This window comes from Candidatus Avelusimicrobium sp. (assembly GCF_050873505.1).
GTDB lineage: Bacteria > Elusimicrobiota > Elusimicrobia > Elusimicrobiales > Elusimicrobiaceae > Avelusimicrobium.
This window is the reverse complement of sequence record NZ_JBNMIY010000009.1, coordinates 1-54,714: the sequence shown is the minus strand read 5'-3', so window position 1 is coordinate 54,714 and position 54,714 is coordinate 1. Positions and strand designations below refer to the sequence as shown.

Genomic DNA, 54,714 nt, shown 5'->3' with positions numbered 1-54,714 from the left:
TTTTATAACAGCCTTTGCCTTTTGTTGTCATCCCCGAGTGTTTCTGTCGGGGATCCGTTGTTGCCGTTGTCGTCATACTGAACTTGTTTCAGTATCCAGCGCAAGAGAGTCAAGGCTCGGCTGGACCCTGAAATAAATTCAGGGTGACGGCAAAAAATGTCGTTTGTAGTAGCCGTTTAGAGTAGTTGTTCATAAAGGGGTTGTTTCGTTTTTTTTTTTGTTAAAATTTTGATAAATCGCGGTGGATGTACCCGGATGTATCCGCCGTATAAAAATGCGTATAAAAGGCCGTTTTGCTCAAATATAAAGGCCTAAACAAGGAGAAAAAATGAAAGGATTTACCTCTATTTTGTCATTCCCGAGTGTTGTAGTCGGGAATCTGTCATTATTTAAAACAAGCAACGATAACAACGGCTCCCCGACTAAATTCCTCGGGGATGACGACAAAACAGCAAATGTCCATACAGTAACACCAGGTTTTACCCTGATAGAACTTTTAGTAGTCGTGCTTATTATTGGTATTTTGGCGGCAGTGGCCTTGCCGCAATACACCAAAGCCGTAGAAAAATCCCGCGTAACTGAACTTATCCAACAAATTTCCACTTATAAAAAAGCCGCCGAAGTTTATTATTTAGCCAATGGAACTTATTCCAAAGACCCGGAAGCGTTAGATATTTCCTTTCCTAACTGTGTACCCTCAGCCTCTGGTTCTGGAACTGCATGGCGATGCCCAAACTGGAATTTGGACGGAAATAATAATCTGGAAGGCCGGCTGTTGGTGTTATATTGCCCGCCTAAAAATTCCACTCAAACAAGTTGTGAACCTACTAATTCCAAAATGATTTTTTGGGCCCCGCTTCCACACGCGGCAAACCAAAATTTTCAATGTGTAGGCACTGCTTATTTATGTGATTATGTAAAGAAATCCTTATTTGAATAGGTGATATGTCTGGCACGAAATGGTGCCAAGGCAGACATTTATGCTGACATTTTGCTGACAACGCTACTGCTTTACAGGTCCGCTATTTCTGCTTATTGCAATTACGGTTTTACGACGATAAAAAAGGGCTTTTTAGCAATTTGTATTGCTAAAAAGCCCTTGTAAATACAACTACCCCCGGCGGGAGTTGAACTCGCAACCTTCTCCTTAGGACGGAGCCGCTCTATCCAATTGAGCTACGGGGGCGTAAAACAGTTATTTGGTGGGTTTTTTAGCGCGTTTGGCGGCCTTTTTAGCCTTTACCGCGGTGCTACCTTTGGTCGGTGTCTTTCCTTTTTCCAAGGCCTTTTTGGCGGACGCTTTGGGCGCAGTTTTGGTCGCGGATACTTTTTTCGTGGCCACTTTTACTGCACTTTTTTTAGCGGGCGATTTTTTATCTGCCTTTTTGGCAGTAGCTTTTTTCGCCTCGTTTGCCTTTTGCTGGGCAAGCAGGGCGGCGCGCTGTTTTAACAGTTTGGCTAACGGACTTTTATCTATCGTTTGGCCCAAAATATTGGTTTTTAAGCGCGGTTGCATTGCCGTATGCAGTTTGCGCGTGCGCAAATCCAAGGTAGAGGGCTCCAAAATGCCCGCTTTGTACGCTTCCTTGCGCAGGGTGTTTACGGCGCGCTCTTCAATTTGGCGAACGCGCTCGCGCGACAAGCCCAAAATTTCCGCCACTTCGCCCAAGGTCTTGGGCTCGTTGTCGTCCAAACCGTAGCGCATAATCAGCACTTGGCGGTCGCGGTCGTTTAAGTCCGCCATACTTTTTTTGATGCTGTTTTGGTTTTCGTTCTTCAAAAACACATCGTGCGGATTGCCCTTGCCGTCGTCGCTGATTAAATCCTCCAAGGTGGTTTCGTCCTCATCGTGGATGAGGGTTGTAAGCGAATCCACACCCTTGGCGGCGTTCAGCGTGTCCATAATGGACTTTACTTGCCGGGCGGTCAAATTGAGTTCTGCGGCCATTTCGTTTAGGGACGGGTCACGTCCGTTGGCTTCTTTTAACTCGTTCCACGCACGGAACCATTTCTTCAAATTGCCCCACGCGTGCGACGGAATTTTGATAGAGCCGGACTGTTCCTCAATATACTTGCGGATGTATTGTTCAATCCAATACACGGCATAGGTGGAAAAACGGTAGCCCTTTTCGGGCTCAAATTTATCAATCGCTTGCAATAGTCCCAGGTTGCCCTCTTCAATCAAATCCATCAGGTCCATACCCGGGCGCTGAAAACGCTTTGCCGTCGGAATAACCAACCGCAAATTCATTTCCATAATTTTATTTTTAGCATCTTTATCGCCTTGTTTGGCGAGTTTCCACAACCGGTTCATTTCGTCCCGGTCCAGTTCTTGGGTGATTTTACCCAAATGCTTAAAATATTCGTTTACGCTATCAAGCGACTCGTTTTCCATATACAATATAATATCAAACTTTTTGACGGTGCGAAAGATTTTTGCCTATAAAACCATACACAAAACGCCCGCCGTAATCAGTCCGCCGCCAAGCAATACTTTCAGGCTGACGGCTTCGTGCAAAAACAAAACGGACAAAAGAATCGTTAGCACCACGCTAAATTTATCTACCGACACCACGCGCGAGGCCGTACCCATTTGAAGGGCCTTATAAAAAAACAACCACGAGGCTCCCGTCGCCAAGCCGGATAAGGTTAAAAAGAGCCAACTCTTTTGGCTGACTAGGGCCAGTTGCTTGCCCGCGCCCGTCATCCATACCACGCCCCACGCAAGCACCAATACTACCGCTGTGCGGATAGCCGTGGCCAGGTTGGAGTTTACACCGTCCACACCCACTTTGGCCAGTACAGAAGTAAGCGCCGCAAAGAGCGCCGATAATAACGCATATACAAACCACATTTTTAGTCTCCTTACTTATATTTTATCACTTCCCCTACGCGAACGGGGAAAATAGTGTTATAATAAAAAAAGCAGTATGCAATTTTTACGGGAGGAATTATGTCCACAGAAAGACCGTCTAAAACCTTTCTGCAAATAATGTTTATGTGCCTGGGTTTCTTTGGAATCCAATTCGGCTGGGCCCTGCAAATGGGAAATATGAGTGCGATTTATTCGCGTTTGGGCGCGAGTGAGGACCAAATCCCTATGCTGTGGCTGGCTGCCCCGGTTACGGGGTTGCTCGTTCAGCCGTTGGTTGGGTATTTTAGCGACAGAACTTGGTGCCGCTTGGGCCGCCGCCGCCCGTACTTTTTGGGTGGGGCTATTTTCTCTATGTTTGCGCTGTTTTTAATGCCGCAGGCTTCGGCTATTTGGATGGCGGTTATTGCGTTGTGGGTTTTGGATACCTCGGTCAACGTGAGTATGGAGCCGTTCCGCGCGTTTGTGGGCGATATCTTGCCGGAAGCACAGCGTAAAACGGGCTACGCAATGCAAAGCGTAATGATTGGCGCGGGGGCGGTAATTGCCTCTTTCCTGCCGCAGATTTTGACGGCTTGCGGCGTAAGTACCGAAGCGCCCTTGGGGCATATTCCCAATACGGTTAAATATTCGTTTTACATCGGCGCGGTGGTGCTGATTGCGGCGATTTTGGCTACAATCAAAACCACGCCCGAATATCCGCCTGCCGATATGGAAGAATTTAACAATCTTAAAAAGCAAACATTTAATCCGCTTAAAACCGTGCGGGAAATGTTCCGCGCGTTTATCACAATGCCCGTTACGATGCGCCGCTTGGCCGTGGTACAGTTTTTTACGTGGGCGGCCTTTATGGTAATGTGGGTGTATTTTACGCCGGGTATTGCTTCCGGCGTGTTCCACGCCGCGCCCGGTACGGCCGCTTACGAAACCGCCGCCAACTGGGGCAGTTCCTGCTTTGGTATTTATAACGGTGTGGCGTTTGTGTTTGCGTTCGCCTTGCTGTGGCTGACGACTAAATTTTCCGCTAAGGCCATACACATTGCCTGCCTGATTATCGGCGGCTTGGGATTGGGTTCCTTGGGGCTCACGCTGTTAGGGGTGCAGTTTACGCAAATGGGGCTTATTTTCCCGATGGTGTGCATCGGTATTGCTTGGAGCAGTATTTTGTCTATGCCGTATGCAATGCTTTCCAATGCGCTCCCGGCGGACAAAATGGGGTTTTATATGGGTGTGTTCAACTTTTTTATTGTGATTCCGCAAATTTGTGTAAACCTCTTCTTCGGCCCGTTTATGAAGCACGTTTTGGGCGGCAGTGCGATTGCCGCCGTGGGCGTGGGCGGGCTCTTTTTATTCATTGCGGCGGCGTTTACCTTGCGGGTGCACGACCGCCAAACGCAGGAGTAATTTATGAAGATTTCCTTTCGTTTGTCTTATAATACGGTGTGGGGCGAAACGCTCCACGCCGTTTTGTACCGTGCCCAAGCGGGCGCGAACGAGCGCAAAATAAATATCCCGCTTTCCACGCAGGACGGCAAAATTTGGACGGGAAGTATTTTACTGCTTTTTAAACAGCCTGCCGTTATGGCGTACCATTACGAGGTCCGCCGGGGAAATAAAACCGTCCGCCGCGAGTGGCAAAAGGTGGAACGGACGTTATCCGTTTCGCCGCAGACTTCGGCCTATTATTTAAACGATGCTTGGCGCGAACTGCCCGCGCAGGCGCATTTGTATTCGTCCGCGGTTACGGAAGTCTTCCGCCCGCAGGCGGTTATGCAAACATCCTTGCCTCTTTTTAAGCGCACGCTTTTACTGCGCGTGCAGTCCCCGTGCAACGGCGAGTTGTACCTCTGTGGCAGTACGGCGCAACTGGGCAACTGGAATCCGGACAAAGCCTTACCCTTAACGCGTACGCAATTAAACGAGTGGGGGATAACGCTAAACGCCGAAGAGCAAACCTTCCCGGCGGAGTATAAGTTTATTGTAAAGCGTAACGGCGCGGTATGGTGGGAGGACGGCTTTAACCGAACGTTAGATAACCCGCCGTTAAAGGATAACGAGGTTTTCACGCGGCAGGATTTACGCCCCAGTTTTACGGGGGAAGCCCCGGTGCGTGCGGCGGGGGTGGTTATCCCTGTGTTTTCCTTGCGCAGTGAAACCGGCTGCGGCGTGGGCGATTTTGGCGATTTAAAAAAGTTGGCGGATTGGGCGCAGAAAACAGGGCAAAAGGTAATTCAAATTTTGCCTATTAACGATACCACACTTACGCATACTTGGCAGGATTCGTATCCGTATAACGCCGTTAGTGTGTATGCGTTCCACCCGCTGTATGCGGATGTGCGCCTGTTGCCCGGCGGCAATAAATCGTTGGAAAAGGAACGCAAAAAAATAAATGAACTGCCGCAGGTGGATTACGAAAAAGCCTTGCAATTAAAACTGGAATATTTAAAGCGGGCCTTTTTAAACGAGGGAAAAACGATTTTATCTACGCCGCAGTTCCGCCGCTTTTTTGCGCAAAATACGCATTGGCTGCCCGCGTATGCAATGTTTTGCACCTTGCGGGACCATTATAAAACGGCGGATTTTTCCAAGTGGGGGAAATATTCCCGATTTTCGTATGATGAGTTAGTAGCCTTTTGCAAGCCCGGTGCCAAGGAATACGGCACGGTGTGCTTTTGGTATTATGTGCAATTTTTGCTCCATTGCCAACTGACCGAAGCCGTGCAATATGCCCGCCAAAAGGGGATTATTTTAAAGGGGGATATTCCGATAGGCATTTCTCCCAACAGTGCCGAAGCGTGGACAGAGCCGCAACTCTTCCACCTAAACGCGCAGGCAGGCGCCCCTCCGGACGATTTTTCCGCCACCGGGCAAAACTGGGGTTTTCCTACCTACAACTGGGAAGCAATGGCGCAAAACGGTTACCGCTGGTGGACGCGTCGCCTTGCCCATATGGCGCAGTATTTTGATGCGTACCGCATTGACCACGTGTTGGGCTTCTTCCGCATTTGGCAAATCCCGTTGCACGCCGTGCAGGGGCTTTTGGGCCAGTTTTCGCCCGCGTTGCCGATGAGCGCAGACGAAATAAAGGCGTACGGCCTGCCGTTTGACGCTTCGTTTACCCGCCCGCATATTACGGCGGAAACGGTGCGCGAAGTGTTTGGCGATTTGGCCGAAAAAGTATCTAAAAAATATTTAGATGTGCAAGCGGACGCAACCTACCAATTAAAGCCCGCTTATGCCACCCAACGCCAAACGGAACAGGCCTTTGCAAACCAAACGGACGAAAAAGCCCTGCGGATAAAAGAGGGCCTTTTTGCCTTGGCGGCCAATGTGCTTTTTGTGCCGGACCATAAGGACCCGTCCAAATTTCACCCGCGCATTTCCGCGCTGACCAGCGAGGCCTGCCGTGCTTTGCCCGCGGGAGAACAGCAGGCCTTTACACGGCTGTATAACGAGTATTTCTTCCACCGCCACAACGAGTTTTGGAAGAACGAGGCGATGAAGAAACTCCCGGCCATTACGCAGGCCACGCGTATGCTGTGCTGCGTGGAGGACTTGGGGATGATTCCCGCCTGCGTGCCTGAGGTATTAAACAAGTTGCAAATTTTGTCCTTAGAAATTGAGCGTATGCCCAAGCGGTTGGGCGAAACCTTTGCCGATACGAAAAAATACCCGTATCTGTCGGTGGCGACGCCGTCCACGCACGATATGTCCGTACTGCGCGGTTGGTGGAAGGAAAACCCGGAAAATACTGCGCGCTTTTGGCGTGAGGTGTTAGGAAAAACGGGCGAAGCACCCGCGGAACTGGACGGGAAAACGGCCGAGGAAATTGTACGGCTCCATTTAAATAGCCCCTCTATGCTGGCACTTATTTCGTACCAGGATTGGGCGGCTATGGACGAAGCCCTGCGCGCGCCGGACCCGGAAGCGGAGCGTATTAACGTGCCCGCCAATCCGCGCCATTATTGGCGCTACCGTATGCCCCTTACGCTTGAAAAATTGTTGGACCAAACGGCCTTTAACGATAAAATCAAGCAATTAATTACGGACGCAAACAGATAAAATAAATCCCCCGGGGTAACCGGGGGATCGGTATGTTATAACGCGTAAATAATGCGGGTTCCGCTTACATCAATTTGTTTGCCGCCGAGTGCCTTGCACAGCCGTTGGCCTTTTGCATTATCTCCGTAACAGGTGCTTTTGTTATCATAATCAGGATCTGACAGCATAAAGAAATATTGGTATTCCGAATTTATAGGATTTGCATAAGGATTTCGGCAATCTGGCATATCACAATTATATTCAAAAAATTTCCCGGCACCATAATCTCCGGCCTCGTCAAATTCTACTCCCGCAATATCCAAATCCAAGCCGCCGAAACGGCATCCCCCGGTATCGGCATCTGGATTTGCTAAGACACAGAGGTCTCCTGCTTGTTTTATGGCGTGCAGTATCGTCATTGCTTCACTTAACCTGGACTTTTCTACGGCGATTTCGTACTGGGGCAGGGCGACGGCGGCTAAAATGCCGATAATTAGCACCACTACTAATAATTCTATTAATGTAAAACCTTTTTCCATATATTCTCCTTTTCTGTTTTTGGAAAAAGGCCATTAAAAACGGCTGCTATATTTGAGATTCTTCCACAGACCCAAATAATAACAGCCGTAGTTCCTTGCCATATAAATATGGCAAGGAACATTTAGCGCAAAACAAACGGGTAATTAGTCCGTGTGTTTTGCGCCTAAAACGACTGCTTTTGGCGTGGAAGAATATTATCGGGAAACCCGATAATTCTCCGTATTCTGCATACGGTTCCAAAAACAGAATTAAATTGTTGCAGGCCTTGCGGCTTGCGTGCGACCTTTTTATTATAACAATCTTTTTGCCGCGTTGTCTTTCTAACCCAAATAAGTCTTTGACAAGGGGCGTATCAAGCGCTATCCTCATAAAAAAGGGGGAAAATATGGATAAAGTAAATTCTTTTTTTGAAGCGTTACAAAAGCGGCGCTCGCGCTACGCGTTGTCGTCCGAGTGCCCGATATCGGATAACGCCTTAACCGCCTTAATAGAGCAGGCAATCAACCTGACGCCGAGTGCGTTTAATTCGCAAGGGGCGCGGGTGGTGCTTTTGTTGGGGGAAAAACACCAACAGTTTTGGCAACTGACAAAGGACGCGTTAAAAAAGATTGTTCCGCCGGAAAAATTCGCACCCACGCAGGAAAAAATTACCTCATTTGCGTCCGCGTATGGCACGATTTTATTTTTTGAGGATTGGCCCACGGTAGAGGCTTTACAGCAAAAATTCCCGACGTACAAGGATAATTTCCCGCTGTGGGCATACCAGTCCAACGGGATGTTGGAACTGGTGGTTTGGACGGCGCTTGCGCAGGCGGGGATTGGCGCGAGTTTACAGCATTATAATCCGCTGGTGGATGAGGCCGTACAGCAGGCCTTTGATATCCCTAAAACGTGGAAACTGTTGGCGCAAATGCCGTTTGGGGTGGCGGCGGAGGAGCCGGGGGAGAAAACCTTTTTGCCCCAATCGCGCCTGCGCGTAGAAAAATAGAAAGGCTGCTTTTTGATAACAACGGATTCCCGAGCGCTCCGCCGCCGGACCCACTCGGGAATGACGGCAAAAGCAAGGAAAACGTCTGCGGTTAATTTGTGTCATCCCCGAGTGTTTTTGTCGGGGATCTGTCGTTATTAAAAAAGAGGAAAACAACTTATACTGGAACGCTCCGCACCGGCAACCCTTCCAGTATGGCCTTGTTAAATAACGACACTAAACAACACGATTGGTAGATCCTGAAACAAGTTCAGGATGACCCCTGTTTTTATAACAGCCTTGTTTTGTCGTCATTCCTGAGTGTTTTGCGGCCCGCAGGGGGCGGCGGTCTGTTGTTATTTTGTAGTATCTATCCTGCGGAAAACTTTGAAGAAAATAGCCTTTTACCCAATAAAAAACCCCCGGTTACCCGGGGGTTGTAAAGTTTCCGGACTAGGACTCGAACCTAGAATGACTGGACCAAAACCAGTAGTGATACCATTTCACCATCCGGAAGTAAATTGTTTCATCACAGCTTAAGCGAGATGAATAACGGAAAATCTGTGCTGAACCTTATCGTACGTCTTTATTGTAGTCCGAACTTTCGGCTTGCGCTTTTCCTACGGATTGGTTTTTTAATTCTTCCTCGTAGGCTTTCAATATATTTTCTTCCAAGTATTCCCGAAACTCTTGGTTAATGGGGTGAACCATATCCTTGTGGGTTCCATCGGGTAATTTCCGGGAAGGCATACAAAGAAACACGCCTTTTGTCCCTTCTACAATTTTCATATTACGAACTACGAAAGAATCGTCAAACGTTACACTTGCAAACGCCTTTAAGCGATCCTCTCCCATCAGATGTATTCTGACTTCCGTTATTTTCATCTTTTAAACTCCTATGAAATGTCGTAAAGAAAACTATCCGTTCCTTATTTTGTATTTTGCTAACCAAATTTTTTGCATCCTTTTCAGTTTCAACTAAAGCAAAAACCGTGGAGCCGGAACCGGACATCAAAACTGCATCTGTATTTGTTTTTCTCAAATCAAGCAGCACATTTCGTACAGAGTTTGTAAAAGGAACAACGCACTCCTCCAACCGATTGAATAAACAATCTTTCCAAAGAGTCAAAGGACTTGCACATCTAATGTATGTTATTAATTTATCTAATTTTGAAACATTTGTCAAGACTTCTTCTTTTTGCGGAAGTTTCAGCCGTGCAAAAACGCCTTTCGTGGGCACGATAGTATTGGGGTACGCCAGCACCAAAAAGGGCAATTTGCCCGCGGCGGGAACGGGGGTTAATTTCTCGCCGATGCCCTCGCCTTTTAAAAAGGTGTCCTCGTACATAAAAAGCGGCACATCCGCGCCCAGTTTGGCGGCAATGTCCAAAAGTTCGTTTTTATCCTTTTTGAAAATTTCGCACAAGGCAAGCAGCACGCCCGCCGCGTCGGACGAGCCCCCGCCAAGCCCCGCCCCGGTGGGGGTGTGTTTATCAAGCACCATTTTGATTTTGGCGTTTAATTGGTAATGCGTCAAAAAGGCTTGCGCGGTGCGCCACACAAGGTTGCTTTCGTCCGCGCGCAACAGCGAACCGACGGGCCCCGTCAGCGTGAGCGAAATATCCGTTTTTTCGGCGGGTTTGGCATCTATTGTCAGGGTATCACCGAGGTTAATTTTGGCAAACAGCGTGGCTAATTCGTGGTAGCCGTTGGGTAGTTTGCCGGTAACCTCCAAAAACAAATTTACTTTGGCCGGGCAAAAGCGGGTGATTTTCATTTTAGTTTACGCTCCGTGTTGTGAACCAGGGAACCCCAGTGGTATTCCTCGGTGGTTAAAAGTTCGCCGTTTTCGGCGTAAATGTTGCGGCGGCCTTCCAAAAGTCCGTCGGTATAAAATTCTTCTAATCTTACCTTGCCGTCGGCAAAATAGCCCAAGCGGTCGCCGTCCAGGCGGTTGTTGGTGTAATGCTCGCGGTACCAAAGCGCGCCGGAGGGGAAATAGAGCAAACGCTCGCCGTTTAATTTTCCGTCGGCGTAATTTTCCACGCTTTCTTTATTTCCGTTTGCGTAAAACGTTTCTTTTACGCCCTCAATGTGCCCGCGCACAAAGGATTCCCGTTCGCGCACGGTGCCGTCGTTTTGCGTAACGGTGCGCTCGCCTTCCAGTTGGGAATTTTTATAAGAACAGCGCGTGTGGAGCATATCGTTTTTAATGGGGGTGAAATATTCAGCCGGGCCCTGTAAAATTCCGTTAAAGTATTCCTCGTGCGAACTCAGGCGCCCGTCGTCCTCGTAGCGGGTCAAGAGGCCGTGGAGTTTGTTGTTTTTATAATGCGCTTCGGTTTTTACTTGGCCGTTTTCGTTAAATTCTTTTACCTCGCCGTCGGGAATAGTGCCCAAAATTTCCAGCGTGGCGCCGTTGGAAGACAAGGTTTCCTCGGCCACCTCTTTGCCGTTAATATAAAAGGAATTCGCGCCTTTGCTGGTTTTTAATACCGTGCCGGGGTAGTGGTGGTGCGGTTTTTCTTCCTTGGGTTTTCCGGCGGCCAGCGCGTGCGTGCGCTCTGTAATGCTGACAAGTTGTCCGTCCTTATATTCTTCGGTAAACGTAACGGAGTTATCAGCCAGATTGATGACCTCAAACTTACCGTTTAATTTGCCTCCGGCTAAATGTTTTACGGTGGCGGACGATACGGCTAATTCGGTTATTTCGCCGTCGGGCAAGGTGCCGGTAGTGTTGATGATGTTTTGTTCTTTATCCAAAAATTCTTTGGCCAGCGGGGTGGCTTTGTAATAGGTGCGCGCAGTTGGCGTGGATACGCAAATAACTTTTTCTTTCATATAAGGTTCCCCCAAGGGATTTGCCCTTATTTTACAAATTTATGCGGCGGTGTTACTTTTTTAATAAAAGGAAAGATGTAATTGATGTTTGTTTATTAAGGCATCCCGGAGAGGTTTGGCGGCCCGCAGGGTTCGGGGATGTGTTGTGTGTTGTTGTCATTCTGGGGCCCGCATACGAGCGGGAACCCGGAATCTAGAAATAAAATAAGGTCTTTCCTAATAAACAGACTGGATCCCAGGTCCACGCCTGGGATGCCAACAATAACGACAGATTCCCGACTACGACCTTCGGGAATGACGACTATTCCTCCTTACTTGTCATCCCCGAGTGTTTTTGTCGGGGATCTGTCGTTTGCCTTTGTTGTTTTTTGATTGGCCGTTAGCGGCCCTAAAAGGGTCGTATAAAAGAGTTTTTCTGTTTGGGTCCAAAAAAGGCTTGACTCGTTTTTTTTTTTGATACAGTACCATTACGGCCCGGGGAGGGTTATATAAAAACTCCTACAGTCGCCCAAACCGGGCCGTACACAAGAGAAAAGAGAAAAGGAGAAGAAAAATGATTAAGAATAATAACAAAGGGTTCACGCTCATTGAGTTATTGGTGGTCGTGTTAATCCTGGGCATTTTGGCCGCAATGGCAATGCCGCAGTACTTCAAAGCGGTGGAACGCTCCCGTATGACGGAAGCCGATCAGTTGCTCGGTTCTATTGCGCAAGCGCAACAACGCAAATACTTGCAAATTAACAATTATGCAACCAAGTTTCAGGGCTTGGACGTTGCCCCGAAAGGTGCTACTGACAGTTCTTTCTGCACCAAGGGAACTGTTGGCAAGGATACTTGTGGCTCTGGTAATGGCTTTTTAATTACCTTGTCTGGCACTGCCTATAATGCGGGTATTGCTACGGCCAAACGTGTTGGGCCTAATACCTTGCAGTATAACTATACGTTGAGCCGCTACTATGGCAATACTGGTACAACTTGTGAGGCCGGTGATGCTAATGGTGCTGGGCTGTGCAATGATTTCTGCGGTGTGGACACTTTAACCAAGAGTGGTGATAAGTGCTGTGCCAATGGTACTGCTGGTGCTGATGGCGGTTGTGCTGCACCTTCTGCTGCTGGTTCTGGCCTGTAATTTAGTAAAACTCGTTTTACACCGCTCTTTCCGCTGTTTGGAAAGGGCGGTTTTTAATGCCAGGGGGAAAATAGCCCTTATTTAACCTTTTATATAACTTGACAGAGGGGCCTTTGTCTGGTACTCTCTAATTATGTACACTATAAGTAGATTTGAATTTAGTAAGGGGGAAGTATGAGCGAAGTAATTTTGACGGATGCAAATTTTGAAGAAGAAGTATTAAAAAGCAAAGAACCTGTAATGGTGGACTTTTGGGCCACTTGGTGCGGGCCGTGCCGTATGTTGGGCCCGGTGGTGGAAGAATTAGCCGCCGAGTATGCAGGCAAAGTAAAAGTCTGCAAGTTAAATACCGACGAAGGTATTGCCACCAGCACCAAATACCGCATTTCTTCTATCCCTGCCTTGCTCTTCTTTAAAAACGGAGAATTAGTCGGGCAGACTGTGGGATTGCAGTCCAAAGCCGCTTTGCAGGAAAAATTAAACTCCTTGCTGTAAGGAGGCTGTATGAAGAAGTTGTTCGGGGCCTTGTGCGTACTAGTGCTGTTTGCTGTTACGCTCGTGGCCCAGCAGAGTGCTACTATTCCCGCAATGACTAGCCGGGAATATGACGGTCTTAGAAAAGACCAAGTGTTTGTTTTGATGTTTACGGCGCCTTATTGCGGGCCTTGCCACGCGGCCGAGCGGACGATGATGACTGCTCTTACCAAAGAATACGCGAGGGACAAGAACGTAATTATCCGCAAAGTGGATGTGGAAAACGACGTAAAACCGGAAAACGGTGTTTCGTTAAAAGAAGCGTGGGGCATTACGGCGTTGCCTACCTTTGTGGTGGCATATAACGATACGGTAATGTATTCCCATATTGGATATTCTGCCCTTTCCGGTGCTGCTATTCAGCAGGAACTGGAAGCAAAAATTAATAACCTTAAATAGTATAGCGCCCGCCCTACCCCGGGGCGGGCAACTATACCCGCCTATGACCCAACTACAACCGCAATTTTATTTAATTGATGCCCATAACTTTTTGCACCGCAACTATCACGCGTTGCCGAAATTATCCACCTCGTCCGGGCAAGAGGTTGGCGCGCTGTATGGTTTTTTGCGCTGGTTAATCAAAATGTTGCGCGAGCATAACCCGGCGTATGTGGCCGTATGCTTTGACTCGCCCGGCGGTTGTGCGCGGCGCAAGGCGTTATTGCCTTCCTATAAAGCAAACCGCAAAAAGCCGGACGATGCACTTGTCAGCCAGTTGAATTTGGCGCGCGGCTTGGTGGATACCTTGGGCTTAACAGTAGTTGCCAAACAGGGGATAGAAGCCGACGATTTAATGGCCTTTTTGGCCCGCCACGCCGCGGCACAAAAGGTGCCCAGCGTGTTTGTTACGTCGGATAAAGACGTTTACCAATTTTTAAATGAATATATTTCCATTTGGCCCTTTGGCGGAAAGGACGGCTTTAAAGGGCCGGAAGCTGCCAAGGAAAAATTCGGCGTAGATACGGCTTTCCTGCCCGATTATTTTTCTATCGTGGGCGACGCGTCGGACAATGTGCCCGGCGTAATGGGGGTGGGGCCTAAAAGCGCGGTGGACCTGATTAATAAGTTTGGCCACTTGGAGGATATTCTCCGCGCCGCGCATAGTGATAACCCCGATTTTAAACCGGCCCTTGCCAAAAAGATTTTAACGCACGAGGGCGAAGCCTTACTATCCAAACAGTTAGTGGTGTTTGATTCAAATTTGGATATGCCCTTTAACTTGGACGATTACCGCGTGCGCACGCCGGATAAAGCACAGTTGGAAGCGTTATTTAAGGAATACGAATTTAAAAATTTATTGGACTTTTTTGAAGCCCCGCGCCCGGCCGTTGCGGCCCCTGTGCCCGAGCAAAAGGAATTGTTGCTGGGCGACGCATTAAAAAAAGCAGAGAGCGCGCCGCGTATTTTTCTGCACGCGCAAGATGAATTTTTGGTGTTGGGGCTTAACGAAGCGGAAGCCTCTTACACACCTATCAGCGATATCCAGCCGTGGGAATTGGCGGCCCTTAAAAAATTGGTGGAAAATGATTCCATTGAAAAAATAGGGTACGATTTAAAACTGACTCTGCGGGAACTGGATATCAATGTACACGGGCAATTTATCAAATGTTTTGACGGACGTTTGGCGCGTTATCTGCTAAATCCGTCGGGCGATTTGAGTTTTGCGGGGGCGTGTGCGGATTATTTTTCCGCCACCGTGCGCGAGGATGACGCCTTTGAATTGTTAAAGGAATACAACCGCTACATTTGGAAATTGCAGGAAGTTTTAACCGCAAAATTAAAGGAAGCCAACCAATGGGACCTTTTTAATAATTTGGAACTCCCGTTAATGATGGTGCTGTCTGCTATGGAATTTGCGGGCCTGCGCATTGACCCGGGCTGGCTGGAAAGTTTTAAAGTATTGTTGGAGCAGGAAATTGCGCGCTTTCAAAAGGATATTGACGCCCGCGCCGGTTACCCGGTGAACATCAATTCCACCAAACAGTTGGGTGTGTTGCTTTTTGAACAAATGAAAATCCCGCCTGTGCGCAAAACCAAAACGGGCTACTCCACCGACGAATCGGTGCTGGAAGAAATTGCGCAAACCTACCCGGTGGCGCGGGCCATTTTGGAGTACCGGGCCAGCAGTAAATTAAAGGCGACTTATGTGGATAATTTGCTGTTACTGGCGGATGATGAAAACAAGGTACACTCCTATTTGGACCAAACCGGCACGGTAACGGGCCGCTTGTCCAGTTCCAGCCCCAACCTGCAAAATATTCCCGTCCGCACGGAAAAGGGCCGTCTGTTGCGCAAGGCCTTTTGCGCGGCGGAAGGCAACGTCTTGTTAAGCGTGGACTATTCCCAAATTGATTTGCGCGTACTGGCGCACGAAAGCCAGGACCCCGTGCTTATCCAGTCCTTTTTGGACGGTGGCGATATCCACACGCAGACGGCGGCGCAAGTGTTTGGCGTAATGCCGCTAATGGTTACGGAGCAAATGCGGTCTAGTGCCAAAGCAATTAATTTTGGTATCATTTATGGACAGGGCCCTATGGGCCTTTCCCAAGCACTTGGCATTACACTGCGCGAAGCCAAAGAATATATAGACAATTATTTCCGCAATTACCGTGTCGTGCGCGAGTGGATAGACGCTAATGTCGCCCTCGCCCGCCAAAACGGATATGTAAAAACAATGCTGGGGCATATCCGCTACCTGCCGGAGTTTAATATGGGGGTTGGAAGTATGACCTCTTTTGCCCAGCGCGCGGCCATTAATACGATTGTGCAGGGCGGGTCGGCGGACATTATTAAAAAGGCGATGGTGGATGTGTTTTCTGCCTTCCGCAATACGCCCGTGCAAATGGTAATGCAGGTGCACGACGAACTGATTTTTGAAGTGCCACAGGAAGGCCTGACCGAAACGGCGGCCCGCATTAAAGGGTTAATGCAAAACGCCGTTAAATTGCGTGTTCCCCTGTTGGCGGCGGCCAAGGCCGGGAAGAACTGGTACGAATTAGAAAAACTGTCTTTATGAATTTACGCGTGAAAGACAAACTGGTGTTGGGCCTGACGGGCAGTATGTTAAGCGGCAAAAGTACCGCCTTAAACTTTTTTGCACAGAACGGTGCGGAAGTGTTATCGTGCGATGAAATTGTGCGCGAACTTTATAAAAAAACCGCTGTTCGGCAAAAACTGTCCGCTTGGTTCGGTTCGTTTCAGCCCGCGCAAGTAGCAAAGGCCGTTTTTAATAATCAGGCGGCCCGCTTAAAGTTGGAAGGTTTTTTGCACCCTTTGGTGTTACAGTCGGCCGCGCAAAAAATAAAACAAAGTGCCCACACTTGTTTTGTGTTTGAAGTTCCGCTTTTATTTGAAGCGGGGTGGGATAAATTAACCGATTTAAATATTTTAGTATTGGGCGACAAGCGCACCTTACCCGCACGCTTAAAAGAGCGGGGAGTAAGCCTGGCGGAATACAACCGCCGGATAGCCGCGCAGTTGCCCGAAGACGAAAAAGCCCGCAGGGCCGATATTGTGCTGGCCAACTGTGGCAGTAAAGCAGATTTGGGCTTGAAAATAAAACGCCTCATCCGTGCGATTACATTTATTTACGGAGTAAAGTAAGGAGTTACAATGGAAGAACATACCACGCAGGAAAAGACCTCTAAACCCGCCAAGGAAACCAAAACGGTCAAAACGGCCGCTTCCGCGGCGCCCGCCGAAGAAACCAGAACGCAACGGCCCGCGGCCCGGACTGGACGCACTATGTCCCGCCCGATGATGCAGCAGGCTCCGCGCCAACCCAACGGGGCTAAACCGATGGACGCGCGCGCGTTAAACAAACTTAGTATGCCGGAACTGACGAAACTGGCCGTCAATTATAATATTGAAGATATTTCCGGCCTTCGCAAGCAGGAACTTATCGGCCGCATCGTGGCTGTACAGGCCAAACAAAACGGCTCCGTATATGGCGGCGGCGTATTGGAAATTCTTCCCGACGGTTTTGGCTTTTTGCGTTCGGAAGAGAATAACTATTTAGCAGGCGCAGAGGATATTTATGTTTCTCCGTCCCAAATCAAACGCTTTGGCCTGCGCAAGGGCGATACTATTGAAGGCCTGATCCGTCCGCCCAAAGATAACGAACGCTTTTTTGCTATGTTGCAGGTGCAAAAAGTAAACGGCGTGGATTCCGATAAAATTTACAACCGCCCGTTGTTTGAAAACTTGACTCCGCTTCACCCCAACGAACGCTTTACGTTGGAAATTGATAAATCGTCGCTTACCCAGCGCGTGATTGATTTGATTGCACCTATCGGCAAGGGACAGCGTGCCTTAATCGTTGCTCCGCCCAAAAGCGGTAAAACGATGATTTTGCAAGCGATTGCACACTCTATCGCCCAAAATTACAAAGACGCTGTTTTAATGGTCCTTTTAATTGACGAACGCCCCGAAGAAGTAACCGATATGAGCCGCAGTGTAAAGGGCGAAGTGGTGGCCTCTACTTTTGACGAACCCGCCGACCGCCACGTCCAAGTGGCCGAAATGGTGCTTGAAAAAGCCAAACGCTTGGCAGAGCAGGGCAAAGATGTGGTGATTTTATTAGATTCTATTACCCGCTTAGCCCGCGCCTATAACACGGTTGCCCCGTCCTCGGGCCGCGTGCTTACGGGCGGTTTGGAAGCCACGTCCTTGCAAAAGCCGAAACGCTTTTTGGGTGCCGCGCGCAATATTGAAGAAGGCGGTTCCTTAACCATTATCGCTACCGCAATGATTGAAACCGGCAGCCGTATGGACGAGGTGATTTTTGAAGAGTTTAAAGGAACGGGCAATAGCGAACTTTGCCTGGACCGCAAACTTTCCGAACGCCGTATTTTCCCGGCGGTGGATATCAACCGCAGTTCTACGCGTAAGGAAAACTTACTTTTGTCAGAGGATGAACTGAACAAGGTGTGGATTATGCGCAAAGTGCTGGCTCCGCTCAGTTCTGTGGATGCGATGACGCTGTTGTTGGAAAAGTTATCCTCCACCAAATCCAATAAGGATTTCTTTAAACAAATGGAAGTAAACGCATTTTAGCGTGGGCGGGCGGAAAGAAAATCTTTCCTAAACCCGCAATTTATGGTAAAATAAACTATAAGATTTTGAAAGGAAGACTATAAAATGAAAGAAAACATGCACCCGAACTATGAATTCGTAGAAGCCGTTTGCGCCTGCGGTAACAAATTTATGACCCGCTCCACGGCCAAAACTTTGAAATTGGACATCTGCGCCGCTTGCCATCCGTTCTTTACCGGCAAACAGAAATTGTTGGATACCGAAGGTATGGTAGAAAAATTCAACAAACGTTTTGCGAAAACCGAAGGCAAAACCTTGGTCCGCAAACCGAAAACGGAAGTAAAAGCCAAAGCCAAATTGGCGAAAAAACCGGTAGTGGCCAAAAAAGCCGCCACCAAGAAACCGGCCAAAAAAGCAGAAGCCAAGGCCGAAGAAGCCAAATAGCCGTTTTTTTACAAAAGAGCAGACTGTCCGAAAGGGAGTCTGCTCTTTTTTGCAGTTAATTTGCCGCAAGGAATTTGTATGGATACCTCCAAATATGTAGCCGAATTTAAACAGTTGGAAGACGAGTTGTCCTCGGGTAATTTGTCTAGCCAAGATTTAGCCGTCAAAGCCAAACGCCACGCGTTTTTAAAACCTATTATTGAAAAGGAACAAGAAATCAACGCGGCCGTAAAAGCAATCGCCGACGATCGCGCGATGATTGAAGCGGGCGAGGATAAGGAACTGGTCAAAATGGCCGCTGATGAACTGGCAGAACTGGAAGCCAAACTGCCCGAACTGCAAAAGGAACTGCGCATTTTGGTTATTCCGCCGGATCCTAATGATTCCAAAAACATTTATTTGGAAATCCGTCCCGGTGCGGGCGGGGACGAAGCCGCCCTGTTTGCAGCCGAACTGTTGCGCGTGTATCAGCACTTTGCCCAAACTAAGGGGTGGAGCACCGAAATTTTGGAATTTACGCCTACTGGTCTAAAAGGCTGTAAATATGTCAGTATGTTTATCAAAGGGGAAGGTGCTTACTCGTGGCTTCGCAACGAATCGGGCACGCACCGCGTACAGCGTGTGCCGGATACCGAAACGGCTGGCCGTGTGCACACCTCTACGGTTACGGTAGCCATTATGCCGGAAGCCGAGGAAATTGATATTGAAATCCGTCCCGAAGATTTGGAAATGGAAACCTGCCGTTCCGGCGGCGCGGGCGGCCAGAACGTAAACAAGGTGGAAACCGCCGTGCGCATTATCCACAAGCCTACGGGCATTGTGGTTTCCTGCCGCGAGGAACGCCACCAAGGCAAAAACCGCGAAAAAGCGATGGCTATGCTCCGCGCGAAACTCTATCAAATTGAAGAAGAAAAGCGCAATAAAGAAATTTACGACGAACGCAAGGCTCAGGTGGGCACGGGCGACCGCAGCGAAAAAATCCGCACCTATAACTTTCCGCAGAGCCGCGTTACCGACCACCGTACCGACAAATCCTACCATAATTTAATGGAAATTATGGAAGGCAACATTGAGCCTATTTTAGAGGATTTGCGCGCGTACCGCGTGGAGCAGAAACTTAAAAATCTGCAAATCTGATAAGTTGCAATTTGGTTGCCGGGCGGGCTGTTTTCCGCCCGGCTTTTTTTTAAGGAGATTTATGAATACCGTTTCCCAACTTTTATCTGCCGCTGTTTCCCGCTTGCAGGCGGCCGGTTCAGACGAACCCGAAGCCAACGCCGAGTGGCTGCTCGCCTACGCGCTGGGCGTCAGCCGGACGTGGGTGTTTGCCAACGGTTCCGAAGCCGTTACCGCCGGACAGCAAGCCCAATTTGAGTGTTTTTTAGCGCGCAAGGCAGACGGTGAGCCCCTTTCGCATATTGTGGGTTTCCAGCCCTTTTGCGGATTGGATATCCGCGTTACGCCCGATGTTTTAACACCCCGCCCGGAAACCGAGGACTTGGTGGAACAGGTATCTGCGCTTTTTGACAAAAAGGGCCGTTATGCCTTTTTGGATATGTGCACGGGCAGCGGGTGCATTGCTTTGGCGTTGGCGAACAAATTTCCCAATGCGCAGGTATTGGCCGTGGATAAAAGTGAAGCCGCGCTAAAAGTGGCGCAGGAAAACGCGCGCGAACACCGCTTGACCGAGCGTGTACACTTTTTGCAAAGTGATTTGTGGGAAAACGTAATGGGAACCTTTGATTTAATTATTTCCAATCCGCCCTATATTCCAACGGCTGATTTGGCCACGCTAACGCGCGAAGTGCAGCACGAACCGCGCCTGGCGTTGGACGGCGGGGAGGATGGCTTTGAGGTTACCCGCCCATTGTGCGAAGCCGCCGACGGCTATTTAAACCCTGGCGGACTGCTTGCGTTGGAACTGTGCAAGGGCCAGCCGTGGCCCTTGGCGCGCGGACTTATGGAAATTGGCTGGAAGGCGGAAGTAAAAAAAGATATATTTAACATAGAGCGGTTTGTTTTCGCCCGAAAAATTTAATTTTTAACGGAGTTTTTAGTATGGACAGATTTATTATTCACGGCGGTAAAAAATTAAACGGTACCGTGCACATCAGCGGCAGTAAAAACGCCGCCTTGCCTATTCTGGTAGCCACCTTGCTTACGGACGAACCGTGCGTTTTGCACCGCGTGCCCAATTTGCGCGACGTGCGCACCACGCTTAAAATTTTGGAATATTTAGGCAAAAAGGTGGAATATAAAGATAATACCGTTACTATTACGGCTGACGGCGTTTTGAAAAACACCTTGCCCTATGAACTTGTGAAGCAAATGCGCGCCAGTTTTTGGGTGGCCGGGCCGCTGTTGGCCCGCTTTAAAACGGCTGAAATTCCGCTTCCCGGCGGTTGCGCGATTGGCGTGCGCCCGGTGGATATCCATTTAAAGGGGTTTGAAAAATTGGGCGCCGAGTGCGACATTAAATCCGGCAATGTGATTATCCACGCCCGGAAATTAACCCCGGCTAAAATCGTTTTGCGCTTCCCCAGCGTAGGGGCTACGCAAAACCTGCTGATGTGCGCTTGCTTAATCCCGGGCGAAACTATTTTGGAAAACGTCGCCAAGGAGCCGGAAGTGGACGACGTAATTGCGTTTTTAAATAAAATGGGGGCGGACATCCGCGTAGGCGATAAAGGGCAACTTATCGTGCAGGGCAAAACCTCCTTGCACGGTGCCGAGCATACCGTTGTGGCGGACCGCATTGAAACGGGTTCCTATATCTTGGCCGCTTGCGCCACCCGCGGCGATGTAACCGTTACGGGGTGTGTGCCGGAACATAATTCCATTTTACTGGAAGATTTGCAGGAAGCGGGCTTTACCTTGGACGTTACCGACGACTCCGTGCGCGTTCACGCCTATGACGGCGATATTAAGCCCGTGCGCGTGCGCACCGCGCCGTATCCCGGCTTTGCCACTGATTTGCAGGCTCCGTGGATGACGTTAATGACCCTGTGCAACGGTACGGCCGAAGTGGATGAGGACATCTTTGAAAACCGCTTTATGCACGCGCCGGAACTCGTGCGTATGGGGGCCAATATTTCCACAGAAAAGAGCGTTGCGCGTGTAACGGGCGTAAAGGAACTCTCCGCGGCGCACGTCCAAGCGTCCGATTTGCGCGGCGGTATGGCCCTGGTTATTGCAGGCTTGTGTGCGGCGGGCGAAACGGAAGTGGAGCGCGTGTATCACATTGACCGCGGTTACGAAAAATTGGAAGAGAAATTAACCGCTTTGGGCGCAGATATCCGCCGTTATAATCCCGATAAAAATGAGTTTTGACGTTGTTTTTAACTATATTTTAAAGCGTACCGGCGCAGGTGTTGGCGCGGGGTTGGAGGGGTTTCGCGCCCTTTTGGCTCGGTTGGAAAACCCGCAGGAGCGTTATAAAATCGTCCACGTCGCGGGCACGAACGGCAAGGGTTCCGTTAATACCCTAATGGCCGCCGTGCTTACTGCCGCAGGCTATAAAACGGGGCTTTTTGTGTCGCCGCATTTGGTTTCGCCTGTGGAGCGCATACAAATAGACGGGGAAAATATTTCCCGCCAAGCCTTTTCCAAAGCCGTTTTGGATGTATTTCAGGAAGAAGAGGAAGAACTTAACTTTTTTGAAATTTTAACGGCCGCCGCGCTTTTGTATTTTGCCCGCCAAAAAGTACAGTATGTTGTGCTGGAAACGGGCCTTGGCGGGCGGAAAGATCCCACTAATGTATGTACGCCTGTGGCGTGCCTGATTACGTCTATCGGGCTGGACCATACGCAATATTTGGGTTCCAGTTTAGCGCAAATCGCCTTTGAAAAGGCGGGCATTATTAAACCAAATGTCCCGGTGTTTGCGGGGGAAATGGCCCTTTCCGCGCGTGAAGTTCTGCGCAAAACCGCCAAGGAACGCAATGCCCCGTTGCACTTTGTAAAAGAGGGGGAGCCGTTTACTGTGGCCGGGTACGACTTTTATCGCAACCAAACCCTACTGCACACGGAAAACGGCAACGAGTGGCCCTTGCATACCTTGGGGGCACGGCAGGCCGTCAACGCGTGCCTGGTGTATCAGGCGGCCAAGGCGTTAGGTTTGCTGGATAAAGCCCTTAAAAAGGCCTTTCAAACGGTCAATCTGCCGGGCCGCTTTGAGGTAATTTCCACCGAAAAAAATACTTGGGTGTTAGACGGAGCCCACAACCCGCAGGCCATAGAGGGCCTGATGAAGTTTTGGCAACAGTCGCCGTTTGGGGAAAATTCTGCCCTCTTGTGCGGGTTTATGAAGGATAAAGACTACAAAAAAATGCTCTCGCTTCTCTGTCCGCATTTTAAGCATATTTTTATCACGGTGCCGCCGTCTGCCCGCGGTGCCGCCGAAGCCGATATCCGCGCCGCCCTGCCCAAGGGCGTAAAGGTTACCTTTGAGCCCGATTGGCAGCAGGCGATGCGCCTGGTAAAGGGGGGTGGCTGTGTGCTATGCACGGGGTCTTTTTACTTGGCCGGAGCCGTGCGCGGACGGATAGCCAAATAGGGCGTTTTCCCGTCATAAAACAGGGTTGACATCGGCGGGGGTATTGTGGTTAAATTTAGTGTAAGGTATTTTTTAGACGGGGAGCAAAAATGGCGTTAGACAATAACCAATTTGACGGACACGGCGACATCGCCCAGTTTTTGGAAAAATTTAAAGAGCAGACTTTTTCCGCTCCCGTTACGCCGCCCGTAAATACCTATTCTTCGCGGGAAGATTCTATTCCAGCTAAACCTGCCCAATACGAACGCTCGTTTGAAAAATTGGAGCAGAAAATCCGCGAACTGGAAGAGCGCTTTGAAGCCTCGGCCAGCCAAAACCAGTTGATTTTGTCGGAACTGGCCCGCACGCGCGAAGCCTTGGACCGCCAAAAAGATAAAGACGCTTTTTTTGAACATATTTCCCGCACGATTGCCAATTTAAAGGCCAGCGTGGAAAACCTTTCCCGTGCCCAGCAGGAGCAACGCTCGTTCCGCGAGCCCGATGTACAGCGCAGTTTTGACCCGGTTCCGTCCGCCTTTGGCGCGTCCGAGCCTGCCCGCGCCGTCTATCATTTTGAGCCCGCCCAGCAAAGTTCCCGTTTGGAGCGTGAGGAAAAGGAACGCATTATTTCCAGTTTAAAGCAAAAGGCCTCGCAATTAAAGGCCGTCAACAGCGCGTTGGACCGCGAAATTAAAAAGGTCCAGCAGGAAAAAATGGAAGCGCTTAAAAAATCGGCCGAGCAAGCCAAGGAAATTTTGTCCTTGCGCGACCGCTTAACCGCCGCCGAGGAACGCTTTAAATCGTTTGATTTTGAAGGCCGCATTATTTCCATTAAACAGCAGTACCAGCAGAAGGTGTCCAGTTTGGAAAACCAACTGCAAGAAATTTCCGATACTTGTATGAAGCAGGTAGAGGAAATTGAATCGTTAAAGGCCGAAAACTTAAAACTCCACAAGGCCGCCGCCGAAAAGGACGAAGCCTTGGCCCGCTTGGAAGCCAAAGAGCGGGAACTCACGGCCCTCAAAGCCGAAATTTCCGCCTTGCAAACCAGCCACAGCGAAGCCTCCAAAAAGCAGTTGGCTTCGTTTACGGAAAAATTGCAGGCGTTGGAATCCCAGCGCGACGGCTTGCAGGCCGAACTGACCCGCGCGCAAGAGTCGCTGGATGCGGTCCGCCAAGAAAAAGAAACCTTGGAAAAGAATTTCAAAGAGTTACTGGCTAAAATTAACGATAATGACGCTGTTATCGCGCAACTCAAAGCCAAAATTGAGGTGTTGGGCCAGCAGAACGAGGAACTCGCGCACCAAAACGCGGAACTCAAAGAGCATAACGAATCTTTAACCAATTACAACGCCGCTTTGACGAGCGCCAACCAAACCTTGACACACGAAAAAGAGGCTTGGGCGGAAAAGGCCGAAATTTCGGGCCGCGAACGCGCCGCACTTGCCGAACAGGCGGAAACCTTGGGCCGCGAAAAAGATGAATTGGCCGAAAATGTGGCCGCACTCACGCAGGAAAAGGCTTCCTTGGCCGCCCATACGGAAAATTTAAATAAAGAAAAAGAATCCTTATCCGCCCGTGCCGAAACTTTAACGCGCGAGAAAGAGGAATTAACCGCCCGTGCCGCCGCACTGGAACAGGAAAAGGAACGCCTTACCCGGCAGGCCGCGCACTTGGCGCAGGAAAAAGAGGAGTTGGAACGCCGCTCGCACGAAATGGGCAACGCCAAAGCCGCGCTGTCCGGCGATTTGGCCGCTGTCCACCAAGAAAAAGATATTTTGGCCGGAAACCTGGAACAAGCCAACCGCGAAAAGGAAACCTTGGCCGCGCGTGCCGAAACCTTAACGCGCGAAAAAGAAGCGTTGGCGGACAGTTTGGCGCAACTCAACCGCGAAAAACAAAATTTAGCCGAAAATTTGGAACAGGTAGAACGCAAGAAGGAAGCCTTGGCCGGAAGTTTGGCCCAGGTAAATAAAGAAAAGCAGGACCTTTCCTTGCAATCTGCCGCCCTGAAACAGCGCGCCGAGCGTTTGGAAGGGGAAACCAAGGAACTGGCCAAAGAAAACCAGCAACTGCGCAACCAAAGCGCCGCGCTGTTGGCCGCGCGCCTCGTGCAGGAAAAGGAGCGCGCCAAAGAGGAAACCTTGCAAAAGGCGGCCCAAGCGCATAAGCCGCAGGCTCCCGTTTTCCCGCAACCGCCCGCTCCGCAAAAGGCGGAAAAAGCCGCAGTGTCCGTGCCCGCTAAAAAGCCTTTAACGGAAGCGGACTTGCCCGAAATTAAGGTGGCCGAACCGATTGCCCAGCCGGAAGCAATGTACGATGGCGAGGACTTTTTGACCAAGACCGACAGTTTTATCGGCCGGATGAAATGGTCTATATTTAGAGAAGATAAATAACCGATATTTAGGGCCTGGCCGAGCGTCAGGCCCCTTTACAATAAGGAAGAAAAAATGCCAATTTTAAAAGTAGCAGTATTGTACGGCGGAAAATCCACCGAACACGAAGTTTCCGTGCACAGTGCGCAGACGGTTTGCCGCGTGCTGGCGGAAAGGAAGGACAAATACCAAGTTTATCCTATATTTATCAGCAAGCAGGGCCGCTGGTTCTTGCAAGACGCTTGCGGACCCCAACAGCCTACCGATAAACCCATTACCCCGGTGCTTAAAGACGATGCCAATTTAGCCGCCTTGGATGGCTCTTTTGCTATCAAGGCCGATGTGGTGTTCCCGGTTTTGCACGGCACCAACTGCGAGGACGGCACAATGCAGGGCTTTTTGGAAACCCTGGATGTTCCGTATGTAGGGTGCGGTGTGTTGGCCTCGGCAATGGGGATGGATAAGGAAATTGCCAAACTGATTGCGCGCGAAGCAGGCGTGCCGATTTTGCCTTGGAAAACCGTCAGCAAGGATGCCGGGTACGATTTGCCCGCCTTGCAAGCCTGGGTAAAGGAACAGGGCTTGCCGGTGTTTGTAAAGCCTGTCCGGTTGGGCTCTTCCGTCGGCGTGCGAAAAGTAAAAACCGTGGACGAATTGCAGAGCGCTGTGGATTTTGCCTTGCAGTTTGATACGGACGTTTTGATAGAAAAAGGCGTGGACCACGCCCGCGAAATCTTCTGCGCCATTTACGGCGAGGGTGCCCATATCAAATCCTCCGCTTGCGGGGAACTGCGCACCGTGGCCGGGGAATTTTTTGACTATAACGCCAAATACATTGTAGCCGGCGGATGCGAAACCAAGGTCCCGGCGGATATCCCGGCGGACCTTGCGCAAAAAATGCGCCAAGACAGCGAAAATATTTTCCGTGCCCTGCGCGGAAGCGGGCTGGCGCGTGTGGACTTTTTAATGGATAAAGACGGGGCGTATTACTTCTCCGAAATTAACACAATGCCGGGGATGAGCGAAACGAGCCTATTTCCGCAACTGTTTAGCGCGTGCGGGGAAGATTACGGGCAGATTTTGGAAGGCCTAATTGCGCTTGCGTTACAGGTGCACGCGAGAAAGGCCGCGCTCTCTTTAAACCGCTAATTATGGAAAAACTGATTGCACGCTTTACTGGGCTTAACATTTGGGTAAAAGTGATTATTTGCTTTTGCCTGTTTGGCGCGCTTGTAAATGTGTTTTTGGTGGCGCGGGATATTTCCGCGGGCGGAATTTTGCTGCGGCTTCACGCCGGGTTTTTGGTGTTATACTTGGCGCAGGTGGTGTTTGTCCTTTTGCACGAGCGGGCCGTGTGGATTTTAACGGCCTTGCAAGGAGTGCTTGCCTTGCTCACCAATGCGGACTTTATCTTTGTGCCGCTTTTGCGTGTTGCAAGCGGGTGGATGTACGCCCTGCTGGGCCAGCCGTCCGTAGAAATGATGGCGGTTTATAAGTATGTGTTTATTTCGCTGGCGTTTACAATGCAGATGTTAAGCGCGTATGCGTTGTTTTCGCTTTTGCCAAAACCCGTTAAGAAACAGCCCGCCGCCGAACCGGCCGAAGCCGTTTTAGAAGAGTAAAAACAATAGTGAAACCCTTAATCCCCGTGAACCTGTATAGGCGCGGGGATTTTTTTAAATATGTTATAATAAAGAAGTAAAAAGCAGTATTGCAAGACGTTTGTTTGCAAGACAATTTGTTCTGTTTTTGGAACCGTATGTGGAATACGGTGCGCTGTTGGGATACCAACAGCATAATCACCCTCCAAAAACAGTCGTTTTAAGCACGGAATAAGCGGACTAATTACCCGGTTGTTCCGTGCTGAGTGCTTTCTGCCATATTTTATATGGCAGAAGGCCGCGGCTGTTTATATTTGGGTTAGGGTGATTAGCTCGGATATAACAGCCGTTTTTTATTTATTTGGCTTCTTGTTAAAGTGATTGATAGTGGGGCGAGTAAGGAGAATTTTGTGGTAGATAGAATTAAAATCCGCGGTGCGCGGGTGCATAACCTAAAAAATATTGACGTAGAGGTGCCCCTTAATAAAATTGTGGGCATTGCGGGGGTATCCGGTTCGGGCAAGTCCTCGCTGGCGTTGGGCGTTTTGTATGCCGAGGGGTCGCGCCGCTACTTGGAAGCCCTTTCCACCTACACCCGCCGTCGGATGACGCAGGCCGCCCGTCCGCAAGTGGACGAAGTATTGTATGTTCCCGCCGCGCTTGCCCTGCACCAACGGCCCGGCGTGCCCGGCATCCGCAGTACCTTTGGTACGGGTACGGAATTGCTAAACAGTTTGCGCCTGATGTTTTCCCGCTTGGCGCACCACCGTTGCCCCAACGGGCATTATGTTCAGCCGTCCTTGGCGGTAGCCGCCGGAAAGGAACTCGTTTGCCCGGAGTGTGGGGCGCACTTTTTTGCCCCGTCTGCCGAGGAGTTGGCCTTTAACAGTCAGGGCGCCTGCCCCACTTGCGACGGCACGGGAACGGTTTGGACGGTGGATAAAGCAACCTTGGTGCCCGATGAAAACCTGACGATTGACCAAGGGGCGGTGGCTCCGTGGAACTCGCTGATGTGGTCGCTGATGACCGATGTTTGCCGGGCAATGGGTGTGCGGACCGATGTGCCGTTTAAGGATTTGACGGACAAAGAAAAAGACATTGTTTACAACGGTCCCGCCGAAAAAAAGCATATTTTCTACAAGGCCAAAAAGACAAACCAGGCCGGAGAGTTGGACTTTACCTATTATAACGCCGTTTACACCGTTCAAAATGCCCTTGCCAAGGTGAAGGACGAGCAGGGGATGAAACGGGTAGAAAAGTTTTTAAAGCGCGAAATTTGCCCCGATTGCGGCGGTTCCCGTCTGTCGGCGGCGGCGCGTGCGCCCCGGTTGTGCGGAATATCTTTAAATGAAGCCTGCCAAAAAAACTTGGCTGATTTGCGCGCGTGGGTGGAACAAGTGCCTGGCCAACTGCCCGCTGAAATGTGCCCAATGGCCCAGGATATTTGCGATTCGTTTTTGTCTGCCGCCAAGCGGTTAATGGATTTGGGGTTAGGTTATTTGACCTTGGACCGCGCGGCCGCTACCTTGTCCACCGGGGAGCGCCAGCGTATGCAACTGGCGCGCGCCGTGCGCAACCGTACGACGGGCGTTTTGTATGTATTGGACGAACCGTCCATCGGCTTGCACCCGTCCAACATTGTGGGGTTAAACGGCGTAATGCACGATTTAATTTCCGACGGAAATTCCGTTATTTTGGTGGACCACGACACGCAAATTTTGTCGCAGGCGGATTGGTTTATTGAAATGGGTCCGCAAGCCGGGGCTGGCGGCGGGCGCGTAATTGCCGAGGGAACCTTGGCGGATATTGAAAAAAATCCTAATTCGCAAATTGAACCTTTTTTGTCCGGCCGTGCAAATATTCAGGTTCGCCCGCGCGCTAAAAAAGAAGATTTGTTTTCCGCCGGGAAAATCCACTTGGCTACCAACGCCTTGCATACCGTCCGCCCGTTGGAGGTAGATATCCCAAAGGGCAAATTGACGGTTGTTACCGGGGTGTCTGGCTCGGGCAAAACGACGCTTATTTTGGAAAGTCTCGTGCCCGCCTTACAGGCCTATACCCAGCACAAACCCTTGTCCGCGCATATCCGGGCCGTACAGGCGCCGGGCATTACGCAGGTGAAACTGATTGATGCTACGCCGATAGGCATTAACGTGCGTTCCACGGTGGCCACTTACGCCAATGTGCACGACGAACTGCGCAAAATTTTTGCCAAAACGCCCGCGGCCAAGGCGGCGGGGTATAAGGCGGGGGATTTTTCCTACAATACGGGCAAATTGCGTTGCCCCACTTGCGACGGCACGGGCGTGATAAGTTTGGACGTACAGTTTTTACCCGATGTGGAAGTGCCTTGCCCGTCCTGCCGCGGTTCGCGCTATGGTGCGGCGGCGGCGGGTATTTTTTATACCGATAAAACGGGGCAGACGTTTTCGCTCCCGCAATTAATGGATATGGACGTAAATTCTGCCTTGGCCGCTTGTGGCGGGTTAAAGGTGGTCAAACAGCGATTAGCGGTGCTTAGGCAGTTGGGGCTTGGCTATTTGACGCTCGGGGAAGAAACACCCAGTCTGTCGGGCGGAGAAGCCCAGCGGCTGAAATTGGCCAGCGAAATGGGTAAAACGCAGACGGATTCGGTCTTTGTGTTTGACGAACCTACGATCGGCTTGCACCCGTTAGACGTGCGGACGCTTTTGGGCGTATTTCAAACGCTGATTGAAAGCGGGGCCACGGTGGTGGTAATTGAACACGACTTGGATGTTATCCGCAACGCCGATTACCTGATTGATATGGGCCCCGGCGGGGGAGAATTAGGCGGGCAAATTGTTGCCGCCGGAACGGTGGAGGATATCAAAAATACCCCGCAGAGCGTAACAGGCAAGTATTTATAAGGAAACCGCCCCGGGTGGTAAATTTTAGGAATATGCTATAATAAATTTATTAAAAGGAACCTTGAAAATAAGTCCCTTTTAAAATAAATTTTCTGTTTTTGGAACCGTATGTGGAATACGGTGCGCTGTTGGGATACCAACGGCATAATCACACTCCAAAAACAGTCGTTTTAGGCACAACGTGCGCGAGCCGATCCCTTGCGTGCGCTGTGCCGAGTGCTTTCTGCCATATTTTTATATGGCAGAGGGCCGCGGCTGTTATGATTTGGGTTAGTGTGATTAGCTCAAACATAACGGCCGTTTTTTTGGGCTTCTTGTTATGTTCGGGCTCGGTAAAACAAGGAGAAAAAAGTGAAGAAAGGCTTTACGCTTATTGAGTTGTTAGTGGTTGTACTGATTATTGGCATTTTGTCCGCAGTGGCTCTGCCGCAGTACCAAAAGGCGGTTACCAAGGCACGGTTTGCCGAGGCAATGACGAACCTTAAAACGATTGCCCAAGCCGATAAGGTGTGCCGATTAGCGGGGGGTACTAGGGACGGAAATTGTGATATCAGCGATTTGGATATTTCTATTGGAAATATGTCTCCTTTTGAAGAAGGGGGAAATTGGGTCCGAATTGGCACGGGGGAGACTGAAAATTTTTATTACTGGGCAAGTAATAACCCGCCGTTTCCCGGTGGAGTAAGTGCCCAATATAAGAAGGAAGATGTTTGTTTGTGCGTGCTGGATTCTGGGGAAATAGTGGTTGACCAAAGCAGAAACTCGTGTGCCGATAATCCCCCGTCATTTGATTATGCCAAGTTACTGAATATTAGGGACGATTCTGGGAGTTGTAGTTGTTGCTAATATCAAAAAAGAGCGGCTGTTGTTTAGCCGCTCTTTCCTTTTTAAAGGCACAAATTAGTTGCCTTGGTACTTGCGGATTACTTCCTCTTTTAGTTGCATAAACGTACCGTTTTTAATGGCTTCGCGGGCGCGTTCGGCCAGGCGAATCAAAAAGCGGATGTTGTGTATGCTAAGCAAGCGGTGGCTTGTCAGTTCCGCCGAGCGGTACAGGTGGCACAAGTAGGCACGGGAATAGCGGCGGCAGGTGTAGCAGTCGCACTCGGCGTCCAGCGGGATATCCTGCGTGCGGTATTCGGCGTTTTTGATGTTCACGCGCCCGGTGCTGGTCATAACCATACCGTTGCGTGCCACGCGGGTGGGCCATACGCAGTCAAACATATCTACGCCGCGTTCAATGGAGTTCAAAATTTCCACCGGCGTTCCCAGTCCCATAAAATAGCGCGGTTTGCCTTCGGGCAGATTGTCGGTTACCGCCAAAACGGATTCGTTCATTTGCTCTAAGGTTTCGCCTAGCGACAGCCCGCCAATGCAGTATCCGTGCGTGGGTAAAGAAGCCATATGCAGGGCGGCTTCCTTGCGCAAATCGGGGAAAATGGCCCCTTGGATAATGCCGAACAGAAGCGAATTACCGACGGTAAAAGAGCCGTCCTCGTTTTGTGTGATATGCTGCTCGGGCACGGTTTGTTGATAGGCTTTTGCGGCGCGTTCCGCCCAGCGTTTTGTGATGTTTAGGGCTTCGCGCGCTTCGTGTTTGGACGGATTTTTGGCGTGGATACAAACGTCTAACATTGTCCAAATATCGGAGCCGATTTCACTTTCAAATTGAATTACGTTTTCGGGTGTAAAAAGGTGTTTGCTTCCGTCGTGGTGGGACTGGAAGGTTACTCCTTCTTCTTTGATTTTGCGGAATTTGGGCAAACTATACACTTGAAATCCGCCCGAGTCAGTCAAAATGCTTCCGCCCCAATGCATAAATTTATGCAGGCCGCCCATTTGCTTTAAAATTTTTGTCGTCGGGCGCAGATACAAATGATAGGTGTTGGAAAGCAAACACTCGGCCCCGGCGTTTTTCAAATCTTCGTCGGTCAGGGCCTTTACGCAGGCTTGCGTGGCCACCGGCATAAAAACCGGGGTATGCACCGCACCGTGCTTGGTGTACAATACACCGGTGCGGGCTTTACAATGTGGGTCTTTGGCAAGAATTTTAAAAGGAGAAATCATATATATATTTTACCATATCCGGCTAATCGGCTTGGGGGGAGAAAAAAAGGGGGGCATTCTGAACTGGCGGCCCGCTAGGGTGCGGCCCGCAAGGTGTCGTTTATAAAAATAAAAGTCATACTGGAAGGTTTCTGTCCAGTATCTACTCCTTATTTAATAACAACAGATCCTGGACTACAACTTTCCAGGATGACGGCAACGACTAGCGACCCAAGCGGTAGATTCTGAACTAAATTCAGGATGACTTTTATTTTATAACGGCTTTGTTGTATTGCTTTTTGTCGTCATCCCGGAGTGTTTTTATCCGGGATCTGTCGTTTGCCTTTGTCGTCATTCCCGAGTGTCGTAGTCGGGAATCTGTTTTTGCCGTGGTTGTTTTCTTCCGAAACGACAGATCCCCGACTAAATTCCTCGGGGATGACGGGGAAAAAGACCACTTATTAAACAAGAGGTCATCCTGAACTTGTTTCAGGATCTACTTTTTGGGTTTTTTGTCGTTGCTGTTTAGCAGTAGTTCATAAAGGGGTTGTTTTTATTTTTTTTTTTGTTAAAATTTTGAAAATTAAGGCCGGATATACCCGGATGTATCCGGCATATAAAAACGCATATAAAAGGCCGTTTTGCCCCAATAAAAAGGCCTTAAAAGGAGAAAAAAATGAAGAAACTATTAATAGGGTTGTGCTTCTTATGTGCTTCCACACCCTCTATGGCGGCGGGTGCCAATAAAATGACAATGGTAACGTATTTCCCGGTGAAATATGTGGCATATAGCCAGGTAGATGTAATGAAACAAATGGACGTCGGCTTAACCTCTGCCTGCCAAATGAACTTGGGTTGTTCAGCAGACGAGGGATTTAATACAGGGAAATCGTTGCGCGTAAATAACTTATTAAAGATTGCAGGGGGAAAACTGGAACTAAATGATGCGCCTGCAATAGAGGGCAGCACCGCGCACATTGGTAGCGGTAATGGTGTGAGTGATTTTGATTTTGAAACCAGTTTGCGCGTAGGCAACTACAAGCAAGGTTACACGCTGCAAGCGGATAATATGTATTTGAACGAATTAAATCTGTTCGGCTATAAATTCCCTAAATGTGAGGGGGAAACAATGAGTTGGCAGAAGTTAAAACTGAAAAACACGGAAGAAGTGTATTTAGCCTGCGGCGAGCCGGAAAAAATTCCGTTTAACGGATGTTCCACTTGCTCTTCTTATGATGAAAATTCAGCAGAATACGAGAGTTGCGTGCTGAACAATGTATCTTCTTGTTGTCAGTATGCGTACGACATTTACACCAAGCGCGGGCAAAATGCCGAGGAATTAATGAAAAACACTTCTTGCTATACCTGCAACAAAGAACACCAAAACGGGGTGGAACATGACAGTTATTCGTTTGTTACAACTCCTTCCACATTCCAGTATTATACTGGGAGTGATTATACCAATGTTCCAACGGCTAATTCCAATAGCGTGAATTGTTTAACTTATATTCCGCTGGGGCAAACCCAGCATTTCTATCCCATAAGCGATGATAGTTCTTATGACGGCCGTTGGGAACCATTTGATGTTTGCCCAGATGACGGGACGTGCGGCGGAAAAGGATCTTGTATATATCAATGTACAATTAGCGCATGTTCTGTTTTTAATACAATTAATGGCAAAGTAGATACAATACAATGTCGTTTTAGTAATACAAGGCGGTTATGTGATTCTGGTACTGACTGTGTGCGAAATTGGTAAATAAAAAACCACCCCGGGATGAATAATACCCGGGGTGGTTCCTTTTTGGGGCTTTTACAAAATCATCATACTGTCGCCAAAGGAGTAAAAGCGGTATTTCTTTTCTACGGCCTGCAAATACGCTTCGTAAATAAAATCCTCCCCGGCGAAGGCGGACGTCATACACAAAGGCGTAGAGTCCGGGAAGTGGAAATTCGTAATCAGGCAGTCTATGGCTTTAAACTTGTAGCCGGGATAAATAAATAAATCCGTCCATTTTTTGCCCGGGTGCGTGATGTGGTTTTCGTCCGTAAAACTTTCCAGCGTGCGCGTGCTGGTGGTGCCGCAGGAAAAGACGCGTTTGCCGGCTTGGCGCACCGCATTTAACGTGTCGGCGGTCTCTTGGGTTACCTCGCCCAGTTCGGCCAGCATATGGTGCTGTTCCGGCTCTCCGCGCAAAGGCTTAAAAGTGCCCCAGCCGACGTGCAGGGTAATGTAGCAAATGTGTACGCCTTTATCCTTCAATTTTTGCAGCAATTCCGGCGTAAAGTGGAATCCCGCCGTAGGCGCGGCAATGGAGCCGTCGTATTTGGCGTAAACGGTTTGATAGCGTTCTTTGTCGGTGCTTATGCTGGGGGTAAGGCCGCTGTGCTTGCGGGCCTTTTCAATGTATTGCGGCAAGGGCATAAGGCCGTGCTCGTTGCAGAAGGGCAAAATGTCTTCTTCGTTAAATTCCAAAATGGCTTCGTTATTGTCCGTCTTGCCCAACACCTTGGCGGTTAAGCCGGAGCCGAAATCAAGCGTAATCCCTTCTTTATAATCGCGCGTTAAAACGGCCCAAATATTGGGCTTTTGCATCGGGCGCACGAGTAAAACTTCCACCTTGCCGCCCGTGGGTTTGTGTGCAAATAACTTGGCAGGGAAAACCTTGGTATTGTTGATAACCAGGGCATCTCCGGGGTTGAAATATTCGTGGATATCGTGAAAGATACGGTGTTCAATGGTGTGCGTATCGCGGTGGAGCACCATTTGGCGCGAGGAGTCGCGCGGCGTGGCGGGTTGCTTGGCGATAAGCGGGTCTAAATCCAGTTTTTTAAAGCGTTCAAACATAAGAGTCCTCTTATTGGAGCGTTGTTATTTCGGCTCCGGGATAATAATTTTTTAAAATTTTGCGGTAGTTTTTGCCGTTTTTCGCCATACCGTTGGCGCCGTCTTGGCACATACCTATTCCGTGCCCGTAGCCTTTTCCTTCAAAGTGCACGTCTTTTTTGCGCACGTCTAACTTGGTTATTTTGCAACTGCGTATGCCTGTGGCTAGGCGGAAGCGTCCGCACGGTACGGTTTTAGTCCCTTTGGCGGTTTTTATGGTTAAATTCGTGGCGCGGCCGGTGTCGGTTTTGCGGACAATTTTGATGTTTTTTAAAGCACCCGTCAAGCCGACGCTTTTGGCATAATTTTCTACTTTACCGCGTGCAATATTCATTGTCCACTTATAACTTTTGGAGTGGCTGTCGTATTTACAGGAGGCTCCCGAGAGCGGTTTAATAGATGTTGCGCCGAAATTCCAACTGCGCACATCGTCCGTTGCGCCGCCGCAGTTAGCGTGGTAATAGGTAAAAAAGAGTTTATCCTCGTAGGTTAATACTTGCCCGCGGGTTTGGTCCACGGCTTTTTTGACGGAGTCGTACTGCTTGCCTCCGCCTTTATACATTTGGCTGCGGACGTCGGAATACACGTCAAAATTCTGGTTTTTCACGCCCTCCAATGTTTTTAATGTGTAGGTGCGCGCGGCCACCGCCTGAGCCTTTAAGGCTTCCAGCGGCCACGAGTAACTCATTTCATAAGGTAATACACCATAAAGATATGTTTCCAGCGGAGCATGTTCCACCAGGTGAAACGTATTTTGCGCTGGGATAATGTAAATTTTGCCCGAATAACTGTTGTTATTCCAACCCAGCAAAGTGCCGGAGGCCGGCTCTAAAATAATAGGCTGTGCGGCCTGCAAGGTTCCTATTTGAATTTTTCCGTTGCCCAAAGTTTTTACAGCCAAAGTTCCGGCGGTGGAGATTTTATATTTTTTATCTAAGTTTTGCGTATAAATATATACTTTCCCGGAGTGTTTTATATAGGCCGATTTGGCCTTTTCGGCTAAAAGCACGCGCACGGTGGTTTCGGTAAATTGCTTTTGGTTTTGCGGATCCTGTGCGGGTGGTTCAGGCGCACGGACAGATAAAGCGGATAAGTCTATTGTCCCTTGCGCCGCGCGCTTGGACGGCGCCGCACACGCACTTAAAAGTGCGGCCGTTAAAAGAAATAAACAGAAGCGGGCGAGATGTTTCATACTAAAAAAGCAAATCCGCGTGCTGTTTGCGGCCCAAGTGTTCGTATGCCTTGCGCGTGGCAACACGTCCGCGCGGGGTGCGCGCAATAAAGCCCGCTTTGATGAGAAAAGGCTCTATTACGTCCGTTAAAGTATCTACGGCTTCGGAAACGGCAATCGCCAAGTTGTCCACGCCCACCGGGCCGCCCGAAAAGCGGTCTATCAGTGCTTCCAAAATGCGCTTATCCACACTGTCTAACCCCTCGCTGTCAATGTCTAGGGAGTCCATTGCCGTGGTGGCAATTTCGTGCGTGATAATGCCGTTGCCCTTTACTTGGGCAAAGTCGCGCGCGCGGCGCAATAAACGGTTTGCGATACGCGGGGTACCGCGGGAGCGTTTGGCCAGTTCGGTGAGCCCCGCACGGTCGGCCTCAATGTTTAAAAGCCGCGCCGAGCGTTCCAAAATATCGGTAATTTCTGGAATTTCGTAAAAGCCCAAGTTAAATACAATGCCAAAGCGGTCGCGTAGCGGGCCGGTCAGCAGGCCGGAGCGCGTCGTTGCACCCACCAAGGTAAAGTGCGGTACGGCCAGTTTTAAGGTCGTAGAGCCCGCTCCCTTGCCGGTATTGATAAAAAAGGTAAAGTCTTCCATTGCCGGGTAGAGGGCTTCCTCTACGGCGGGGTTTAGGCGGTGGATTTCGTCAATAAACAAAATGTCGCCCTCGGCTAATTCGGTTGTCAGCATAGCGGCCAGGTCGCCCGGGCGCGCCAGCACGGGGCCGGACGTAACCTTGATGTTTACGCCCATTTCGCGCGCCAAAATGTTGGCAAGCGTGGTTTTACCCAAGCCGGGCGGCGCGTAAAAAAGACAATGGTCCAGGGCTTCCTTGCGGGATTTGGCTGCCGCAATAAAAATGCGTAAATTTTCTTTTAGTTTTTCCTGCCCGACAAACTCGTCCAAGGTGGCGGGGCGCAGGGCGGCTTCCAGCCCGGCGGACTCATCGGAAAGTTGATTGACGTCTAAAATTTCATTTTGGTTGCTCATTTTTTCAGTACCCGCAGGGCCTCTTTGATGATGTCTTCAATCTTACCGTTTGGGTTTACACCCTCGGTGTAGAGTTTTTCAATCGCGCGGCGCGATTCCGCCGCAGAATAGCCCAAGGCGGACAAGGCTTCCAGCACGCCGCTCATATACGGGGCTTCGTCCATTACTTTTATTTTGCTTTCGCCCTGTACGGTGATAGCGTCCATTTTGTCCTTTAAGGAGTTGATTAACTTTTCCGCCGTTTTGGCCGTAAAGCCGAAGATACCCGTCAAAATTTTGGGGTCGCGTTTTAAAATAGCGTTGTGAAAGTCCGCCACCGAGCGGAGGGCTTTATTTAAAAATTCAAGTGCCTTTTTGGGGCCTGTACTGGGGATAGCGGTTTTGAAGAGATACCAAAGTGCTTTGTCTTCTTTATTCAAAAAACCGTATAAAACCGTGCCGTCGTAGGGGGAAATGGATTCCGCCACATACAGGGCCACTTCGGTTCCTTCCGTCAGTTCCAGCGCGGAACTGTGCGCGAGGTTGACCTCGTAGCCGATTCCGCCGCACAAGATGACGGCGCCGTCTTCCTTTACTTCCAATACTTCGCCTTTTAAATACGCTATCATATCTTCATTTTACCATATTGGGCGGCAGGGCCGTTTGGTTGGCAAAATGAAGGATTTGCGCGGCGAGTGCTTGGGGGCAAAAATCTTGTTTGGCGGTTAGTTCCAGGCGCAGGGCGTTAGTGTAGCGGTTGAACCAAGTGCGCTGGCGTTTGGCGTATTGGCGGGTGAGCGTGGCCACTTGCTCCACGGCTTGCACGCGGGAGATTTGCCCTTGCAAGAAAGAGACAGCCTGCGGATAGCCCAGACTTTTTAAAGCGGGCGTATCGGGCGTATATCCCTCGTTTAACAGGGTTTCGGCTTCCTGTGCCATCCCGTCAAAAATCTGCTCCGTACGGGCCGAAATGCGCGCGTTTAACGCTTCTCTATCCCACGCTAAATACACCCAGGCGGAGTCTTGCGGGGGGGGAAGTTTAAAGAAATTGCCGCTTTTTAGCGCGCTTGCGGGCTTGCCTGTCAGCCAGCACAGTTCCAAGGCGCGCATCGTGCGCTGGACGTTGCCCACCGGGATATTTTGCGCGGAAGCGGGGTCCAAGGCCATAAGTGCCTGATGTAGGCCCTCCTTGCCCGATTTTGCCAACAGAGCGGAAAGTTTTTCGCGCGTTTGGGGCGTGGAAGCGGGCAGATCGTCCATACCCACAAAATAGGCGTGCAGCCACATACCTGTACCGCCCGCAAAAATAAGTGGACGGGCGGGATTTTCAGCGGCGATTTGGCGCGCTTTTTTTACAAAGTTTCCGGCGTTACAGGTTTCGGTAACGTCTAAAAAATCCACCAGATAATAGGGAACCCCGTCCACCGTGTAGGCCCCGTTTTGGTACGAGCCCTGCGGCTTGGCAGTGCCGATAGTCAGGCGTTTATAAACTTGGCGGGAATCAGCCGAGAGGATAATCCCGTTTGATTGGCGGGCGAGTTCCAGGGCGAGTTCCGTTTTGCCGGAAGCGGTCGGGCCGCATAGGACGATAGGTTTCATAAATACATTGTATAAAATAAGCGGAGTTTATTTTTTGAAAGGCGTTTGGAGCCGTTTGTTTTAAAGGGGTTGTTTCGTTTTTTTTTTTTGTTAAAATTTTGATAAATTGCGGTTTGTGTACCCGGATGTATCTGCCGTATAAAAACGCGTATAAAAGGCTGTTTTGCTCAAATATAAAGGCCTAAACAAGGAGAAAAAATGAAAGGATTTATGAATATTTGCCGTGCGGCCACTTGTGCTAGTGGTGTCATTCCCGAGTGTTGTAGTCGGGAATCTGTTTTTATTCAAAAAGGCAACGGCAACAACGGATCCCCGACTAAATTCCTCGGGGATGACAACTACAACGGTAACGACAGATCCCGTAACCCTGCGGGCCGCCAAACACTACGGGATGCCGGCTTAACAGCACCCAGCCATATGCCCACAACCGCTGGTTTTACCCTTATAGAATTGTTGGTCGTCGTCCTCATTATCGGCATACTGGCCGCGGCGGCATTGCCGTCGTACCGGGTGGCGGTAGGCACCAGCCGCGTGGCCACTATGTACGCCTTTATGCGCGCGGTGGACCAAGCCCAACAGCATTTTTATATGCAAACTAACCGCTATGCCACCAATTTTGATTCACTGGTTATTGCCCTGCCCTCCGGTTTTAAAAGGATTAATTCTTCCCGTATTTCCAATAACGATATGTCTTGCTATATTATGACAATGTGGGGGCCATCCCAGATTTCTATTAAGTGTGAAGAACGTAAAAATGCCGTAACCATAGAAAAATATCATAAGGACACCTTTTATATTTGTTGGGCGGCCCGAGATAATTCTTTGGGCAATAGAATTTGTCAAAATTTGTCGGGAAGAGATAGTCCAAGCGGAACAGGGAGTGACGGAGACACGAATTATTTGTATTTTATGAATAATTAAAAAACCCCCGGTTTGTGCCGGGGGTTTTTCATAAGTTATTTGCGATTTTGGGAAACTATTTACCTTCAAAAAGGGCTTCGTCCTTTTGAATTTTATTGCAGATTTTGTTGCATTTGCAGGTGCCCACGCAAACTTCGGGCAGTTTGAGCAAAATGCGCGTGTCGCAATCGTTAAAATCGTCGGCCATTTCGCTGATGATTTTAGCGTCTTTTTCGGCCATTTTTACAAATTCAATACCGATAGTATATACATTTTCGCGCTGTTTCACCCACGCCAAGCGGGCCTGCACTTCCATTTTGCCCGTGCCGGGCAGTTGCAAACTGATGGAAAATTTGTCGGCCAGCGGTGCGCCCAAAAAACTAATCATACGCATACCGGAAGCGGACAAGTCCGCCAAAATAGCGACCAAGGAAGTTTCCTTGCCGTCGGCAGTTTTGTAATGCAAGTTGACCGGTTCAATCAAATTGCTGATGACCGGCATACGCGGATGTCTGCGTTTTTCAGGAAAATGTTGTTTCATAAAATTAGTCCCTCGCAAATAATAAGGTTCCGTCGGCCTTATCAATAGTGGTTTTTACGACGGAGCCAACGGGGTAAGACTTATTGGTCTTTACCCAAAAGTTGCCGGAAGAGCGGCCTTTGTTTTCGCTTTCCAAAAGCACTTCCTGCACGGTACCGACCTGCGCTTGATACGCCGCGTCGGATAAACCTCTTACTTTATTTAACAAAATATCAAGCCGTTCTTCCAGTATATTTTGCGGTAAGAGTTTCATTTTGGCCGCCGGAGTGCCCAGACGGGGGGAATATTTAAAGCAATAGGCCGCAAAAAATCCCGCCTCGTCCACGAGGGAGAGCGTCTCTTTAAAATCGTCTTCCGTCTCCGTCGGAAATCCCACAATAATATCCGTAGAAATGTTAAACCCGCAGTCCTTCAAGGCTCGGACTTTTTCCAAGAATATTTCGCGCGTGTAGCCGCGTTTCATTTCCTGCAAAACCTTGGTGGAACCGCTCTGCACGGGCAAATGGACGTGGCGGGCAATTTTGGGGTTATCCTTAATGGCGGCTAAAAATTCCGGCGTAAAATAAATAGGGTGCGGGCTCGTAAAGCGCACGCGCTCCACGCCGGGCAGGCGGCTGACTTGGTTTAATAAATCCGCAAAGGAAGTGTTCTCATATTGGTAGGCGTTGACCGTTTGCCCCAAGAGCATAATTTCCTTGGCGCCCGCCTTGGCTTTTTGGGCGGCATCGGCCAAAATATCCGCTACGGGCAGGCATTTTACAGGCCCGCGCACGCTGGGCACAATGCAGTACGAGCAGGCAAAATTGCACCCGCGCATAATGGTTACATACCCCGTTAAGCCGGAAGTGAGCAAGTTATGCTCCTGCCCGGGCGCGTTAAAAAGGCCGCTTGCGTCCAAGGTGTCCGCGAAGTGTTCAATTTCTTTGGCGCCGGAAACAATGTCTAAAAAGGGGTATTTCTTTTGAAGGGTTTTTCCCAAGCGTTGGGCGGCACAGCCCGCAAAAATAATCACGCGGCCCGGCTTTTCCCGCTTCCACTCGGCCAATCGGCCCAGGAACGATACGGCGCGGTGTTCGGCGTGGTCGCGCACGGTGCAGGTGTTGATAAGGGCAATGTCGGCCTCGTCCAACTGGTCGGTATATTGCGCGCCGCGCGCCGCCAAATGCGCAAACATTTCGTCGGAATCGGCCACGTTCATTTGGCAGCCGTAGGTTTGAATAAATACTTTGGTCATAGATAAAAAACAAGGCGGCCCTTAAAGGAACCGCCTTGCTGATAGGTTAATTAGAACAAGTCGCTGATTTTTTTGATGCTTTCCAACAGCGGCTGCGCCAAGTGAATTTTAATCACGCGGCGGCCTTTGGCCTGCAACGCTTGGAAATCGCCCAACGCCTGCGCATTGCAGAGTTGGCCGAAGGTGTAGTGCTGGCCCGGGATTTTGATATCGTTGGCCGGTTCGGCAGACAAAATCAAAAATACGCCGTTGTTGCCGTCGCCTTTATGCAACTGGCCCGTAGAGTGCAGGTAGCGCGGCCCGTAGCCAAACAAAACGGCACGTTTGGTGCGAAGCATAATTTTGTCGCGCAGACCGAGCAAGGCTTTTTCGGTTTCCTCGGACGGATACACGTACGGGAGCAAGGCCACATAATCGTTGCTTTCCAAGAGGGAATACAAGTCTTGGGCCAAGGTTTCCAGTTTTACTTCGCCGGCGATGTCGGAAGAGACCAAAATCGGGGCGGTTGTTTCGGGCGAAACATTGCCTTTTTCCAAGTCGGCCAAGAGGTTCTTTGTGCGGGTTTTGGCGTCTTGCACGTTGGGTTGGTCAAAGGGGTCAATGCCCAAAATAGCGCCTGCGGCGGCGGTGGCAATTTCCCATAGCAGGAACATAGCGCCTAATTGATAGACGTCGTCCATTTTAATCGTAAACACGGGGTAACTGCGTTCGGCCAGGTCGGCGGCAATCGCGCTGACGCGTTTGTCGTCTTCGCTGCCCGTGGACAAGTGCACAAAGAAGCGGTCTTCGCGGTAGTCAAAGTTTTGCGTGAGCGTTTCGCCCGCCACCGGTACTACGCCTTTGCCTTCTTTACCCGTGGATTCGGCTACCAACTGTTCAGCCCACAGGCCGAAGGTGGCTAAATCTTTGGGGGTTAAAAGGGTCATTTTGTCCTTGCTGTGGTTGACGTTGCAAGCACCCATATAAGCGCCCAACTGTACGGCGGCGTTGCCTTTTTCGGGGGCTTCGGGGCCGAAGGTTTCGGCTTGTTCTTGGGCAATGGTCAGTAAGCGTTTTACATCTACGCCCATAATGGCGGCAGGTACAATACCAAAGAAAGACAAGGCGGAAAAACGGCCGCCGATGTCGGAGGGGTTAATAAAGGTTTTGCGGAAGCCGTTTTTCTTGGCGAGCGCTTCCAACCCGGTACCCGCGTCGGTAATAGCGGCAAAGTTCTTACCGGGTTCTTTTACGCCTGCTTTCTTTACTTCGTCGTAGAAATAGGCAAATTGGGAGGAGGGTTCCACCGTGCCGCCGGATTTGCTGGCGAAGATGAACAAGGTTTCCGCCGGGTTAATGCGGGCGCGGGCGGCGCCGATCCAATCGGGGTTGGTGGTGTCTAACACGATAAGTTCCGGCCAGCCGTTTTGCTTACCGAATACGGTGCGGAACACTTCGGGCGCGAGCGAGGAACCGCCCATACCCATAATTACGCAATGTTTGAAATTTTGTTTTACGTCTTCGGCAAAGGCGAGCACGTCGTCAATGCGTTCCAACGTCCAGTTATAGACTTTTTGCCAGCCTAAAAACTTGACGATAAAGTCCATACTTTCTTTATCTTGTTTCCAAAGAGTGGGATCCTTGGCCCAGAATTTAGTATTAAACTCTAATCCTTCCAGTTTAATTTCCCCTTCGCGGACAATTCCTTCGGCCATCGGGTTTGCTTGTGTATTCATACGTTCCATCCTTATTTTTTATTTAAAATTCGCGTTTTCAATCGCTTTTACTTTATTAAGCCTCATTTCGTGGCGGGTACCCGTCAAAAAAGAGGCGTTTAAAAATCGTTCGGTCAGTTCCTCGGCTACGGCCGAGCCGATGATGCGTGCCCCCATACACAACACATTGAGCGCATCGTGTTCTACGGCCTGTTTGGCGCTGTACGCATCGTGGCAGACGCACGCGCGCACGCCCTTGGTTTTGTTGGCCGTAATGCACACACCCACCCCGCTTCCGCACAGCAAAATGCCACGGTCGGCTTGTTGGGAAGCCACCAGTTTGGCCACTTTGTCGGCATAGTCGGGGTAATCGGCGCGTTCGCAACTAAACGTGCCGCAATCAATTACTTCGTGCCCCAAGCGGCGTACAACAGCCGCTACGGTTTCTTTCAGCGGGAAGCCCGCGTGATCACATCCTATTGCTATTTTCATAAATCAGTATGCCTGGTCCACTAAGTCGCACATACAATGGCCCATAAAAATATGGCAGGCCTGGATATGCGGTGTATCTTTTACGTTTACCACAAGCGGCAAATCGCACATATCCTTAATGGTGCCGCCGTCCTTGCCCAAAAAAGCCGCCGTAAAGCAGCCCTTGCGTTTGGCAAGGCCCAAGGCTAAATAAACATTTTTGCTGTTGCCGGAAGTGGAAATACCGATTACCACATCGCCCGGCTGGGCAAACCCGTCAATCTGGCGGGAAAAAACCACATCGTAAGAATAATCGTTACCGATGGCGGTAAGGGTGGAGGAGTTTGTGTTTAATGCAAGCGCCGGCAGGGACGGGCGTTCCTTTTTAAAGCGGCCCACAAATTCCGCCGCAATATGCTGCGCGTCGGAGGCGCTCCCGCCGTTGCCCATTAAAATTACTTTATGCCCGTTTTTAAAGGCTTTTACCACCTCGGCGGACAAGGTTTCCACCTTGTCCGAAAGGTGTTCTTTTACATATTCAACGGCTTTAATTAATTCGTCGGCTTGTTGCTCTACAAACATTTTTAACTCCTTTAAATTTGTTCAATGGCGTTTTTATCCACCCAGCCTTTTATGCCCTGGGATTTTACAATAACCTCGTACCAGGAATCCTTTTCATCCTGCACGGTTAAAAGGTGTCCTTGGGCTACGCTTGCGCTGGCGGGGAAATTGGTTCCCGGCCCGCTGCGTATTTCCGCCACCGGGGCGGCTACTACGGCCAAGGGTTCCGTTTCGGCCTTATGGCGCATATAAAACCACCCGGCCGAAAGCAAAAGCACTACGGCCACGGTTGCGGCAATTCTTCCGCCGCGGCGTTTTAAAACCCATACGCACGCGAGCAAACAGAACACCCACCATAAAACCATTGTCAGCCCTTTTAGTTCGCTGTAAGACAAACTGAAAAACGCCTTATGCAGTACGGGCGGCACCCCGGCCGGAACCAAACTTTCGCCCCCGGCGGATAAAGCCAAGGCTAAATTATTGCGGATGTCCGTGTTGCGCGGGGCCAACTTAAAGGCGCGGTAATAATTCGCGGCGGCCAAGCCCATACTGCCCATTTTAAAATAGCAGTTACCTATATTGTAGTAAACATAAGGGTCGTTTGGGTGAGTTTTTAAATCATATTCATATAGGCCCAAGGCGGCGGAGAACTTGCCTTGGCGGTAAAATTCTTCCGCATTTTGCAGGGGCGTTTGGGCAAAAACGGAGGTAAACCCAAGTAAAGCAAATACTAAAATAAACAAGCGTTTCATTTGGTTTCTTCCTCCATTAGTTTTAATACGTCTAATCCCTGTGAGGACAGATTTTGCGGGTCTAGCGCATCGGGCGAGCCGGGGGCAAAGCGGGCCGTTTCCAGCCGTTGCCAAAGTAAAGAAAACGCTTCTGCGGTGGCGGGAGTAACGCCGCTTTTTTGCAGTGCGGTTACAATCGCGCGCAGGGGCAGGCTGCCCGTACCGATGTTTAATTTCTGTTGCAAATAGCCGGATAACGCTTCGGCCACCTGTTCGTCGGACACCGCCCGTTTAAGCAAATTTTTAGCGTGCGTATAGGCGCGTTTTCGGGCCATAGATTTCCGGCCAAAGGAAGCAAAAAATACGCTAAGGCCCAAAATTACCAGCGCCGCCCAGTTTACGTCCTGCCACGCGCTTAACCGGGCCAGTACGGACGGTTCCGGCGCGTAAGCCGTTTTTAAATAGGCAATATCCTTGCCCAAGGTTTGAAAGCCGCTCCCCGTGTGGGCTACGGAACCGAAATCAAAGCCGCTTTCCTTTTTGGTGGAGGGGGAAACGGATACCGTAATGGGTTCCGTTTGTAAGGTTTTGTATTGGCCGGAAGCCGGATTAAAATAGGACCATTTAACGCCCGGAACAACGTAAATACCCGAAGCGGACGGTACGAGTACCGTCTTAAATTCCTTATACCCGCGTACTTGGTCAGACGACGGCAAGGAACCTGCGGCAGCCGCCGCGGGGTACATTTTAAATCCAGCAATCTGCGGCCACTTTAAATCGCCGGTGCCCTTTAAGTTGCCCGGCCCCTTTACCGTAACGGTAACCGTAACGGCTTCCCCGGCTTCCACTTGTGTTCTGTCGGCCCCGGCGGCAAGGGTATAACCTTGGCCTACGGCGCCGTAAAAGGAGTTTGGTTTTCCATTGGTCGGAAGCGGGCGGATTTGGAGAGAAATTTCCTTGGACGTGGCCGTTTTTTCCGCCCCCACGGCCGAGCCGCCAAACAGGCGGTCCAGCGGAGAAAGCGACGCGGAGCCGGTGCGGTATTGCACGACGGCCTCACCAATAGAGGCTGCGCCGGGGGCCGCCCCCGTAACGGTGTAGCGTTGTTCATTATAGCGGTACAGTACCCCGTTAATGCTTTGGGTTCCTTCGGCAGAGCCCGCATCTTCCATAAATAAGTTATACACGGCAGGCTTTTGGTAAGGCGCATCGTAAAATTCGCGCGAATAATAAAAGCGCACCGCCAAGGTAACGGCTTCGTTTACATAAGGTTTTTTATTGCTTACGGCGGAAACCAAAAAGTAATTTTCACTTCCGCGGGCGTAGGCTTGGTTCATCAAATTTTGCGTAAGCGGGGGCAGGCTTTCGTCCGCCTTTTGCACTTGGCGCGAAATAGCCGCCGTATTAATGGACGAGTCATATGTCCCGTTGGTTACGGCGCGGCCCGTGCTGGTGGCCGGGCGGTTATTTTGCACGCCTTGGGAATTGCGGTAAATGCTGATAGAAATCGGGTCTGTCTTATACGTTTTCCCGTTATATTTAACGGTTACGGCGCCAATATCCGCCTTGCCCACAAAGCGCGGCAGCATTACATAGCGGAAGACCGAGGTGCTTTTGCCGTTGATAGAGGTTTGGTCAATTTCGCGCGAATAGACGTTAAACGCGGGCAAACTGGGCAGTTGCGGCATTGTCAGCGGGCTGACGGCTCCCTGTACGGTTACGGTTAGGGTAATTTCGTCGTCCAGCGTGAGCGAAGTTTTATCCACCGAAGCCGATACGGAAATTTGCGCCCAAGCAAGCCCGGTAAAAAACAGCAAACAAAGGGAAAAAAGGAGTTTTTTTAGCATATTACCAATCCTTATCCACCGTGGGGTCTTGCGCCTCGCCCGGTTGGGTGGGCTTTTTGTATTCGTTTTCACGCGCCATTTGCATTACGCGGTCCGCATCGTCCTTATTCATCGTATCTTGGGGCTTGGACGGTTGTTCCTCTTGTCCTTTATCCTGTGGGGCTTGGCCCTTGTTGTTTTGGTCCTGCTTACTTTGGTTAGAGGAGTTATTGTTGCTGTTTTGCTGATTTTGGTTATTCTGGTTTTGCTCGCTCTGCTGTTGTTCTATAATCAGTTGCAAATTGTGCACGGCCTCTTTGTCTTTGGGATTAGCGACAATGGCTTGGCGGTAGGCGGAAACGGCTTTTTCTTTATCGCCCGCGCGGTAGTAGGCGTTGCCTAGGTTGAAGAGCGCGTCTTGGCGGAGTTTACCGTTTTGTTCTGCGGTGTTTTCAAAGGCTTTTTCAGCCGCTTGGTAATCCTTTAAATAGTACGAAGCCGCCCCTGCGCCGAAAGAGGCTTGCTCTTTATGGGGGGCTTTTTGCAAGGCTGTTTGGTATTTAGCCAAGGCTTGGCCGTATTTTTTATCTTGGTATAACTTGCCCGCTTCGCGCAAATCCCCGCGCACGCCCGCAAAGGCGGACGAAGAGGAGAGAATAAGTAAAAAGCAAGCAAGTTTCTTCATAAGACTATTTTACCTTTTTTGGACGGTATTTCGCTTATTGCCGCGCGGCCACAGCAGAAACGCGGCCAAACACAAGATAGCCAGCGCCAGCGGAAGGGCGTAGCGGTTCTTGTAAACCGCGCGCGAAGCGGCCCGGGCGGAGGTTTTGTCTAGCCCCTTTACCGAGGCTTCCACCTTGGCCGCCACTTGTGCGGGCGTGGTGTAGGCGATATACGCGCCGCCGGTGGCCTGCGCCAGTGCGAGCAGCGTTTTTTCATCCAGTTTGGAAACGACGGTTTTGCCCGTTTTATCCTTTTTGTATTCTAAAATCTTGCCCGTTGCGTCCAGTTTGGCGGGGATTAACGTGCCGTCTTTGGTACCGATACCGATAGCAATCACGCGGATACCGTTTTTAAGGGCGGTTTCCTGTGCGACTTTCAGTTCTTCGGGGGAGTGGTCCTCTCCGTCCGTCAGTAAAATAAGGGCTTTTTGCCCGGGATATTTGGCCAGCATACGGGCCGCCAAATTGACCGGGGCGGCTAACGAGGTGCCCGGAACAGGCAGCATATCGGGCTGTAAGGAGTTAATAAAATAGGTCAGTGCGTCCTCATCCGTAGTGATAGGGCATTGTACATACGCCTGCGAGGTAAACGCCAAAATGCCGATGCGCTCATCCTTTAAATTGTTGACGAGCATTTTGAGCATTGTTTTGGCGTTGTCCAAGCGGTCGGGCTTTAAATCGCGCGCGCGCATAGAGGTGGAAACGTCCACTGCGATAACCGTTTGCGCAAACGAGCCTTGCACCTCTATTACTTCCGTACCCCATTGGGGCCCGGCTAAGGCCACAAATAAAAAGAATAAAAAGAGGCCGAAGCACGCGCCGCGCTTCCAGGTAACGGGACGCAAGTTGGCGGTTAGTTTCTGGTACGCCTGCGGGCCAAAGAGGGCGGCAATCAGGCGGTTTTTTAGTTTCTTGCCCGACCACGCCACCAGCCACACCAGCAGAGCCGCCGGGATAAAATAAACCAAAAACCAAGGATTTGCAAAAAGTTCCATATCAGGGCACCTTTATTAAAAATAGTTTTTCCAAGATAAACGCCGTTCCCGCCAACAAAAGCGCCGCCAGCAAAAGCGGTTGGTAAAAATCGGTACGGTTGACGGTGGAACTGGGGGCGAATTGTGTTTTTTCCAGTTCATTAATCATATCGTAAATTTTGGCGAGTTCCGCCTCGTTTTTGGCGCGGAAGAATTTTCCGCCCGTTGCATCTGCTATTTCCAACATCAGCCCTTCGTTAATTTCGTCCTGCGCGCTGGAATACAAACTCTGCTGGGGCGCGCTGGCCGTACCAATGGTGTAAACGCGGATACCATACGAAGCCGCGGCCTTGGCGGCGAGCATCGGGTCAATGGTTCCGGCGTTGGAATCGCCGTCCGTCAGCAAGATAACGATTTTGCTTTTGGCTTTGCTGTCTTTTAAATGGTTGGAAGCCACCGCGAGCGCATCGCCGATAGCCGTATAGTTGGGGTCCACTACGCCTAAATATAAAGTGCTTAAATATTCCAGCAGGGCTTCGTGGTCCAAGGTGAGCGGGGCTTGGAGCATTGCCTGCTTGGCAAAGGCCACCAGGCCGATACGGTCCGTCGGGCGTTTTTTAATGAAGCGGGCGGCGGTTTCCTGCGCGGCTACAAAGCGGTTCGGGTAAAAGTCCTGCTTTTGCATAGAGGCGGACACGTCCATTAACAAAATAATATCCACGCCCTCGGTGGGGGGGACGACGGTGCGGTCCACTTTTACGGGCCGGGCGAGGGCGGCTGTCATCAAAATAAGCGCGCCCGTATATAACAGGATAGGCACCCAACGGGTAAAAAGTACGCGCAAGGAGGTTTGTTCCACCATTAAATGCGCCAAGGGGTAGGAAATTTGGCGGCTGAACGCCCTCCTTAATACGGTATGCGTGATAAGTACGGCAAAGGGGATAATAAGCAGTAAAAACGCCCACGGGTGCATAAATTCCGCCCGTCCACCGGATAAGCGTTCAAATAACAGCCCCCCCAGCGAAACCGTGCATAAAGCCGCGGCCGCCGCCGTGCAAATAGCCTGCGCTTTGGGCGCGCGGCGGGTAATAAGCCCGGCCGACAAAGCAGTCAGCAAGAGCAAAACGCTGATTAAAAAGAAGTAAATCATTTTTTAACCTCCTGCGAGGGGGCCAGTTCCTTGGGCGAGGTTTCCACAATAATTTCGCGCAAGAGTTGGATATCGCGGTTGCGCGTATCCAAACTGGGTACGGCCTTGGCAAATTTTACGAGGTCGCCCGAACTTAAAAATTGGCGCAACTGCGTGCGCAGGGGGGCCAACTTGGGCATTGTTTTAATGCGGGCTAAAATTTCGGCAGACGTATCGGCGGACGCGTCTATTTTTAATTGCCGCCATAAATATTCGCGCAAAATGTCGGTAAGGGTGTTGTAAAACACCTTGTATTGGGCATTTTCCCACAGTCCGCTGTCTAACAACGCGTCAATTTGCGAGAGGGCAATTTCGTTGCCGGGGCGCGGGTCCTCGGGTGCGGCGGCGACGGAGAGTTTTTTCTCGTGCAGTTTTTTGTGCCACGCATACAATACATAAATAAGCGCGCCTAACAATAGCGCGGCAACCAGCCACGCCAGCCACCCGGCGGGGATGGACGGATTGCGGATTTCCCGCAGGTTTTTGTCGTTAAAGGTTTTGGCGGGGGTAATGTCTATATACTCTTCGGTCTTTGTCTGGGCGGCGGTGCGGCCGTTTTGCACGAGGTTAAACGTAACCGTAAAGGTGGATTTGCCCAAGGTAAAGGGGAGCGCCGTAAAATCGTATGTCAGCGTGCCGGGGGAATTTTGCTTAGCGGACATTTGGGTAATTTCAAAATCCTTGGAAAGGGAATTTTCATCCACGGTTACCTCGTAGCCCGGCGTGTGGCTTAAACTAAATTGCAGAGCAAAGGGCGAGGCAAAGGGAACCTTGTCCGCGGCTTTCTGCTCAATTAAGTGTATTTCCTGCGCTCCGCAGAGAGCAAAGGAAAACAAAAGGGAAAATAAAGTAAAAAGTTTTTTCATATTATTTTCTTATTTTTTTGGCGCGCTGTTTAAAAAACGCAATTACCGGGTCCGCCGGCGCTTGGTCGGTACGGACGAAAATAGGCTCAATCTTATACGGGTTAAAAAGGGCGCGCAGGTTGATGTTTTGGTGTTCCGCGTGCTCGGCAAGCGCCGCGTTTAGTTCGCCCGACGACAGACACAAAAAATCCTCTTCCCCTGTTTCCGGGTCCGTTACGTCTATGCACGCGGGCACGGGGGGGATAAACTTTTCCAGTTTGTCTTGGATAACTACCGGGATTAAATCAAACTTTTTGGCCGCCAGTTTAAAAGGTTTGGAAAATGAGGAAACGGGCGCCAAAAAATCGGAAATTAAAATCAAAATGCCTTGGCGTTTAATCACCTTGGATAACGTTTCTAAGCACAGGCCAATGTCCGTACCGCGCCCGGCGGGTTCAAAGGCCACCAGTTCGCGGATGAGGCGCAAAACGTGCTTTTTGCCTTTTTTGGGGGGGACAAAGAGTTCTATCTTGTCCGAAAACAGCATTAAACCCACTTTGTCGCTGTTTTTGATAGCGGAAAAGGCAAACAGCGCGGAGAGTTCCGCCGCCAGTTCTTGCTTTAATTTATCGGTAGAGCCGAAACGCTGGGACGCGGACACGTCGCACGCAATCATCAGCGTTAATTCGCGCTCCTCGTTGTACTTTTTAATATAGGGGATGCCCGTGCGTGCGGTTACGTTCCAGTCAATGGAGCGGATATCGTCGCCCGGGGTATATTCGCGCACTTCGGCAAATTCAATGCCTTGGCCTTTAAACGCGCTTAAATATTCCCCGGCGAACGTTTCCGACACCAGTTTGTTCGTCTGGATTTCTATTTGGCGTACTTTTTTTAAAATTTCCGCGGTATCCATTTTGTCCCCCAAATCAAGAACTACGGTACATCCACCGCGTCAAAAATTTGTTTGACGATTTGGTCGGACGTAATGTTTTCGGCTTCCGCTTCGTAGGATAACAGTACACGGTGGCGCAATACGTCTAACCCAATGGCTTTGATATCTTCGGGCGTTACAAAGCCGCGCCCGTTTAAGAACGCATAGGCTTTGGCCGCTTGCGTGAGGAAGATAGTTGCGCGGGGGCTGGCGCCATAGGCAATAAAAGAGGCTAGTTTTTCTAACTTGGCCGATTTGGGGTCGCGCGTGGCAAAGACTAAATCTACAATGTAGTTTTTGATTTTTTCATCTACATAAATGGAATCGGTTACTTGGCGCGCTTTTAAAATCATCTCCGGTGTAACATTGGTGTTTACGGTAATGGTTTGATGCGAGGACATACGTTCCAAAATCAGTTTTTCCTCTTCTTTGGTGGGATAGGTTACCATTACTTTAAGCATAAAGCGGTCCACCTGTGCTTCCGGGAGCGGATAAGTACCCTCTTGCTCTACGGGGTTTTGTGTGGCCAGTACCATAAAGGGGGACGGCAATTTGTAAGTTTGCTCGCCGATAGTTACCTGCCGCTCCTGCATTGCTTCCAAGAGCGCGCTTTGTACCTTGGCTGGAGAACGGTTGATTTCGTCGGCCAGTACAAAGTTGGAAAACACAGGGCCGCGTTTGGGATAAAAGAGCCCGTCCTTGGGGTTGAAAATAAGCGTACCCGTGATATCGGCGGGCAATAAATCAGGCGTAAACTGGATACGCTGGAACTGGGCGTGAATTGCTTGCGCCAAGGTCTTTACGGCCAAGGTTTTGGCAAGGCCCGGCACGCCTTCAATCAAAATGTGTCCGTCGGCCAGTAAGGCTACGAGCATTTTTTCAAGCAATGCTTCCTGCCCTACAATTACCTTGCCGACTTCGCGCTTTAAATCTTGTAAGAATATACTTTCCTGCTGGACTTGTTTATTAAGTGTGGTGATATCCATACGTCCCCCTTATGACGGGCTAAACCGCCGGTTTCTTTCCTATATTATAAATAAATTGCGTTTGCTGTAAAAGCCTAAAATGGATTATTTGGCTTGCTTTTTGCGGCGTTCCAGTTCTTTGGCCTGTTTTATGGCTTTAACGGTTTTGCAAATCATCCATACGCCGATAAAAGGCGGCAAGCAGGTAATAATCAGAACCGGCCAAAAAGCAAAAGGCACTTTGAACCAGAAAAAAGAAAGAGGAAAGCCGATAAGCAGCAGGCAAAATATCCCCGTAGCAAGAAAAACATATCGCGCTTCCTTATTATAGGGGCACAAAATGCCATAGTCTATGTAATCTTGAAAAATAGTGCGGATTTTATCGGCGGCAGTTTTATCCCAAGAGTTGCGTAAACTCCTTGGGTTGACGGCGAAATGAAAGGAGGCAAATCGGGCGCGGTAGTCCAAGAGTTGGGGGAAAAATGTAAACGGGCGTGCTGACAAATGGTCACAAACGAAGGTTTGGTTCCCTTGCGTAAAGGATATTACGCAAGGCCCCGCAACGGAGCGGTGTCCGTTTTTGGTGGAAACATCAAAGGCGGTAATGGTGAGGCTGAACCGCGTTTCCGGATAGGGCAGGAAAACGGGAAGAGTATTCTTATTATATCCCAGTTTTACGCCTTCGTTCAAAAATTCTATCGTGCGGATAGCGGACATTTGGCTGTGGCTCGGCAAAAAGCATTTTATCCAACGATAAAGGATATTGCCTATAAAAAATACCATTAGAATCGGAAGCAACTTAAAAAGTAAAAGTGTTATTAAATCCCCTTCGCTGATTTCTGTCACAAAGGCAGTGTAAGATTGCCAGGAAAATTGTCCGTCTAACAGAAAAAAGAAACAAAACCCAAAGGCCGTAAACATCACTATGGTGAAGATTTCCTGTAAAGAAATATAAGATTTTGGATTTCTAATTTTAATACGCATTATTATCTCCCACGAAAAAGTCCGGCTAACCGGGCCAACAAAAATCGTTTCCCGTCCAATAGTTTATCAACCGTATGGGTAGCCGTCAAATTCTTATATAATTCCGAGGTCATTTCTGCTCCTTACATAACTTTATATATTATGATAGAATTTGCGGTAAATTACAAGTTAAAAATAAAACACCCCCGCAGAGGTGCGAGGGTGCTTATCACAAAGGCGAAACTATTTAGATGTTTCGTCGTACATCCCAACCCCGGTTTTGCCGATAACCATTATCTTTTGGGCGCCGGGCATATGGCAGATTTCGGGCAAGTGTTCGCTGCCGATATCTAAATAGACCAATTTTTCGGCGTCGGATGCGTTGCGGATGACGTGTGCGCCTTCCGGTCCTGTGGGAAAGGTAATAGCGTCGCCCGCTTTTAAGGTTACTTCCCTGTCGTGCAATTTAACAGCGGCGGTGCCGGAAATCACATAAAAGACTTCTTCGTTCATTTCGTGCCAATGGTATCCATAGGCAAAGTGTCCGGGGGCCACTTCCACAAAGTTCGCGTGCAAGGTGGAAATGTCGCTATGCGGGATAATTTCCTTTACGGTAAATTCCGCACCGTTGGCCGCCATAAATTGACCCTTTTCGTGTTGGTAATTTTTAATTTCAACTTTTTTCATATCTTTCTCCTTTATATATAGGGGATTTTTACCCCGGATGACATCAAGTATTGTGCCTTTTGATAGTTTCTTTTGTAAAGTAGGCACTTTTTTGTATGCTAGTAGTCAAAAAGAAACTAATGGAGTATAATAAATATATGATTACGAAAAAGAATTTGCCCCCGTGTCCGGTGGCGGTACTGCTCAAATTGATAGGTAATAAATGGAAAATCCTTATTATAAGGGATTTGCTGACAGGGACCAAACGTTTTGGCGAATTAAAAAGAAGTGTGGGGTGTTCCCAAAAAGTTCTTACAAGCAACTTAAAAGAAATGGAAGAGAATAAATTATTGTTGCGCAAAGCCTTTGCCGAGATACCTCCCCGGGTGGAATATACTCTTACCAAAACAGGTTTATCCTTGGCTCCCGTACTGCAAGAAATGGCTGCGTGGGGGGATAAATACCGACGGAGTTTAAAGAAATAGTTGCAAAATATTTTTAATATGTTATATAATAAATATACGCAAACAAGATGAGTTTGCCAAGCAGTAAAAAAGATTTGACAAGTTCTTAAAAAATTGTTTTAATATATAAGTACTCAGTAAAGAGCGTTTTAAAAAGTTTGCAACTTAACTTAAAAAAAGATTTGACAAACCGAATAAAAAAATGCTTAAATAAAAGAGTAGTAAGAGTTGAGCGGTTTAAACGGAAGTTTAAAAAAGGCTTGACAGATTGAAACAGATTTGCTAGAATATCTTTGTAGCCAAAGAGGGCTCAAAGAAGAAAAATAAATTTCCGATTGCTTTTTCCGAAGCAGGAAAAGAGCAACAAGGAAATTTCGTTCTGTGAAAATTTGACAGCAATGTGCGAATGGGCGATTTGAAATGGGAAGGTTCAAACCTAACATTTTAAATGCTCAAAGTAAGTCAGTCATAGACTATAATATGACACCAAGTTAATTCAAGTAAGAA

50 protein-coding genes and 1 tRNA gene are annotated in these 54,714 nt (G+C 49.6%); 23 read left to right on the top strand and 28 right to left on the bottom strand.

Annotated elements, in window-relative coordinates:
• The first annotated feature begins 328 nt into the window (after positions 1-328).
• Positions 329-940 carry a type IV pilin protein gene (locus ACR0QV_RS06120; RefSeq protein ID WP_432635444.1) on the top strand — a complete coding sequence of 204 codons (612 nt, stop codon included), beginning with the start codon at positions 329-331 and terminating at the stop codon, positions 938-940.
• A gap of 172 nt (positions 941-1,112) precedes the next feature.
• On the opposite strand, the gene ACR0QV_RS06115 is transcribed toward ACR0QV_RS06120, so the two are convergent.
• The 3 genes from ACR0QV_RS06115 to ACR0QV_RS06105 form a co-directional block, all read right to left on the bottom strand.
• Positions 1,113-1,186 (bottom strand) — tRNA-Arg (locus ACR0QV_RS06115).
• Positions 1,187-1,195: 9 nt separating this feature from the next.
• Positions 1,196-2,395, bottom strand: a complete 1,200-nt coding sequence (locus ACR0QV_RS06110) for a sigma-70 family RNA polymerase sigma factor (RefSeq protein ID WP_432635442.1) — start codon at positions 2,393-2,395, stop codon at positions 1,196-1,198.
• A gap of 45 nt (positions 2,396-2,440) precedes the next feature.
• Positions 2,441-2,854: an EamA family transporter gene (locus ACR0QV_RS06105; protein WP_432635440.1), complete on the bottom strand. Its 414-nt coding sequence runs from the start codon at positions 2,852-2,854 to the stop codon at positions 2,441-2,443.
• A 99-nt stretch (positions 2,855-2,953) separates the two neighbouring features.
• Between ACR0QV_RS06105 and ACR0QV_RS06100 the strand changes: the two genes are divergently transcribed.
• Together ACR0QV_RS06100 and ACR0QV_RS06095 are read left to right on the top strand one after the other, a co-directional pair.
• Positions 2,954-4,276, top strand: a complete 1,323-nt coding sequence (locus ACR0QV_RS06100; RefSeq protein ID WP_432635438.1) for an MFS transporter — start codon at positions 2,954-2,956, stop codon at positions 4,274-4,276.
• A 3-nt stretch (positions 4,277-4,279) separates the two neighbouring features.
• Positions 4,280-6,934 (top strand): 4-alpha-glucanotransferase, encoded by a 2,655-nt coding sequence (locus ACR0QV_RS06095; RefSeq protein WP_432635436.1) that lies wholly within the window; start codon positions 4,280-4,282, stop codon positions 6,932-6,934.
• Between the two features lie 35 nt (positions 6,935-6,969).
• Here the strand turns inward: ACR0QV_RS06095 and ACR0QV_RS06090 are convergent, their stop codons facing one another.
• On the bottom strand, positions 6,970-7,452 hold the full coding sequence (locus ACR0QV_RS06090) for a pilin (RefSeq protein ID WP_432635434.1): 483 nt from the start codon (positions 7,450-7,452) through the stop codon (positions 6,970-6,972).
• A gap of 386 nt (positions 7,453-7,838) precedes the next feature.
• Here ACR0QV_RS06090 and ACR0QV_RS06085 point away from each other — a divergent pair, with 386 nt between their 5' ends.
• A complete protein-coding gene (locus tag ACR0QV_RS06085; protein WP_432635432.1) occupies positions 7,839-8,441 on the top strand; it encodes a nitroreductase family protein in 603 nt (200 codons plus the stop codon).
• A 552-nt stretch (positions 8,442-8,993) separates the two neighbouring features.
• Here ACR0QV_RS06085 and ACR0QV_RS06080 read toward each other — a convergent pair.
• The 3 genes from ACR0QV_RS06080 to ACR0QV_RS06070 are packed head-to-tail and all read right to left on the bottom strand — an operon-like array spanning position 8,994 to position 11,261.
• Positions 8,994-9,275: a SpoVG family protein gene (locus ACR0QV_RS06080; RefSeq protein ID WP_432635430.1), complete on the bottom strand. Its 282-nt coding sequence runs from the start codon at positions 9,273-9,275 to the stop codon at positions 8,994-8,996.
• A complete protein-coding gene (gene ispE / locus ACR0QV_RS06075; protein ID WP_432635428.1) occupies positions 9,232-10,197 on the bottom strand; it encodes a 4-(cytidine 5'-diphospho)-2-C-methyl-D-erythritol kinase in 966 nt (321 codons plus the stop codon). The genes ACR0QV_RS06080 and ispE overlap by 44 nt, the downstream gene beginning before the upstream one ends.
• Positions 10,194-11,261 carry a toxin-antitoxin system YwqK family antitoxin gene (locus ACR0QV_RS06070; RefSeq protein ID WP_432635426.1) on the bottom strand — a complete coding sequence of 356 codons (1,068 nt, stop codon included), beginning with the start codon at positions 11,259-11,261 and terminating at the stop codon, positions 10,194-10,196. Before ACR0QV_RS06070 ends, ispE begins: the two co-directional genes overlap by 4 nt.
• A gap of 553 nt (positions 11,262-11,814) precedes the next feature.
• Here ACR0QV_RS06070 and ACR0QV_RS06065 point away from each other — a divergent pair.
• The 16 genes from ACR0QV_RS06065 (at position 11,815) to ACR0QV_RS05990 (ending at position 30,646) form a co-directional block, all read left to right on the top strand.
• The gene (locus ACR0QV_RS06065; RefSeq protein ID WP_432635424.1) at positions 11,815-12,390 is read left to right on the top strand and encodes a type IV pilin protein; all 576 of its coding nucleotides are present in this window, start codon (positions 11,815-11,817) and stop codon (positions 12,388-12,390) included.
• 174 nt (positions 12,391-12,564) lie between these two features.
• Complete coding sequence (trxA, locus tag ACR0QV_RS06060; protein WP_428053963.1) at positions 12,565-12,885, top strand: thioredoxin; 321 nt, start codon at positions 12,565-12,567, stop codon at positions 12,883-12,885.
• A 9-nt stretch (positions 12,886-12,894) separates the two neighbouring features.
• Complete coding sequence (locus tag ACR0QV_RS06055) at positions 12,895-13,323, top strand: thioredoxin family protein (protein WP_432635422.1); 429 nt, start codon at positions 12,895-12,897, stop codon at positions 13,321-13,323.
• A gap of 43 nt (positions 13,324-13,366) precedes the next feature.
• The gene (polA, locus tag ACR0QV_RS06050; RefSeq protein WP_432635420.1) at positions 13,367-15,940 is read left to right on the top strand and encodes a DNA polymerase I; all 2,574 of its coding nucleotides are present in this window, start codon (positions 13,367-13,369) and stop codon (positions 15,938-15,940) included.
• Positions 15,937-16,527, top strand: coding sequence for a dephospho-CoA kinase (coaE, locus tag ACR0QV_RS06045; protein WP_432635418.1), 591 nt, complete (start codon positions 15,937-15,939; stop codon positions 16,525-16,527). Before polA ends, coaE begins: the two co-directional genes overlap by 4 nt.
• A gap of 195 nt (positions 16,528-16,722) precedes the next feature.
• Positions 16,723-17,979, top strand: a complete 1,257-nt coding sequence (rho, locus tag ACR0QV_RS06040; protein ID WP_428053965.1) for a transcription termination factor Rho — start codon at positions 16,723-16,725, stop codon at positions 17,977-17,979.
• A gap of 84 nt (positions 17,980-18,063) precedes the next feature.
• Positions 18,064-18,402, top strand: a complete 339-nt coding sequence (gene rpmE, locus ACR0QV_RS06035) for a 50S ribosomal protein L31 (RefSeq protein WP_177745799.1) — start codon at positions 18,064-18,066, stop codon at positions 18,400-18,402.
• Positions 18,403-18,480: 78 nt separating this feature from the next.
• Positions 18,481-19,539, top strand: a complete 1,059-nt coding sequence (prfA, locus tag ACR0QV_RS06030) for a peptide chain release factor 1 (RefSeq protein WP_432635416.1) — start codon at positions 18,481-18,483, stop codon at positions 19,537-19,539.
• A gap of 61 nt (positions 19,540-19,600) precedes the next feature.
• Positions 19,601-20,440 (top strand): peptide chain release factor N(5)-glutamine methyltransferase, encoded by an 840-nt coding sequence (gene prmC, locus ACR0QV_RS06025; RefSeq protein ID WP_432635414.1) that lies wholly within the window; start codon positions 19,601-19,603, stop codon positions 20,438-20,440.
• A 20-nt stretch (positions 20,441-20,460) separates the two neighbouring features.
• Positions 20,461-21,732: a UDP-N-acetylglucosamine 1-carboxyvinyltransferase gene (gene murA / locus ACR0QV_RS06020; RefSeq protein WP_432635412.1), complete on the top strand. Its 1,272-nt coding sequence runs from the start codon at positions 20,461-20,463 to the stop codon at positions 21,730-21,732.
• On the top strand, positions 21,722-22,957 hold the full coding sequence (locus tag ACR0QV_RS06015; protein ID WP_432635410.1) for a bifunctional folylpolyglutamate synthase/dihydrofolate synthase: 1,236 nt from the start codon (positions 21,722-21,724) through the stop codon (positions 22,955-22,957). Before murA ends, ACR0QV_RS06015 begins: the two co-directional genes overlap by 11 nt.
• A gap of 89 nt (positions 22,958-23,046) precedes the next feature.
• A complete protein-coding gene (locus ACR0QV_RS06010) occupies positions 23,047-25,332 on the top strand; it encodes a hypothetical protein (protein WP_432635408.1) in 2,286 nt (761 codons plus the stop codon).
• Positions 25,333-25,386: 54 nt separating this feature from the next.
• Positions 25,387-26,460: a D-alanine--D-alanine ligase family protein gene (locus ACR0QV_RS06005; protein WP_432635406.1), complete on the top strand. Its 1,074-nt coding sequence runs from the start codon at positions 25,387-25,389 to the stop codon at positions 26,458-26,460.
• 2 nt (positions 26,461-26,462) lie between these two features.
• Positions 26,463-26,933 (top strand): hypothetical protein, encoded by a 471-nt coding sequence (locus ACR0QV_RS06000; protein WP_432635404.1) that lies wholly within the window; start codon positions 26,463-26,465, stop codon positions 26,931-26,933.
• Between the two features lie 389 nt (positions 26,934-27,322).
• The gene (locus ACR0QV_RS05995; protein ID WP_432635402.1) at positions 27,323-29,800 is read left to right on the top strand and encodes an excinuclease ABC subunit UvrA; all 2,478 of its coding nucleotides are present in this window, start codon (positions 27,323-27,325) and stop codon (positions 29,798-29,800) included.
• Positions 29,801-30,151: 351 nt separating this feature from the next.
• Positions 30,152-30,646, top strand: a complete 495-nt coding sequence (locus ACR0QV_RS05990; RefSeq protein WP_432635400.1) for a type IV pilin protein — start codon at positions 30,152-30,154, stop codon at positions 30,644-30,646.
• 54 nt (positions 30,647-30,700) lie between these two features.
• Here ACR0QV_RS05990 and tgt read toward each other — a convergent pair whose 3' ends face one another.
• The gene (tgt, locus tag ACR0QV_RS05985) at positions 30,701-31,867 is read right to left on the bottom strand and encodes a tRNA guanosine(34) transglycosylase Tgt (RefSeq protein WP_428053935.1); all 1,167 of its coding nucleotides are present in this window, start codon (positions 31,865-31,867) and stop codon (positions 30,701-30,703) included.
• 655 nt (positions 31,868-32,522) lie between these two features.
• On the opposite strand from tgt, the gene ACR0QV_RS05980 reads away from it, so the two are divergent.
• Positions 32,523-33,605, top strand: coding sequence for a hypothetical protein (locus tag ACR0QV_RS05980; RefSeq protein ID WP_432635398.1), 1,083 nt, complete (start codon positions 32,523-32,525; stop codon positions 33,603-33,605).
• A 54-nt stretch (positions 33,606-33,659) separates the two neighbouring features.
• Here ACR0QV_RS05980 and queA read toward each other — a convergent pair whose 3' ends face one another.
• The 5 genes from queA to miaA are packed head-to-tail and all read right to left on the bottom strand — an operon-like array spanning position 33,660 to position 38,527.
• Entirely contained in the window at positions 33,660-34,694 is a 1,035-nt protein-coding gene (queA, locus tag ACR0QV_RS05975) for a tRNA preQ1(34) S-adenosylmethionine ribosyltransferase-isomerase QueA (RefSeq protein ID WP_432635396.1), read from the bottom strand.
• 10 nt (positions 34,695-34,704) lie between these two features.
• Complete coding sequence (locus tag ACR0QV_RS05970) at positions 34,705-35,925, bottom strand: SpoIID/LytB domain-containing protein (RefSeq protein ID WP_432635394.1); 1,221 nt, start codon at positions 35,923-35,925, stop codon at positions 34,705-34,707.
• Position 35,926: 1 nt separating this feature from the next.
• A complete protein-coding gene (ruvB, locus tag ACR0QV_RS05965) occupies positions 35,927-36,949 on the bottom strand; it encodes a Holliday junction branch migration DNA helicase RuvB (protein WP_428037833.1) in 1,023 nt (340 codons plus the stop codon).
• Positions 36,946-37,557: a Holliday junction branch migration protein RuvA gene (gene ruvA / locus ACR0QV_RS05960; protein WP_432635392.1), complete on the bottom strand. Its 612-nt coding sequence runs from the start codon at positions 37,555-37,557 to the stop codon at positions 36,946-36,948. Before ruvA ends, ruvB begins: the two co-directional genes overlap by 4 nt.
• 4 nt (positions 37,558-37,561) lie before the next feature.
• The gene (gene miaA, locus ACR0QV_RS05955) at positions 37,562-38,527 is read right to left on the bottom strand and encodes a tRNA (adenosine(37)-N6)-dimethylallyltransferase MiaA (RefSeq protein WP_432635390.1); all 966 of its coding nucleotides are present in this window, start codon (positions 38,525-38,527) and stop codon (positions 37,562-37,564) included.
• 198 nt (positions 38,528-38,725) lie between these two features.
• Between miaA and ACR0QV_RS05950 the strand changes: the two genes are divergently transcribed.
• The gene (locus ACR0QV_RS05950; protein WP_432635388.1) at positions 38,726-39,448 is read left to right on the top strand and encodes a type IV pilin protein; all 723 of its coding nucleotides are present in this window, start codon (positions 38,726-38,728) and stop codon (positions 39,446-39,448) included.
• Positions 39,449-39,503: 55 nt separating this feature from the next.
• Here ACR0QV_RS05950 and ACR0QV_RS05945 read toward each other — a convergent pair whose 3' ends face one another.
• From ACR0QV_RS05945 to ACR0QV_RS05875, 15 genes are all read right to left on the bottom strand, one after another.
• Entirely contained in the window at positions 39,504-39,968 is a 465-nt protein-coding gene (locus ACR0QV_RS05945) for a PilZ domain-containing protein (RefSeq protein ID WP_428061027.1), read from the bottom strand.
• Positions 39,969-39,972: 4 nt separating this feature from the next.
• Complete coding sequence (gene miaB, locus ACR0QV_RS05940) at positions 39,973-41,202, bottom strand: tRNA (N6-isopentenyl adenosine(37)-C2)-methylthiotransferase MiaB (RefSeq protein ID WP_432635386.1); 1,230 nt, start codon at positions 41,200-41,202, stop codon at positions 39,973-39,975.
• Between the two features lie 50 nt (positions 41,203-41,252).
• Positions 41,253-42,917: a glucose-6-phosphate isomerase gene (locus ACR0QV_RS05935; RefSeq protein ID WP_432635384.1), complete on the bottom strand. Its 1,665-nt coding sequence runs from the start codon at positions 42,915-42,917 to the stop codon at positions 41,253-41,255.
• Positions 42,918-42,935: 18 nt separating this feature from the next.
• Positions 42,936-43,388 carry a ribose 5-phosphate isomerase B gene (gene rpiB / locus ACR0QV_RS05930; protein WP_428054223.1) on the bottom strand — a complete coding sequence of 151 codons (453 nt, stop codon included), beginning with the start codon at positions 43,386-43,388 and terminating at the stop codon, positions 42,936-42,938.
• A 3-nt stretch (positions 43,389-43,391) separates the two neighbouring features.
• Entirely contained in the window at positions 43,392-43,949 is a 558-nt protein-coding gene (locus ACR0QV_RS05925; protein WP_432635382.1) for a D-sedoheptulose 7-phosphate isomerase, read from the bottom strand.
• An 11-nt stretch (positions 43,950-43,960) separates the two neighbouring features.
• Positions 43,961-44,680: a tetratricopeptide repeat protein gene (locus ACR0QV_RS05920; RefSeq protein ID WP_432635380.1), complete on the bottom strand. Its 720-nt coding sequence runs from the start codon at positions 44,678-44,680 to the stop codon at positions 43,961-43,963.
• Positions 44,677-46,506 (bottom strand): BatD family protein, encoded by a 1,830-nt coding sequence (locus tag ACR0QV_RS05915; protein WP_432635378.1) that lies wholly within the window; start codon positions 46,504-46,506, stop codon positions 44,677-44,679. Before ACR0QV_RS05915 ends, ACR0QV_RS05920 begins: the two co-directional genes overlap by 4 nt.
• 1 nt (position 46,507) lies before the next feature.
• Positions 46,508-47,170 carry a tetratricopeptide repeat protein gene (locus tag ACR0QV_RS05910; RefSeq protein ID WP_432635376.1) on the bottom strand — a complete coding sequence of 221 codons (663 nt, stop codon included), beginning with the start codon at positions 47,168-47,170 and terminating at the stop codon, positions 46,508-46,510.
• Positions 47,171-47,179: 9 nt separating this feature from the next.
• Positions 47,180-48,205, bottom strand: coding sequence for a vWA domain-containing protein (locus ACR0QV_RS05905; RefSeq protein ID WP_432635374.1), 1,026 nt, complete (start codon positions 48,203-48,205; stop codon positions 47,180-47,182).
• Between the two features lies 1 nt (position 48,206).
• Positions 48,207-49,334, bottom strand: coding sequence for a vWA domain-containing protein (locus ACR0QV_RS05900; protein ID WP_432635372.1), 1,128 nt, complete (start codon positions 49,332-49,334; stop codon positions 48,207-48,209).
• Positions 49,331-50,239, bottom strand: coding sequence for a hypothetical protein (locus ACR0QV_RS05895; RefSeq protein ID WP_432635370.1), 909 nt, complete (start codon positions 50,237-50,239; stop codon positions 49,331-49,333). Before ACR0QV_RS05895 ends, ACR0QV_RS05900 begins: the two co-directional genes overlap by 4 nt.
• Before the next feature lies 1 nt (position 50,240).
• On the bottom strand, positions 50,241-51,131 hold the full coding sequence (locus tag ACR0QV_RS05890; RefSeq protein WP_432635368.1) for a DUF58 domain-containing protein: 891 nt from the start codon (positions 51,129-51,131) through the stop codon (positions 50,241-50,243).
• A gap of 20 nt (positions 51,132-51,151) precedes the next feature.
• Positions 51,152-52,135: an AAA family ATPase gene (locus ACR0QV_RS05885; RefSeq protein ID WP_432635366.1), complete on the bottom strand. Its 984-nt coding sequence runs from the start codon at positions 52,133-52,135 to the stop codon at positions 51,152-51,154.
• 84 nt (positions 52,136-52,219) lie between these two features.
• Positions 52,220-52,897 carry a hypothetical protein gene (locus ACR0QV_RS05880; protein WP_432635364.1) on the bottom strand — a complete coding sequence of 226 codons (678 nt, stop codon included), beginning with the start codon at positions 52,895-52,897 and terminating at the stop codon, positions 52,220-52,222.
• A gap of 423 nt (positions 52,898-53,320) precedes the next feature.
• On the bottom strand, positions 53,321-53,764 hold the full coding sequence (locus ACR0QV_RS05875) for a cupin domain-containing protein (RefSeq protein WP_177746229.1): 444 nt from the start codon (positions 53,762-53,764) through the stop codon (positions 53,321-53,323).
• Positions 53,765-53,901: 137 nt separating this feature from the next.
• Here ACR0QV_RS05875 and ACR0QV_RS05870 point away from each other — a divergent pair, with 137 nt between their 5' ends.
• A complete protein-coding gene (locus tag ACR0QV_RS05870; protein WP_177746231.1) occupies positions 53,902-54,228 on the top strand; it encodes a winged helix-turn-helix transcriptional regulator in 327 nt (108 codons plus the stop codon).
• The last annotated feature ends 486 nt before the right edge of the window (positions 54,229-54,714 follow it).

Coding starts and splice junctions, on each gene's coding strand:
- ACR0QV_RS05950 (WP_432635388.1), top strand. CDS start 38,726: ATGAAAGGATTTATGAATATTTGCCGTGCGGCCACTTGTGCTAGTGGT.
- ruvB (WP_428037833.1), bottom strand. CDS start 36,949: ATGAGCAACCAAAATGAAATTTTAGACGTCAATCAACTTTCCGATGAG.
- polA (WP_432635420.1), top strand. CDS start 13,367: ATGACCCAACTACAACCGCAATTTTATTTAATTGATGCCCATAACTTT.
- ACR0QV_RS05935 (WP_432635384.1), bottom strand. CDS start 42,917: ATGAATACACAAGCAAACCCGATGGCCGAAGGAATTGTCCGCGAAGGG.
- queA (WP_432635396.1), bottom strand. CDS start 34,694: ATGTTTGAACGCTTTAAAAAACTGGATTTAGACCCGCTTATCGCCAAG.
- ispE (WP_432635428.1), bottom strand. CDS start 10,197: ATGAAAATCACCCGCTTTTGCCCGGCCAAAGTAAATTTGTTTTTGGAG.
- miaB (WP_432635386.1), bottom strand. CDS start 41,202: ATGACCAAAGTATTTATTCAAACCTACGGCTGCCAAATGAACGTGGCC.
- ACR0QV_RS05925 (WP_432635382.1), bottom strand. CDS start 43,949: ATGTTTGTAGAGCAACAAGCCGACGAATTAATTAAAGCCGTTGAATAT.
- ACR0QV_RS05895 (WP_432635370.1), bottom strand. CDS start 50,239: ATGAAAAAACTTTTTACTTTATTTTCCCTTTTGTTTTCCTTTGCTCTC.
- ACR0QV_RS05980 (WP_432635398.1), top strand. CDS start 32,523: ATGAAGAAACTATTAATAGGGTTGTGCTTCTTATGTGCTTCCACACCC.
- prmC (WP_432635414.1), top strand. CDS start 19,601: ATGAATACCGTTTCCCAACTTTTATCTGCCGCTGTTTCCCGCTTGCAG.
- murA (WP_432635412.1), top strand. CDS start 20,461: ATGGACAGATTTATTATTCACGGCGGTAAAAAATTAAACGGTACCGTG.
- tgt (WP_428053935.1), bottom strand. CDS start 31,867: ATGATTTCTCCTTTTAAAATTCTTGCCAAAGACCCACATTGTAAAGCC.
- ACR0QV_RS06015 (WP_432635410.1), top strand. CDS start 21,722: ATGAGTTTTGACGTTGTTTTTAACTATATTTTAAAGCGTACCGGCGCA.
- ACR0QV_RS06110 (WP_432635442.1), bottom strand. CDS start 2,395: ATGGAAAACGAGTCGCTTGATAGCGTAAACGAATATTTTAAGCATTTG.
- rpiB (WP_428054223.1), bottom strand. CDS start 43,388: ATGAAAATAGCAATAGGATGTGATCACGCGGGCTTCCCGCTGAAAGAA.
- ACR0QV_RS06095 (WP_432635436.1), top strand. CDS start 4,280: ATGAAGATTTCCTTTCGTTTGTCTTATAATACGGTGTGGGGCGAAACG.
- ACR0QV_RS06080 (WP_432635430.1), bottom strand. CDS start 9,275: ATGGGAGAGGATCGCTTAAAGGCGTTTGCAAGTGTAACGTTTGACGAT.
- ACR0QV_RS05900 (WP_432635372.1), bottom strand. CDS start 49,334: ATGATTTACTTCTTTTTAATCAGCGTTTTGCTCTTGCTGACTGCTTTG.
- ACR0QV_RS05890 (WP_432635368.1), bottom strand. CDS start 51,131: ATGGATACCGCGGAAATTTTAAAAAAAGTACGCCAAATAGAAATCCAG.
- ACR0QV_RS05880 (WP_432635364.1), bottom strand. CDS start 52,897: ATGGTATTTTTTATAGGCAATATCCTTTATCGTTGGATAAAATGCTTT.
- ACR0QV_RS06065 (WP_432635424.1), top strand. CDS start 11,815: ATGATTAAGAATAATAACAAAGGGTTCACGCTCATTGAGTTATTGGTG.
- ACR0QV_RS06120 (WP_432635444.1), top strand. CDS start 329: ATGAAAGGATTTACCTCTATTTTGTCATTCCCGAGTGTTGTAGTCGGG.
- ACR0QV_RS06005 (WP_432635406.1), top strand. CDS start 25,387: ATGCCAATTTTAAAAGTAGCAGTATTGTACGGCGGAAAATCCACCGAA.
- ACR0QV_RS05870 (WP_177746231.1), top strand. CDS start 53,902: ATGATTACGAAAAAGAATTTGCCCCCGTGTCCGGTGGCGGTACTGCTC.
- ACR0QV_RS05875 (WP_177746229.1), bottom strand. CDS start 53,764: ATGAAAAAAGTTGAAATTAAAAATTACCAACACGAAAAGGGTCAATTT.
- ACR0QV_RS06000 (WP_432635404.1), top strand. CDS start 26,463: ATGGAAAAACTGATTGCACGCTTTACTGGGCTTAACATTTGGGTAAAA.
- trxA (WP_428053963.1), top strand. CDS start 12,565: ATGAGCGAAGTAATTTTGACGGATGCAAATTTTGAAGAAGAAGTATTA.
- ACR0QV_RS06055 (WP_432635422.1), top strand. CDS start 12,895: ATGAAGAAGTTGTTCGGGGCCTTGTGCGTACTAGTGCTGTTTGCTGTT.
- ACR0QV_RS06100 (WP_432635438.1), top strand. CDS start 2,954: ATGTCCACAGAAAGACCGTCTAAAACCTTTCTGCAAATAATGTTTATG.
- ACR0QV_RS06085 (WP_432635432.1), top strand. CDS start 7,839: ATGGATAAAGTAAATTCTTTTTTTGAAGCGTTACAAAAGCGGCGCTCG.
- coaE (WP_432635418.1), top strand. CDS start 15,937: ATGAATTTACGCGTGAAAGACAAACTGGTGTTGGGCCTGACGGGCAGT.
- ACR0QV_RS06010 (WP_432635408.1), top strand. CDS start 23,047: ATGGCGTTAGACAATAACCAATTTGACGGACACGGCGACATCGCCCAG.
- ACR0QV_RS06070 (WP_432635426.1), bottom strand. CDS start 11,261: ATGAAAGAAAAAGTTATTTGCGTATCCACGCCAACTGCGCGCACCTAT.
- rho (WP_428053965.1), top strand. CDS start 16,723: ATGGACGCGCGCGCGTTAAACAAACTTAGTATGCCGGAACTGACGAAA.
- ACR0QV_RS05915 (WP_432635378.1), bottom strand. CDS start 46,506: ATGCTAAAAAAACTCCTTTTTTCCCTTTGTTTGCTGTTTTTTACCGGG.
- ruvA (WP_432635392.1), bottom strand. CDS start 37,557: ATGATAGCGTATTTAAAAGGCGAAGTATTGGAAGTAAAGGAAGACGGC.
- rpmE (WP_177745799.1), top strand. CDS start 18,064: ATGAAAGAAAACATGCACCCGAACTATGAATTCGTAGAAGCCGTTTGC.
- ACR0QV_RS06090 (WP_432635434.1), bottom strand. CDS start 7,452: ATGGAAAAAGGTTTTACATTAATAGAATTATTAGTAGTGGTGCTAATT.
- ACR0QV_RS05920 (WP_432635380.1), bottom strand. CDS start 44,680: ATGAAACGCTTGTTTATTTTAGTATTTGCTTTACTTGGGTTTACCTCC.
- ACR0QV_RS05970 (WP_432635394.1), bottom strand. CDS start 35,925: ATGAAACATCTCGCCCGCTTCTGTTTATTTCTTTTAACGGCCGCACTT.
- ACR0QV_RS05905 (WP_432635374.1), bottom strand. CDS start 48,205: ATGGAACTTTTTGCAAATCCTTGGTTTTTGGTTTATTTTATCCCGGCG.
- ACR0QV_RS06105 (WP_432635440.1), bottom strand. CDS start 2,854: ATGTGGTTTGTATATGCGTTATTATCGGCGCTCTTTGCGGCGCTTACT.
- ACR0QV_RS05885 (WP_432635366.1), bottom strand. CDS start 52,135: ATGGATATCACCACACTTAATAAACAAGTCCAGCAGGAAAGTATATTC.
- prfA (WP_432635416.1), top strand. CDS start 18,481: ATGGATACCTCCAAATATGTAGCCGAATTTAAACAGTTGGAAGACGAG.
- ACR0QV_RS05945 (WP_428061027.1), bottom strand. CDS start 39,968: ATGAAACAACATTTTCCTGAAAAACGCAGACATCCGCGTATGCCGGTC.
- ACR0QV_RS05910 (WP_432635376.1), bottom strand. CDS start 47,170: ATGAAGAAACTTGCTTGCTTTTTACTTATTCTCTCCTCTTCGTCCGCC.
- miaA (WP_432635390.1), bottom strand. CDS start 38,527: ATGAAACCTATCGTCCTATGCGGCCCGACCGCTTCCGGCAAAACGGAA.